Raw genomic sequence first — 54,578 nt, 5'->3', positions numbered from 1 at the left:
GGTCGCCACGGCGCCGACGAGCGTGCCGAGGGCCGCGGCCGTGGCGAGGCCGGTGCCCACCGCGAGGGCGACCCGGTCGGTGCGCGACGCGGCGAGCAGCGTCGCCCCGGAGGTCACCAGGGCCAGCGCGCTCGCGAGCAGCAGGTGCGGACCGTCGGCGCCCGCGAGCAGCGGGACGCCGGGTGCCCCCGGGACGGCCGCGAGCCCGCCCACCGCGGCCGCGCCGGTGGCGAGGGCGACGAGGACGGCGGCGGGACCCGGCCGACGGGCCAGACGCGGGGCGAGGGCCGCCAGCACCGCGGCGAGAACGGCGACGACCGCCGCGGCCCCGGCGGTCACCAGGCCGCCGGCGGTTCCGGGCCCGCGCCCGGCGGCGAGCAGGGCGCCGAGCATCCCGACGCCCGCGGTCACCGCCGCGACGAGCCCGGTCCGGTGGGCCCACCCGGCGTCCCACGGCCGGTAGCTCGCCGGCGTGGACTCGGCGACGGCGTCGACCACGTCGTCGTAGAGCGGGGCGGGCGCCGCGTCGTCCCGGCGGCGCAGCACCAGCTGGTCGCCGTCGAGGACGCCCAGCCCGTCGAGGGTGCGACGGGGGTCGACCGGGGCCTGCCCGAGGGGCGCGAGGGTCCAGCCGGTGCCGACCGCGCGGTCGGCGCTGCGGACCGGGGCGTGCTCGCCGTAGGCGGTGGTGGGTGCGGGCGGCGCGTCGGCGCCGGTGAGCTCGACGAGGACGGGCAGGAGCTCGGCGACGGGCACGTCGCCGGGCAGGGCGAGGTCGGCCCGCGTGCCGGGCGCCAGGACCGAGACCCGGGTGACCGGGGAGGTCTCGTCGGCGGGGGCCGGCAGGGCCGGGACCACCGGCCCGGACGGCCGCGCCGCCGGCCACGTGGCCGGCGCGGGGCCGGCCACCACGCGCCCGTTGCTCACCGCGTCCCCTCCCGCTCGTCGTCGCCGACCTGCGCGGATCGTGCCCCGATCGGGTGATCGGCTCCTTAGTATGGCCAGCACGCCGGGCCGGGGTACGGCGAACAGGGAGATCCGGGCGGGCCGGATCCGCCGAGGGGCGAGGGGGACGGGGGAGGGCGTGGGTACGCAGGTCGTCCGCCGCGGGCCGCGCGAGGCCGCCCCGCCGATGCCGGGCGGCGAGCTGGCGCTCGAGGCGCCGCCGGAGGAACCGCGCTCCGCACCGACGGGGCTGCTGCCACGCCTGCTGCCGCTGGTCATGGTGCTGGCCTCGGTGGGCTTCGTCGTGGTCCTCGGCGTCGACAACCCCACCTCCTGGCTCTTCGGCGGCATGATCGCGCTGTCCACCCTCGGGATGGTCGCGGGCGGCTTCTCCCGCGGCGGGGCGCAGCGCCGGGCCGAGGCCGACGCCGAGCGGGCGGACTACCTGCGCTACCTCGCGCAGGTCCGGCGCCGGGTCCGCGGCGTCGCGGTCGAGCAGCGCGCGAGCCTGGAGTGGACGCACCCCGATCCCGACGCCCTCGTCGGGCTGGCCCGAGGCCCCCGCACCTGGGAGCGCCGCCCCGGCGACCCCGACTTCGCGCACGTCCGCGTCGGGCGCGGCGCCCAGCGCCTCGCCACCGCGCTGGTGCCGCCGCAGACCGGCCCGGTGACCGACCTCGAGCCGGTCACCACCGCCGCGCTGCGCCGGTTCGTGCGGGCGCACTCGGTGGTCGAGGCCCTCCCCACCGCGGTGTCGCTGCGGGCCTTCGCCGCAATCGCGGTCACCGGGCCCGACGCGAGCCCCGCCGGGGTGGAGCGGCGCCGGGCCCTGGCGCGGGCGATGGTCGCGCAGCTGGTCACGCTGCACGGGCCGGAGGACCTGCTGCTCGCGGTCGTCGCCGGGGGCGAGGCCCGCACCGCCTGGGAGTGGGTCAAGTGGCTGCCGCACGTCGCGCACCCCCGGCTGCACGACGGCGCCGGCCCCGTCCGGATGCTCGCCCCGTCGATCGCGACGGTGGAGACGTGGCTGGCCCCCGAGCTCGCCGACCGGCCGCGGTTCACCCGCGGCGCCGCACCGCCGGTGGGCGCGCCGCACGTCGTCGTCGTGTGCGACGGCGCGCGGCCCGACGAGGACGGCGACGGCGACCACGTGCTCGTCGAGGACGGGCTCGCGGGCGTCACGCTGATCGACCTCGACGGCGGGCTCGACCCGCTGACGGGCCGGCGGGGCCTGCGCCTGGTCGTGGCGCCCGACCCGGCCGGGGGACCCGACCGCGTGGGCGCGGCCTCCGACGCGGGCGTCGAGTGGTTCGGCCGCCCCGACGCGCTGCGCGAGGCCGAGGCGGAGGCCCTCGCCCGTCGCCTCGCGCCGTGCCGCACCCCCGGCACCGCCCGCGAAGGCCCCGGCCCGACGACGCCCGGACTGCTCGAGCTGCTCGGCGTCCCGGGCACCCCCGACACCTTCGACGTCGCCGCCGCGTGGCGGTCCCGACCCGCGCGGGAGCGGCTGCGGGTGCCGTTCGGGGTCGGGGAGGACGGCGAGCCGGTGGAGCTCGACCTCAAGGAGGCCGCCCAGGAGGGGATGGGCCCGCACGGGCTCTGCGTCGGCGCCACGGGCTCGGGCAAGTCCGAGCTGCTGCGGACCCTCGTCCTGGGTCTGATCACCACGCACTCGTCCGCGGCACTCAACCTCGTCCTGGTCGACTTCAAGGGCGGCGCCACCTTCGCGGGGCTCGCCGACGCCCCGCACGTGGCCGCGGTGATCACCAACCTCGCCGACGACCTCGCGCTCGTCGACCGGATGCAGGACGCCCTCGCGGGCGAGATGACGCGTCGTCAGGAACTGCTGCGCGCCGCGGGGAACCTCGCCTCCGTCGCCGACTACGAGCGGGCCCGCGAGCGCGGGGCCGACCTCACGCCGCTCCCGGCGCTGTTCGTCGTGGTCGACGAGTTCTCCGAGCTGCTGCACCAGAAGCCCGACCTCGCGGACCTGTTCACCGCGATCGGTCGGCTCGGGCGCTCCCTGCAGATCCACCTGCTGCTGGCCTCGCAGCGCCTCGACGAGGGCCGTCTGCGCGGCCTCGACTCGCACCTGTCCTACCGGATCGGGCTGCGGACCTTCTCCGCCGCCGACTCCCGCGCGGTCCTCGGCGTCCCCGACGCCGCGGCGCTGCCCTCGGTGCCCGGCACCGGCTACCTGCGCTCGGACACCTCGACGATGGTGCGGTTCACCGCGGGCTACGTCTCGGGGCCGTCGCGCCGCCTCGACCGGGTGGCCGCGCGGGTCCGGGCGTCCCGACGACGAGCGGTGCCGCTGCCGTTCCACGGCGGCTGGGTCGACCCGCCCGCGGGCGACGAGCCCCCGGCCGCCGTCGAGCCCGACCGCGAGGACGCGCCCGAGGTCCCGAGCGTGCTCGACGTCGTCGTCGACCGGCTGCGCGAGGCGGGGCCGCCCGCGCACGAGGTGTGGCTGCCGCCGCTGGAGGGCCCGGTGGCCCTCGCCGACCTGCTCCCGCCGCTGCGGGCCGACCCCGCCCGCGGGTGGACCGCGCCCGGCTTCCCCGCCGACGGCACGCTGCGGGTGCCGCTCGGGCTGGTCGACCGGCCCTACGAGCAGCGGCGCGAGCTGCTGTGGGCCGACCTGTCCGGGGCGGCCGGGCACGTCGTGGTCGCGGGCGGGCCCCGGGCGGGCACCTCGACGGCGCTGCGGACCCTCGTGGTGGCGGCCGCCCTCACCCACACCCCGGCCGAGCTGGCCTTCCACGTCGTCGACCTCGGGGGCGGCACCCTCGGCGGCCTGGCGCGGCTCCCGCACGTCGGCACGGTCGCCGGGCGGGGCGACACCGACCTGGTGCGCCGCGTGGTGGGCGAGGTGGCGGCCCTGGCGACGGCCCGCGAGCGGTGGTTCCGCGAGCACGGCGTCACCTCGATCGCCGACCTGCGGGCGCGGCGGGCGCGCGGGGAGGAGCTGCCCGACGCCGCCTCCGACGTCGTCCTCGTGATCGACGGCTGGCACGCCTTCCGGGCCGACCACGAGGCGCTGGAGTCGGCGGTGGTCACCCTCGCCACCACCGGGCTCTCCTACGGCGTGCACGTGGCCATCGGGGTGAACCGGTGGGCCGAGCTGCGGCCCGCCCTGTCCGACGCCCTCGGCACGCGCATCGAGCTGCGCCTCGGCGACGCCGGCGAGTCCGAGGTCGACCGCCGGCTCGCCGCGACCGTTCCCGCCGACCGGCCCGGCCGCGGCCTGTCGCCCGACCGCCACCACGTCCTCGTCGCGCTGCCCGACGACGGGCTCGTCGACGCCGTCGCCGCCGCCTGGACCGGGCCGGCCGTCCCGGCCGTGGAGCTGCTGCCCGAGCGGGTCGAGGTCGCCGCACTGCCCGGCCCCGACGTCGGCGAGCGCCACCTGCTGCCCGTCGGGATCGACGAGGAGCGGCTCGCACCGGTCGTCCTCGACGTCGCCGCCGACCCGCACCTCGTCGTCTACGCCGACGGCGAGTCGGGCAAGACGTCGCTGCTGCGGCTGCTGGCCCACCAGGTGGTCACCCGCTACACGCCCGCCCAGGCCCGGCTGATCGTCGTCGACCCCCGGCGCGGGCTGCTCGGCGCGATCGAGTCCGAGCACCTCATCAGCTACACCTCCACCACCGAGGCCACGGCGTCGGCGATGACCGACCTCGTCGCGTCCCTGCACCGTCGCCTCCCCGGGCCCGACGTCACCCCCGAGCAGCTCCGGTCCCGCTCGTGGTGGACCGGGCCGGAGGTGTTCGTCCTGGTCGACGACTACGACCTGGTCGCGGGCGCGGCCGGCAACCCGCTCCTCGCCCTCGTCGACCTGCTCGCGCAGGCCAAGGACGTGGGCCTGCACCTCGTCGTCGCGCGCCGGGCGGGCGGCTCCGCCCGGGCGATGTTCGAGCCGGTCCTCGCGCGGCTGCGCGAGCTCGCCACCCCCGGCCTGGTGGGCCACGGCAGCCGGGACGAGGGCCCGCTCGTCGGCACCGCCCGCCCCGGCCCGCGCCCGCCGGGCCGGGCGGTCCTGGTCACCCGCCGCCGGCCCGGCACGCTCGTCCAGCTCGCGTGGCACGACCCGGGGACGACGATCCGGCCGCGTCCCGACGACGGGGTGGGCACGTGAGCGCGCGCCTCGCGGTCGACGTCGGCGACTCCGGGGTCGCGGGCGCCGTCGACCCCGGGGCGGGCGCCGAGGTGACCGAGCTGGCCCTCGACCTGGCCGCCGTGTTCGCCCCGTCCGACGGCGGCGGGCTCGTGACGGGCACCGAGGCCCGCCGGCGCGCCGCCGCCGACCCGGCCCGCTTCGAGGCGTCGCCGCGACGTCACGTGGACGAGGGCACCCTGCTGCTCGGCACCCGCGTCGTCGGCGTCGTGGAGGCCCTCGGCGCGGTGCTGGCCGCGGCCGTCGACCGGGCCCGCCCCGCGCTGCGCGGCGTGCGCCCCGACCTGCTCGTCCTCACCCATCCCGCGTCGTGGGGGAGCACCCGGCGCGGGCTCCTGCACCGGGCCGGAGCCGGGCTGGCCGGCGGGCTCGAGCTGGTGCCCGAGCCGGTCGCCGCCGCGGCCCACGCGCACTGGATGGCCCCGGGGCCCGCCGGCGGGGCGGTCGCGGTGCTCGACGTGGGGGCGCGGTCGGCGTCCGCGGCGGTCGTCGAGGCGGGGACGGTGCTCGCCGCGCGGTCGTCGTCGCGCTTCGGGGGCGACCACGCCGACGAGCTCCTGCTCGCCCATCTCCTCGCGGCCCTGCCCGGGTCCGCGCCCGGCGCCGACCGGCTGCGGGCGGTGGCGGCGGGCGCCGAGCTGCCCGAGCGCCGGCACCGGCAGGTGCTCCTCGACGACGTCCGCGACGCCCGCGAGCGGCTCTCCGACGCCGAGCAGGCCGAGATCCCGCTGCCCGGGGCCGCGGGGACGGCGTGGTGCTCGCGCGGCGAGCTCGAGGACCTCCTGCGCGAGCCCTGCGAGGACCTGGTCGACCTGCTCGCCCGGACCGTCGAGGACGCCGGGCTCGACCCGGGGAGCCTGCACGGCGTCCGCGTGGTCGGCGGCCTGGCGCGCACGCCGCTGCTGAGCACGCTCGTGCACCGCGAGCTCGGCGTCCCGCCCGTGGTGCCGCCGGAGCCGCGCACGGTGGTCGCCCGGGGGGCGCTGCTGGCGGTGGCGGGCCGGCCGGCGGCTCCCCGGTCCGCCGTCCCGACGACCGCCTCGGGGGCCGTCCCGTCGAGCACGTTCCCGCCGGCCCTCCCGACGACCGCGGCCCGGGCCGCGCCCGAGGGCCCCGGTGCGGGGTCGTCGCCGGAGCGGCCGGGCGCGCGCCCCGGCCGGGTGGCTCCGGTGCCGTCCGGCGTGGTGCCAGTTCGAGCCGACCCGGACGGGCCCACGGTGCGGATCGCGCACTCCCTCGTCCCGGCCCGGCGCGCCCCCGACGACGAGACCCCGGCGGGCGCTGCGGGGTGGTCGCCGCGGCGGCGGGCGGCACTCGTCGCGGCCGCGACCGTCGCGGTCGTCGTCGTGATCCTCGCCGTCGCGGGGCTGCGGACCGGGGGCGACGGCGCGACGGCCGGGGCGACCCCGCCGACCGTCGTCTCGGCGTTCGACCACGCCTACGAGCTCCCCGCCGGCTGGACCCCCGACGGCACCGACGCCGCGAGCCGGCGCAGCCGTGTCCGGCCCGTCGACCAGCCGAGCGGCCCGAACCTCATCGCCGTGCAGGAGAGCGCCCTGCCCTCGGCCGACCCGGCCGGGGCGCGCGCGCAGCTCCTCGCCGGGTTCGAGGCGGCCCGCGCCTCCGGGGGCGGGGTGTCCGACCTGCGGCCCGAGACCACCTTCGGCGGACGTGAGGTGGCCAGCTACCGCCAGGTGCCGGTCCCGGGCACCACGGTCGAATGGGTGGTGGTCTTCCTCGGCGCCACCCAGCTCTCGGTCGGCTGCCGGCACGACGACGTCTCGGGCGACGAGGTGCTCGCGGCGTGCGCGCGCGTGGTGTCGACGCTGCGCAGCCCGCCCTGAGCGGACCTCCGCGGGTTTCCCCGAAGCGCACCCACGGCGCTCGTCGGGATGTCACCGTCTCTTAGGACGGGATCGACGGGCCCCGAGGAGGGCCCCGGCGGGGAGGAGCAGACGTGACCGGGCAGTTCGGGACGCAGACCGGGACCATGCAGGGGGCCGGGCAGCACGTCCTCGACGTGCGGGACCAGATCGTCGCGCAGCTGGGACAGCTGCGGAGCCAGCTGGTGCCGCTCGAGTCGACCTGGCGCGGCGACGCGTCCACCGCGTTCACGGGCCTGATGGCCCGGTGGAACGACGACGCGAACCGCATCAACGCCGCCCTCGCCGCGATCGGCGAGTCGATCCAGGTCTCCGGGGTGAGCTACCGCGCGGCCGAGGACGAGGTCGCGGCGTCCACCTCGCAGATCACCCAGGCACTCTCGTAGGGACGGGACACCACCATGGACGAGATCCGCGTGACCTTCGGCGAGCTCTCCGCCGCCCAGCAGAACGTCACCGCCACCGCGACGCAGATCCAGGGCCGGCTCGACGACCTCAAGCGTCAGCTCGCGCCGCTGGTCGCGACCTGGACGGGTGCGGCGGCCGAGCAGTACCAGGCCCGCCAGCGCGAGATCGACACCGCGTGGGCCGACCTCGCGCAGGTGCTCGGGCTCATCGGCGGGCGGCTCGGCGCGGCCGAGCAGACCTACCGGGCGGTGGAGCACCGCAACGCCCTGCGGTACTGACGGGGGTGGTTGGCGGGAGCTCGGCGGCGTCCGCGTACCCTGGACCATCGTTGCGCGGTGAACGCCTGCCGCGAGGAGATGCACCGCGGATCCGGCCCCCGGGCCACGGCCGCAAGCGTGTGTCCCCTACAGACGTACCGCAGACCCTGTATGACCGTGACGAGGTAACTTCCGTGCGCACGTTCAGTCCGAAGCCCGGCGACATCGACCGCCGCTGGCACGTCATCGACGCCTCCGACGTCGTCCTGGGCCGTCTGGCGAGCCAGACCGCCCAGCTGCTGCGGGGCAAGCACAAGCCGACCTATGCGCCGCACATGGACATGGGTGACTTCGTGGTGATCGTGAACGCGGAGAAGGTCGCCCTCACCGGTGGCAAGCGGGACGACCGCTACGTCTACCACCACAGCGGCTACCCCGGTGGGCTCAAGAAGCGCACCGTGGGCGAGGAGCTCGAGCGCTTCCCGAGCCGTCTCGTGGAGAAGGCCATCAAGGGCATGCTGCCCAAGAACCGCCTGGGCCGGGCGATGGCGAGCAAGCTCAAGGTCTACGCCGGCCCCGAGCACCCGCACTCGGCCCAGCAGCCCGCACCGTACGAGATCCGACAGGTGAGCCAGTGACCACGCCCGACGAGCCCACTGCGGGCGAGACCGAGTACAACTCCGAGGCGCCGGAGGGCGGGCAGTCGCTCGCCGCGGCCGCGGACCTCTCGGCCGAGTCCTTCGACACCGACGCCGAGCCCGAGGGCGACGCGGGGTCCGACGAGCTGGGCGCCGAGGTCTTCGGCGACGCCCCGGCCCCCGTCTTCGCCTCGATCGACCGTCCGATCCAGACCGTCGGCCGTCGCAAGAAGGCCGTGGTCCGCATCCGTCTGGTGCCGGGCAACGGTAAGCTGACGATGAACGGCAAGGCGTTCGACGAGTACTTCCCGAACAAGGTGCACCAGCAGCTCATCCGTGAGCCCCTGGTCGACACCGAGCGCACCGAGCAGTTCGACATCTACGCGAACCTGCACGGCGGCGGGACCTCGGGGCAGGCCGGCGCGCTGCGCCTGGCGATCGCCCGGGCCCTCATCATCGTCGACCCGGAGGACCGCCCGGGTCTGAAGAAGTCCGGCTTCCTCACCCGTGACGCGCGGGCGACGGAGCGCAAGAAGTACGGCCTGAAGAAGGCCCGAAAGGCCCCTCAGTACTCGAAGCGCTGATGGGTCGCCTGTTCGGGACCGACGGCGTCCGCGGTCTCGCGAACGCCGAACTCTCCCCCGAGCTGGCGCTCACCGTCGCCTCCGCCGCCGCCCGTGTGCTCGTCGAGCACACGGGCGGTGGTGCGTCGGGGCGTCCGGTGGCGGTGGTGGGACGGGACCCGCGAGCGAGCGGGGAGATGCTGGAGGCCGCCGTCTGCGCCGGGCTGTCCGCGGCCGGCGCCGACGTGCTGCGCCTCGGGGTGCTGCCGACCCCTGCGGTCGCGCACCTCACGGCCGTGCTGGGCGCCGACCTCGGCGTCATGATCTCGGCCTCGCACAACGCGATGCCCGACAACGGCATCAAGTTGTTCGCCTCGGGCGGGCACAAGCTGCCCGACACCGTCGAGGACGAGATCGAGGCCCACGTCGGCCGGCCCGTGCAGGCACAGGAGCGTCCGACGGGCCGGGGGATCGGGCGGATCACCGAGGTGACCGACGCGCTCGACCGGTACCTCGACCACCTGCTGCTCGCCACGCCGCATCCCCTCGAGGGGCTGCACGTGGTGGTCGACTGCGCCCACGGCGCGGCCTCGCTGGCCGCCCCCCGCGCCTACGAGCGCGCCGGGGCCCGGGTGACCGCGCTGGCCGCGGACCCCGACGGCTGGAACATCAACGACGGCGTGGGCTCCACCCACCTCGACGGGCTGCGCAAGGCCGTCGTCGAGCACGGCGCCGACCTGGGGATCGCCCACGACGGCGACGCCGACCGCTGCCTCGCGGTGGCGGCCGACGGCACCGAGGTCGACGGCGACCAGATCCTCGCGCTCCTCGCGGTGGCGATGCACGACGAGGGCGAGCTCGCCCACGACACGCTCGTCGCCACCGTGATGAGCAACCTCGGCCTGCACCTCGCGATGGAGGCCGCCGGGATCACGGTCCGCACCACCGGGGTCGGCGACCGCTACGTGCTCGAGGAGCTGCGCTCGGGGGCGTTCTCGCTCGGCGGGGAGCAGTCGGGCCACGTGGTGCTGCCCTCGCACGCCACCACGGGCGACGGGCTGCTCACCGCGCTGCGCATCATGGCGCGGATGAGCACCACCGGACGCAGCCTCGCCGAGCTCGCCGGGATCGTGCAGCGGCTGCCCCAGGTGCTGCTCAACGTCCCGGTGGCCGACAAGGCCGCCGTGGGCGGCTCCACCGAGGTGGCCGACGCCGTCGCCGCCGAGGAGGAGGCCCTGGCCGGGCGCGGGCGGGTGCTGCTGCGTCCGTCGGGCACCGAGCAGCTCGTGCGCGTGATGGTCGAGGCGCCCACCGAGGACGCCGCCCGCGACGTCGCGGACCGTCTCGCGTCCCTCGTGGCGACCGTCCGGGCCTGACCCCGCGGCTCGACCGGGCGGGCGGCCCGTCGCGCGCAGGGAAGCAGCGACGATGCCGCCCGCTCCACCGGGGGTGGTGTGGCTCCGCCGCGGGGCGTGCGGGATTCTGGGCCGATGGCACGGCGAGACGGCGGGGACCGCGCGGCCCTGTCGGCCGTTCCCCCGCCCCGGCGGCTGGCCGACCTCGGCGCGGCGTCCTCCGACGTGGTCCTCGCCGCGGGCGACCGGGCGATCGCCGCTATCGCGGCGGTGCTGCCCGAACGGACCGCCGTCGCGGCGCGGGTCGGACTGCCGGCGCCGTCGGTCGACGCCGCCGACCTGCTCGCCCGCCACTGCGCGCAGCGCGGCATCCGCTTCGCGGCCCTCGCGGACGGCGCGGAGGACCTCCGCCGCGCTGCCGAGCGGCTGCGCGCCCGGCACCGCGCCCTGGCCGAGGAGGCCGGGGTGCTCTGGGAGCGGTGGTCGGGACCGTCGGCGGAGGAGGTCGCCGACCGGGTGGTGCTGCTGGGCCGGGCGACCCAGGAGGTCGTCACGATGCTCTCGGAGACCGCCGAGACGGTGGAGGCCGCGGGCCTCGCGGTCGCCGACGACGTCGCCGCCCGCGCCGCCGCCGCCCGCGCGCTCGGCGCCGCGGAGCCCGGGCCCGCCCCCGGTCCCGGGGCCGTGTCGGCGGCCGCCCGGTCGTGGGCCGCGACCCTCGACGCGGAGCTCCACCGCTACCTCGAGGTGGCCGACCGCACCGACCGCTCGATCGCCGCCACCTGGCAGGAGCTGGCGCAGCGGCTGGACGCGCTGCGGCGGCTCTCCGGCGCGGAGCCGGAGCCCATCGGGGCCGACCCGGCCGGGCTGCCGCCCGACCTGCTCGCCCTCCCGGAGATCCTCGCCGCCCTGGGCCCGTTGGGCCTCGACGACGAGCCCGACGGACCCGACGACCGGCCCGGGGACGAGGACGACGTCCGGGGCTGAGCCGCGGGCCTCAGACCGTCGACGTCTCGCGGAACACCCGGACGTCGGTGCCCTTGACGGCGCCGTCGACGATGTCGGCGTACTTCTTCTCGCCGGTCAGGTGGTGGAGCAGGAAGCCGGTGAGCAGGGCCTTCACCGTCGTCAGGACGCCGAGGTCGGCCTTGCCGTCGAGGACGAGGTCGCTCCAGTGCCGGCCCTCGACGACCCCGAGGTGCGAGGCCTTCTTGACGGTCCGCATCACCGACGGGCCCGCCCACGCCTGGGCGACGGGCTCGGTGCCGGCCGCGGGCGGGGAGACGAGGTCCTTGCCGAACGCGATGTGCATCCCGGGAACGTGCACGGCGCGGGAGGCGTCCTGCGCCGAGGGGCGGGACTCGGAGAGCGCGATCGTGGCGACGGCCTGGACGGCGACGTCGGTGCCCGACTCCCAGTACGGCTCGTCGATCGCCTGCACCCGGGTGTCGTGCGCGGGGGCGGCGGCGGCGAGGACGGCCGCGCCGGCGCCCATGCCGTGCCCGGCGAGCGCGAGGCGGCGCGGGTCGACGCTGACGGCCGCGCCCCGGGCGGTGCCGCCGAGGCGCACCGAGGAGACGACCTCGAGCGCGGTGGTCAGGTCGGCGGCGAGCCGGCGGTGCGAGGCCAGCGGGCTGCGCTCGGTGTCGGGCGCCGCCGCGACGATCCCCCAGGACGCCAGGTGGCGCAGCAGACCGTGGTAGCGGTGCGCGGGGTTCAGCCAGTCGTGCCCGAACGCGACGGCGGGCAGGAGCTCCCCGGAGGTGGGGGTGAAGACGACCCCGGGCAGGCCCACCAGGGCGAGTTCACCCCGCAACACCTCGTGCGGGCCCGGACGCCCGAGCTCGGCGACGATCTGCTTCGCGCTGGCCATGGCGCCGCACGGTAGTGCATCCGGGCCCCCGCGGGCCTGCCGAACACCCCCGGTCGGCGAGTGATCGACATCGACCCACCTATTCTCGGAGCCCGTGTGCGGCATCGTGGGGTACGTGGGCTGGCGCCCGGCACGCGACGTCCTGCTGGGCGGTCTGCGACGGCTGGAGTACCGCGGGTACGACTCGGCGGGGGTCGCGACGGTCACCCCCGACTCGACGTCGGTGGCGGTGCACCGCGCGGCCGGGCCGCTCGACAACCTCCTGGCCGTGGTCGCCGACGCCCCCGAGGACTCGGAGGACGTGGCGCGGACCGGGATGGGCCACACACGGTGGGCCACCCACGGCGCGCCCACCGACCGCAACGCCCATCCCCACCGCGACGCCGCCGGCCGGGTCGCCGTGATCCACAACGGCATCATCGAGAACTTCGCGGCGCTGCGCGGCGAGCTCGAGGACGCCGGCGTGGAGCTCGCCAGCGAGACCGACTCCGAGGTCGCGGCCCACCTGGTGGCCCGCGCCCTCGACGCCGAGCCCGCCCTGGGCCTCACCGCCGCGGTCCGGCAGGTCGTGAACCGCCTCGAGGGCGCGTTCACGCTCGTCTTCACCCACGCCGACCGTCCCGACGAGATCGTCGCGGCCCGGCGCTCGTCGCCGCTCGTGGTGGGCGTCGGCGACGGCGAGACGTTCGTGGCCTCCGACGTCGCGGCGTTCATCGACCACACCCGGGACGCCGTCGAGCTCGGCCAGGACCAGATCGTCACGCTGACCCGCGAGGGCGCCGTGGTCACCGACTTCCACGGCGACCTCGCGCCCACCCGTCCGTTCCACGTCGACTGGGACATCGCCGCCGCGGAGAAGGGCGGCCACGACTTCTTCATGCAGAAGGAGATCGAGGAGCAGCCCGCCGCGCTCGCCGACACCCTGCGCGGGCACCTGGTGGACGGCCGGATCGTGCTCGACGAGCAGCGCCTCTCCGACCAGGAGCTGCGCGACATCGACAAGGTGTTCGTCGTGGCCTGTGGCACCGCCTACCACGCGGGCCTGCTCGCGAAGTACGCGATCGAGCACTGGTGCCGCATCCCGGTGGAGGTCGAGGTCGCCAGCGAGTTCCGCTACCGCGACCCGGTGCTCGGCCGCTCGACGCTCGTCGTCGCGATCTCCCAGTCGGGCGAGACCGCCGACACCCTCGAGGCGGTCCGGCACGCCCGCGAGCAGAAGGCCCGCGTGCTGGCCATCTGCAACACCAACGGCGCGCAGATCCCCCGCGAGTCCGACGCCGTGCTCTACACGCACGCCGGGCCCGAGGTCGGAGTGGCCGCGACGAAGACGTTCACCAGCCAGGTCGTGGCCTGCTACCTCGTCGGGCTGGCGCTCGCCCAGACCCGCGGCACCAAGTACACCGACGAGGTCGAGCGCGAGTACGCCGCGCTCGTCGCGTCCGCCGAGGCGGTGAAGGAGGTGCTGGCCACGACGGTCGAGCCGACCCGGGCGCTGGCCCGCGAGCTCGCCGACTCCAAGGCCGTGCTCTTCCTCGGCCGCCACGTCGGCTACCCGGTGGCCCTGGAGGGCGCGCTGAAGCTCAAGGAGCTCGCCTACATGCACGCCGAGGGCTTCGCGGCGGGCGAGCTCAAGCACGGGCCGATCGCGCTGATCGAACAGGACCTGCCGGTCGTCGTCGTGATGCCCTCGCCGCGGGGCCGGGCGACGCTGCACGCCAAGCTGCTGTCCAACATCCGGGAGATCCAGGCCCGCGGCGCCCGGACGATCGTCATCGCCGAGCGCGGCGACGAGACGGTCCGCCCGTTCGCGAGCACCCTGATCGAGGTCCCGGTGGTGCCCACCCTCGTCCAGCCGCTGGTGGCCACCGTGCCGCTGCAGGTGTTCTCCGCCGAGGTCGCCCGGGCCCGGGGGTACGACGTCGACAAGCCGCGCAACCTCGCGAAGTCCGTCACCGTCGAGTAGGAGGTGCGCGAGCGCCCGTGAGCACTCATCCGCTCCAGGACGCGGAGAAGTGCTCACAAGCGTCACCGCGCACCTGGATCATGTGCCCACGCCTGTGAGCACTTCTCCGTGCCCTGGCACGGATGAATGCTCACGAGACGACCGGAGGGAGCCACCTTGTACGGCGTCTGGACCCCGGAGCAGGTCGCCACGGCCGAGGAGCCGGTGCTCGCGCGCACCCCCGAGGGCGCGCTGATGCGCCGTGCCGCGCACGGGGCCGCGCAGGTGGCCCTGCGGATGCTGGCCGAGGGCGGGCCCGTCGTCGGGACCCACGTCGTCGTCCTGGTCGGCGCCGGCAACAACGGCGGCGACGGCCTGTGGGCGGGCGTGGAGCTGCGCCGCCGCGGCGTGGGCGTCACCGCGGTGCTCCTGGCGCCCGACCGGGCGCACCCCGCGGGGCTCGCCGCCCTGCGCAAGGCCCGCGGGCGGGTGGTCACCGACGTCGAGGAGGGCGTCGCGGCGGTCGGGCGGGCCGACCTGGTCCTCGATGCGATCGTCGGGACCTCCGGGCGGGGCGGACTGCGCGAGCCGGCGCCGCGGCTCGTCGCCGCGATCGGGTGCTCGGTGCTCGCGATCGACAGCCCCAGCGGGGTCGACCCGCTCACGGGGACGGTGCACGACGAGGCCGTCACCGCCACCGAGACGGTGACGTTCGGTGCCCGCAAGCCCGTCCACGTGCTCAACCGGGCCCGCTGCGGTCTCGTGACGCTGGTCGACATCGGTCTCGGCCCGGAGCTGCCCGACGCCCCGGTGCGGGTGCTCGACGCCGTCGACGTCGGCCGGGCGTGGCCGGTGCCCGGGCCGGGCGACGACAAGTACACCCAGGGCGTCGTCGGGGTGGCGGCCGGCAGCGCCGTCTACCCGGGCGCGGCGGTCCTCGCCTCCGGGGCGGCCGCGCTCGCCACCAGCGGGATGGTCCGCTACGCCGGCAGCGCCGCCCACGAGGTCCGCGCCGCGTGGCCGGAGGTCGTGGCCACCGACCACGTCGCCGACGCCGGGCGCGTGCAGGCGTGGGCGGTCGGGCCCGGCCTGGGGACCGGCGAGGACGGCGCGGCGACCCTGGCCCACGTCCTCGACGCCGGGGTCCCGGTGCTGGCCGACGCCGACGCGATCACCCTGCTCGGGGCCTCGTCCGACCTCCGGGCGAGGGCGGCGGGGAACCCCGTGCTCGTCACCCCGCACGCCGGGGAGTTCGCCCGGCTCGTCGCGGAGCTCGATGGGGAGTTCGACCCGGCCGCCGACCGCGTCGACGCCGCCCGGCGGGCCGCCGCGGCCCTCGGCGTGACGGTGCTGCTCAAGGGCAACGCGACCGTGGTGGCCGCGCCCGACGGCCGCGTGCTCGTGCATCCGGCGGGCAGCTCGTGGCTCGCGACCGCCGGCTCGGGCGACGTCCTCTCCGGCGTCGCGGGCGCCCTGCTCGCCGCCGGGCTGGAGCCGTGGTGGGCGGGCGGGTGCGCGGCGTTCGTCCATGCTCGAGCGGCCGGGATCGGGGCCGGCAGACCGGGCGCCCCGGTCCCGGCGTCGCACGTCCGGGCCGCGGTCCCCGACGCGATCCGCGAGGTCCGCGCGGCCGCCCTGGCGGCGTCGTGAGCACCGCGGGGACGGCCCGGGTCGAGGCCGTCGTCGACCTCGACGCGATCCGCCACAACGTCCGCCACCTCGCCGGGCTCGCCGCCGGCGCCGCGACGATGGCCGTGGTGAAGGCCGACGGCTACGGCCACGGCGCGGTCGACGTGGCGCGCGCGGCCCTCGACGCCGGGGCGACGTGGCTCGGGGTCTGCACCGTCGAGGAGGCCGGGGAGCTGCGCGACGCGGGGATCACCGCGCCGGTCCTGTCCTGGCTGCACGTGCCCGACGAGGACCTCGCGCCCGCCGTCGGGCGGCAGGTCGACCTCGGCGTCGCGTCCCGGCGCGACCTCGCCGCGGCGGTCACCGCCGCCCATGCGACGGGCCGACCCGCCCGGGTGCATCTCAAGATCGACACCGGGCTGTCCCGCAACGGCTGCCCGCCCGCCGACTGGGGCGACCTGCTCGACGCCGTCGCCGACCACCCGGGCGAGGTCGAGCCGGTGGCGGTCTGGACGCACCTCGCGCACGCGGACGCCCCGGCCCACCCGACGATCGACCGCCAGGCCGCCCGGTTCGACGAGGCCCACGCCGCGGCCTCCGCGCGTCTCGACCGCCCGCTGCTCGCCCACCTCGCGAACTCGGCGGCCACCCTCACCCGGCCCGACCTGCACCGCGACCTCGTCCGGCCCGGGATCGCCGTCTACGGGCTCGACCCCACCGACGACGGCGTCGCCCCGGCGCTGCGCCCCGCCATGACCTTCCGCAGCCGCGTCGCGCTGCTCAAGACCGTCGCTGCCGGCGAGGGCGTCTCCTACGGCCACATCTGGACCACGCCGACCGACCGGACGCTCGCGCTCGTCCCGGCCGGCTACGCTGACGGCGTCCCACGCCTGCTCGGCGCGGCGGGGCGGCTCGAGGTCGCGATCGGCGGCGTGCGCCGGCCCGTCGTCGGGCGGGTCTGCATGGACCAGGTGATGGTCGACCTGGGCCCGGCGGGCGAGCCGCACGGCGTCGCCGAGGGCGACGAGGTGGTCCTGTTCGGTCCCGACGACGGCGGCCCCACGGCCGCCGAGTGGGCCGGCCTGCTCGGCACGATCCACTACGAGATCGTGACCGGCGTCGGCGGCCGGCCCCGGGTCCGGCGCTCCCTGACCGGAGCGGCCGGACAACTCACGGCATGAACCCGCCCCGGACGTGGTAGCAAGGCCGGTGTGGCGACGGGGTACGTGAGGACGGGCGCATGACCGACGACCGGAGGCGCCACCACACCGGGGGCATCGTCGGCGCGATCGCCGGGACGGTGCTCGGCGGGGCCGCCGCGGCCGGGGCCGTCGGCGCCGGTCGGGCCCACTCGCGCGTGGTGCGGGCCCGGGCGGAGCTCGAGGAGTCCGAGGCCGAGCACCCCTCGATGCTCGGTCTGCTGCCGCGGGGCCGGGAGTCCTCGGTGGCCGCCGACGACGGCACCCGGCTCGCCGTCGAGGAGATCGACCCGGTGGCCGAGGGGGTGAGCCCCGAGCTGACCGTCGTCCTCGTGCACGGCTTCGCCCTCGACCGCAAGTGCTGGCACTTCCAGCGCCGCATGCTCGCCGGGCTGACCGAGCCCGCCGTGCGGGTGGTGCTCTACGACCAGCGCCGCCACGGCCGCTCGGGGCAGTGCTCGGCGCGGGCCTGCACCATCGCCCAGCTGGGCGCCGACCTCGACACCGTCATCCGCACCGTCGCCCCGGAGGGCGACCTCGTGCTCGTCGGGCACTCGATGGGCGGCATGACGATCATGGCGCTCGCCGAGCGCCACCCGGCCCTGTTCCGCGACCGCGTCCTCGGCGTGGCCCTGCTGAACACCTCCGCGGGCGACGTCGGCACGGTCGGCCTGCAGCGCGCGGTCCTGTCGCACCGCAACCCGGCGGTCAACGTCGTCGGGCGGCTCGCGCACTGGCGCCCGGAGACCGTCGACCGCATCCGCCGGCTCGGGGGCAACGCCATGTGGGCGGCCGTGCGGCGGATGTCCTTCGGCGACCCCGACGTCGAGCCGGCGCTGATCGACCTCGTCGACCGGACGATCGCCGAGACGCCGCTCGCCGTGCTCACCTCGTTCGCCAACACGCTCTCCACGCACGACCGCAAGGCCGCCCTGCGCGGTCTGTCGCAGTGCGAGGTGCTGGTGGCGGCCGGGACCGACGACCGGATGATCCCGTACTCCCACTCCGAGGTGATCGCCGCGGAGCTGCCCCGGGCCGAGCTGCTGCCGCTCGAGGGCGCGGGGCACATGGCGATGCTCGAGCAGCCCGGCGAGCTCGACGCGGCCCTGCTCGAGCTGCTGCGCCGCTGCACCCACCGCAGCCAGGTGCTGCGCCGCCTGCGCCCGCAGGAGCCCGGCACCGCCCCCCGCCGGCCGCGGCTGCGCCGTCCCCGCCGCCGGGCGTGAGCCCGGGCCGGGCGGGGAGCGACGACGACGTCCGCCCCGCCGTCGTGATCGAGGCGCTGCGCGCGTCCGACGCGGTGGCGTGCGCCCGGCTCGAGGCCGTCCTGTTCCCCGGCGACGACCCGTGGAGCGCGGCGGCGTTCCGCAGCGAGCTGCACGCCGGCCATCCCTACCTCGCCGCCCGGGTGGGCGACCGGCTCGTGGGCTACGCGGGCGTCGCCCTGCTGCCGGCCCCGGCGTTCTCGCGCGAGCCGGCCGAGGCCGAGGTGCACACGATCGGGGTCGACCCCGACTTCCAGGGCCACGGTCTGGGGCGGCGCCTGCTGCGGGGACTGCTCGAGCGGGCCGACGCGATCGGGGCCGCGACGTTCCTCGAGGTGCGCACCGACAACGTCGCCGCGCTGACGCTCTACCGGTCCGAGGGGTTCGAGGTGGTGGGCACCCGGCGCCGCTACTACGCGAGCGGGGCGGACGCCCACACGATGCGTCGGGACCCGCCGGCCCACCCTCGTTGAAGAACTGGCACTCGCAGCGCTAGAGTGCCAACCGAACGGCGCCGGAGCCGGCTCGACCCCCGCGACGGCGGGTCGTCTCCGGATGGCCGTCACCCACCCAGTACCAGCTGGACCCCTGATCGTGGAGGTCAATCCCGTGGCGAGCGTGAACATCAAGCCGCTCGAGGACAAGCTCGTGGTCCAGGCCTCTGAGGCCGAGACCACGACCGCGTCCGGCATCGTCATCCCGGACACCGCGAAGGAGAAGCCCCAGGAGGGCAAGGTCCTCGCGGTGGGCCCGGGCCGCATCGACGACAAGGGCAACCGCATTCCGCTCGACGTCGCGGTCGGTGACGTCGTCGTCTTCTCGAAGTACGGCGGCACCGAGATCAAGTACAACGGCGAGGACTACCTGATCCTCTCCTCGCGTGACGTCCTGGCGGTCGTCAACTAACGACGCCCGTGTACCCACCGCCCCGGTGATCCCCGCTCGCCGGGGACCCGGGGCGGTGGTGTGTCCGCAGGCCGTCACACCGGAAAGGACTGGGCAGTGCCCAAACAGATCACGTTCGACGAGACCGCTCGCCGCGCCCTCGAGCGCGGGGTCGACCAGCTGGCCGCGGCGGTGAAGGTGACCCTCGGACCGCGGGGGCGCCACGTCGTGCTCAGCAAGAAGTTCGGTGGTCCGACGATCACCAACGACGGCGTCACCATCGCGCGCGAGATCGACCTCGACGACCCGTTCGAGAACCTCGGCGTGCAGCTCGCCAAGACGGCGGCCACGAAGACCAACGACGTCGCCGGCGACGGCACGACGACGGCCACCGTGCTCGCCCAGGCTCTCGTGTCCGAGGGTCTGCGCAACCTCGCGGCCGGGGCCAACCCGGGTGCGCTCGGCGCCGGCATGGCCGCGGCCGCCGAGAAGGTCACCGAGGTGCTGCGCTCGCACGCCACCCCGGTCGACGGCCGGCGCGGCATCGCGTCGGTCGGTGCGGTCGCCTCGCGCGACCAGGAGATCGGCGACCTCATCGGCGAGGCCATGGAGCGCGTCGGCGAGGACGGTGTCATCACCATCGAGGAGTCCTCGACGCTCGCCACCGAGCTCGAGGTCACCGAGGGCCTGCAGTTCGACAAGGGCTACCTCTCGCCGTACTTCGTCACCGACGGCGAGTCGATGGAGGCCGTCCTCGAGGACGCCCACGTGCTGATCAACCGGGAGAAGATCTCGGCGATCGGCGACCTGCTCCCGCTGCTGGAGAAGGTCGTGGAGTCGGGCAAGCCGCTCCTCGTCATCGCCGAGGACCTCGAGGGCGAGGCGCTCTCGACGGTCGTCGTGAACGCCATCCGCAAGACGCTGCGGATCTGCGCGGTCAAGGCGCCGTTCTTCGGGGACCGCCGCAAGGCGTTCCTCGACGACCTCGCCGCCGCCACCGGCGCCACGGTGATCAACCCCGAGATCGGCCTCAAGCTCTCCGAGGCCGGCCTCGACGTGCTGGGCTCCGTCCGGCGCGCCGTGATCACCAAGGACGCGACCACGCTGGTCGAGGGCGGTGGCGACAAGGCCGCCGTCGAGGGCCGGGTCGCGTCGATCCGCCGCGAGATCGACGAGACCGACTCCGACTGGGACCGCGAGAAGCTGCAGGAGCGGCTGGCGAAGCTCGCCGGCGGCGTCGCGGTCATCAAGGTCGGCGCGGCCACCGAGACCGACCTCAAGGAGCGCAAGCACCGCATCGAGGACGCGGTGGCGGCGACCCGGGCCGCGATCGAGGAGGGCATCGTCCCCGGCGGCGGGGCGGCCCTGCTGCACGCCTCCGCGGAGCTCGAGGGCGGCCTCGGCCGCACCGGAGACGAGGCGACCGGGGTCGCGCTCGTGCGTCGGGCCCTGTCGGCGCCGCTCAAGGCCATCGCGTTCAACGCGGGCCTCGAGGGCTCGGTCGTCGCGGCGAAGGTCGCCGAGGGCGGCTGGGAGACCGGCTACGACGCCGCGGCCGAGGAGTACGGCGACCTCATGGCCGCCGGGATCATCGACCCGGTCAAGGTCACGCGCTCGGCGCTCGAGAACGCGGTGTCGATCGCACGGATGGTGCTGACCACCGAGTCGGCCATCGTCGAGAAGCCCGAGGACGAGGCGCCCGCACCCGCCGCCGGTGGCCACGGCCACGGGCACGGCCACGGGCACTGAGTTCCCGCACGGCTGACACACGCCGGGCCTGGTCGAGCGACACGCTCGGCCGGGCCCGTCGTCGTGCGCGGGTGTCCCGGAACGGACGAACGGCCCGTTCGTCACCTTCTTCCGTGACGAACGGGCCGTTCTTGGTGTGTCCGGGGCGACCGGTCAGCGGACGATGATGTCCTGCGGCCGCCCGCGGCGTCCGGAGCCGGTGCGCTCGGACTCCGAGAGCCCGCCCCAGATGCCGTAGGGCTCGCCCGCGGCGATGGCGTGCCGGCGGCAGGGCTCCATCACCGGGCAGCTCTCGCACACCGCCTTCGCGCGGCGTTCGCGGCTCGCGCGGGCCGGGCCCCGCTCGCCGTCGGGGTGGAAGAAGAACTGGCTGTCCATGCCGCGGCACGCGGCGTGCAGCTGCCAGTCCCAGAGATCGGCGTTGGGGCCGGGCAGTCGACGCACGTCGGCCATCTCGACCACCTCCTCGTCCTGACGTGGGTGGTGGTCGGAGCCGGGGTCCTCTGGTCGGAGACCCTGGCGTCGGCCACCACGGGGTCGGGCCCGTCCGATTCGTCACCGTCCGTGCCGACGGTCGCGCGCAGGGCGACCGTGCTCCGACCCTATGGCCGTCGCGGGCATGGGTACAAGATGCGGAGATTGTGAGCCGTCCGGTCGTGTGCAGATCGCTCGCGGTCAGTCGGATGCGCGTCACGGCGCACCGGGACGACCGTCGGCGAATCCGTACCGTGACAAGTCTTGCCGAAACGACCACCATCCGTGATCATTCCTCGGGCAGGACGTGACCAGTGCTCCGTGTGGGTGGCGGTGGCAGCTCCGGGGTATGGAGCCGGCCGTGACCCGACGGGCGCGGGCCCGTTGTCGAGGGGGAGGGGACCGGGAACGTCACGACGAGCGCGTGGGAACGCCGCTCGTCGGGATCGTCCACCGGTCACCGCAGGAACACCGGATGAGGAGCACGCATGGCACCGGTCGTCGATCCGGCGCGGGAAAACCGCGGATCCGACTCAAGCCGGGGCGGAGCGGCGCCGATGACCGGTAGTGCCCGCCAACCGACTGCAGGAACGCTGCAGGGAGGAACTTCCGTGACGACGGTCCTGATCTGCGACGACCGCCGCAGCGTGCGTGAGGGACTGACCCGCGTCATGTCGGCCGTGCCGGGCGTCCACCGCATCGACTGCGTCGCCCATGGCGACGAGCTGCTCACCCGCTTCTCCCGACAGAGTGTCGACGTCGTCCTCGTGGGGACGCAGCGCGCCGTGCCGACCGGGGTCGAGGCGACCCGCCGGCTCGTGGCCGCGCACCCGCAGGCGAACGTCATCGTCTTCGGGGCGCCCGACGACTCCGGCAGCATCGCCGCCGCGATCGCCGGCGGTGCCCGCGGCTACCTGCGGTGGGACGCCTCCCGGCCCGAGCTCGTCGCGGCCCTGGCCCACACGCTCGCGAGCACCTCGGTGCCCGCACCGCGCACCCCCTCCGACACGGGGGTGCAGCTCACCGAGCGCGAGCTGCAGGTCCTGCGGGGGATGGCGCAGGGCAAGAGCAACGGCCAGATCGGCCGGGAGCTCTACCTCTCCGAGGACACCGTGAAGACCCACGCCCGGCGGCTGTTCCGCAAGCTGGGTGTGCGTGACCGTGCGCAGGCCGTGGCCCACGGCTTCCGCCGGGGCCTGGTCTCCTGACCGCGCGGCCGCGTCCCGTGCCTCCGGGGTCCTCCCGGCCCGGGACGTCCTTCGCCCCGCCCGCGCCCCAGGGCCCGGGTCCCTCTCCCGACGACGTGCCCACGCCCGCCCTCGGAACACCGCGCGCCACCCACCGGGCCGCGGACCGCTGGCGTGTGCCGGAACGGGGGAGCCCGTTCGCAGGACAGGGCGCGAGCCGTCCGGGGGGACGGTACGGTGTCCCCTCCGGGTCACCGGCTCTGCCGGTACCTCCCACGGAGGAGGCGGCTCGGCCGACCGAGGTGGACCTGCGGGTCACACCGCCGCGAGTAACGCCGGGGCCACGGGGAGCGATGACCGAGTCAGGGAACGACCTCGAGAGACTGGTGGCCGCCGCCAACGACGGCGACCGCACGTCCCTCAATCGTGTCCTCGCGATCATCCGACCGCTCGTCGTGCGCTACTGCCGCGCGAGGATCGGCCGGCAGGAACGGTCGTCGGTCTCGGCCGACGACGTGGCCCAGGAGGTGTGCCTCGCCGTGCTGACAGCGCTGCCCGGCTACCGGGATCAGGGCCGCCCGTTCCTCGCGTTCGTCTACGGGATCGCGGCGCACAAGGTGGTCGACGCCCATCGCTCGGTGGCGCGGAACAAGTCCGAGCCCGTCTCCGAGCTGCCCGAGGAACTGGACCCGTACGACGGGCCCGAGCAGCGTGCGATGAACGGTGCGCTGTCGGTCCAGATGGGTCAACTCCTCGACACGCTGCCACCCAAACAGAGGGAAATCCTCGTGCTGCGTGTCGTCGTTGGTCTCTCGGCGGAGGAGACCGCGGAAGCGGTCGAGTCCACACCCGGTGCGGTCCGGGTGGCACAGCACCGCGCACTGTCGAAGCTGCGGACCGCCGTGTCCGCGATCTCGGAAGAGGTGAGTTAGGTGGGTGGTCACCGCGCTTTCGGTGCGGGTGACGATCTCGTCGACGGGCCGGTGGACCTCGCCGCGGTTCGCGCGGATGACGCCCTGCTCGACGCGATCGCCGGTGGGGCTCTCAGCGGTGGTGCCGACGCCTTCTCGGGCGGGGACGTCTTCGGGCGGCCCGGGCAGGACGACGACCACCTGGCCGCGATCCTCGCCGCCTGGAAGGCCGACATCGAGGCCGAGCCCATGCCGGAGCTCGTCGATCTCGACGAGGCCGCGGACGCGGTCGAGGCCGGGCACGCCGCCCGGGACCGCCGCGCGAGCCGCACCCGTCGACGGATGCCGTTCGCCGTCGCCGCGGCCGCCATCGCGGTCGCGCTCTCCGGGTTCACCGTCGCGATCCACTCGGCCCAGCCCGGGGACGCGATGTTCGGGCTGACGAAGGTCCTCTTCAGCCAGCAGGCCGACAACGCCCAGAAGACCCAGCAGGTCCGCGAGACGATCGTCGCCGCCAACGACGCGATCGCGAAGGGTGACCGGGCCACGGCGCAGTCGCTGCTCCAGAGCGCCGGCAACCAGATCCAGGCCGTGCAGGCCGACGACCAGCCGCCGCTGGTGCAGCAGCGCCAGGACGTCCTCAAGTCGCTCGACCCGACCGCCCCGGCCGCGCCGAGCAGCGGGTCCACGGCGACTGCTCCGGGCCAGTCCGAGGGGACCGTGCCGGCGAAGCCGGGCAAGCCCGCCGGTTCGACCGAGGTCACCCCGTCGAAGAGCGACGACCCGAGCAGTACCACGACCGATCCGACGACGGACGAGCCTCGGCAGGCCACTCCGGTGCCCGCTGAGACGACGACCACGACGGCCCCGGCCCCCGGGAACTAGTCCACCGCACGACGAAGAACGGGCCCGGCTCCCCGAGGGGAGCCGGGCCCGTCGTCGTGAAGGGGATTCCGGCGGCCGGATCGCTCCGGCCGGGGAGAGCTACTGCTCGGCGAGCGTCGCGTCGGCGAAGCCCCGGCAGTACTCCCACGTGACGTAGGCGGCCGGGTCCGGGTCGAACGGGGGCTCGTGGGGCCGCATGTGGCCCTCCTCGAGGAGCTGCTGGAGGCTGGCGCGCAGCAGGTCCCAGTCGTGGAAGTGCTGCTCCTCGCAGTCCTCGCAGTCGACGACGACGCCCCGGATCCCCCGGGGGGCGAGCAGGGCCTGGAAGACGGCCAGGTCCCCGAGGTCGGCGATGACCTCCTCGCGCTCCTCGTCGTCGAGCGGCAGGTCCTCCGGGCCGGTGACGTCCGTGAGGTCGGCGAGCGCGTCGAGCATGCGCGAGGGGTCCGACGACGGGTCTCCGGCGAACGGGTCCGGCGGCAGGGCTTCGTACGGCACGCTACGAACCTACCCGTCGTTCGATGTCGATCGACGGGCCCCACCGATCGGGCGCGACGGGGTCCCACCTGCGGAGACGAGGGTCACCCCGCGGGGACGACTACCATCGTCGGCATGGTGCTCACCGACCCCGGCGTGCCGGAGAAGTTCGCGTTGCAAGGCCTGACGTTCGACGACGTCCTGCTCCTGCCCGCCGAGTCGGACGTGGTGCCCTCGGAGGCCGACACCTCGGCCCGCCTCTCGAGGAACATCACGCTGCGGATCCCGCTGGTCAGCTCGGCGATGGACACCGTGACCGAGGCGCGGATGGCCATCGCGATGGCCCGGCACGGCGGGATGGGGGTGCTGCACCGCAACCTCCCGGCCGACCAGCAGGCCGCCCAGGTCGAGGTGGTGAAGCGCTCCGAGGCCGGCATGGTGACCGACCCGGTGACCTGCTCGCCCGACGACAGCCTCGCCGAGGTCGACGCCCTCTGCGCCAAGTTCCGCATCTCGGGGCTCCCGGTGACCGACGAGGCCGGGAAGCTCGTGGGCATCATCACCAACCGCGACATGCGCTTCGAGGTCGACCACTCGCGCCGGGTGCGCGAGGTGATGACGTCGACCGACCTCGTCACCGCGCAGGTCGGGGTCACCGCGGAGGCCGCGCTGGGCCTGCTGCGCCGCCGCAAGATCGAGAAGCTGCCGCTGGTCGACGGCGCCGGCATCCTGCGGGGCCTCATCACGGTCAAGGACTTCGTCAAGACCGAGCAGTACCCGATGGCGACGAAGGACCCCGACGGCCGGCTGCTCTGCGGCGCGGCGATCGGCGTCGGCGACGACGCGTGGGTCCGCGCGATGGGCCTCGTGGACGCCGGGGTGGACGTCCTGGTCGTCGACACCGCGCACGGCCACTCCCGCGCCGTCACGGCGATGGTCGCGAAGCTCAAGCAGGAGCTCGGCGACCGCGTCGACATCGTCGGCGGCAACGTCGCCACCCGGGCGGGCGCCCAGGCGCTGGTCGACGCGGGCGCCGACGGCGTGAAGGTCGGGGTCGGGCCGGGCTCGATCTGCACCACGCGGATCATCGCCGGGGTCGGGGTCCCGCAGATCACGGCCATCGCGGAGGCCGACGCCGCGGCGCGGCCCGCCGGCGTGCCGGTGATCGGCGACGGCGGCCTGCAGTCCTCCGGCGACATCGCGAAGGCCATCGCGGCCGGCGCGTCGTCGGTGATGCTCGGGTCGCTGCTGGCGGGGACCGCCGAGACGCCCGGCGAGCTCGTGCTGGTCGACGGCAAGCAGTACAAGACCTACCGCGGCATGGGCTCGCTGGGCGCGATGCAGACCCGCGGGCAGCAGGGCTCGTACTCGAAGGACCGCTACTTCCAGGACGACGTCCTCTCCGACGACAAGCTCGTGCCGGAGGGCGTCGAGGGCCGCGTACCCTTCCGGGGCCCGCTCACGCAGGTCACCCACCAGCTCGTCGGTGGACTGCGGGCGGCGATGGGGTACACCGGTTCCCGGACGACGGCCGAGCTCCAGACCGCGCACATGGTGCGGATCACGGCCGCGGGCCTCGCCGAGAGCCACCCCCACCACGTGACGATGACCGCGGTCGCGCCCAACTACGGCGGTCGCTGACTCCGGGAGAGAACACCAGCATGCGCGAGCAGGTCGAGATCGGCCGGGGCCGCAGTGCCCAACGCAGCTACACCTTCGACGACCTCGACATCGTGCCCAGCCGCCGCACGCGGACGTCGTCGGCGGTCTCGACCGCCTGGCAGCTCGACGCCTACCGCTTCGACCTGCCGCTGCTCACCCACCCCACCGACGCCGTCGTCTCCCCGGCCACGGCGACCCGGGTCGGTGAGCTCGGCGGGCTCGGCGTGCTCAACGCCGAGGGGCTCTGGGCGCGGCACTCCGACGCCGAGAAGGCGCTCGCGGAGATCGCGGCCCGCGCGGCCGACGACCCGGCCGGGGCCCTCGTCGAGCTGCAGCGCCTGCACGCCGCGCCGGTGCAGACCGACCTCCTGGCCGAGGCCCTGCGCCAGGTCACGGGGGTCACGCTCGCCGCGCGGGTGAGCCCGCAGCACGCCCGCGAGCTGACGCCCACCCTGCTCAAGGCCGGTGTCGAGGTCCTCGTCGTGCAGGGGACGATCATCTCGGCCGAGCACGTCGCCGGGTCGGCCGACGACGACGGCGGCGAGGCCCCGCTCGACCTCGAGGACTTCATCGAGTCGCTCGACATCCCGGTGGTCGCTGGCGGGGTCGGCGACTACCGCACCGCGATGCACCTCATGCGCACCGGCGCGGCCGGCGTGATCGTCGGGTACGGGCAGTCGGTGTCAACCTCCACCGACGCGGTGCTGGGGATCGGCGTCCCGATGGCCACGGCGCTCGTCGACGCGGCCGCCGCGCGGCGCGACTACCTCGACGAGACCGGCGGGCGCTACGTCCACGTCATCGCCGACGGCGGGATGACCACCTCCGGCGACATCGCGAAGGCCATCGCCTGCGGGGCCGACGCCGTGATGCTCGGCGAGCAGCTCGCCGCGGCCGACGAGGCGCCCGGCGGCGGCTGGTACTGGACCTCGGCCGCCGCGCACCCCAACCTGCCGCGCTCGGGCGTCGTCGGGGTGGCCCAGCGGGGCAACGACCTCGCGGGCGTCCTGCGCGGGCCCGCACCGCAGGCCGACGGCACCGTCAACCTGTTCGGGGCGCTGCGCCGCGCGATGGCGAAGACCGGCTACTCCGACCTCAAGGAGTTCCAGCGGGTCGGACTCTCGGTCCGCCGCTGACCCACCGCACGACGAAGGGCCCCACCGGAACCGGTGGGGCCCTTCGTCGTCGTGGGGGCTAGGCGTCGAGGTCGGTCGCCAGGAGCTCGGCGAGGGCGTCGACCGAGGCCTGCGCCCCGGTGACGTCCGCGTCGGCGGTGAGGGTGACCTCCTGGCCGCCCCGCACCCCGAGGCCGAGCACGGAGAGCATGCTGCGGGCGTCGGCGGTGTCGCCCTCGGCGGTCGCCAGGGTGACCCGCGCGGGCTGGGCGGCGGCGGCCTTGCAGAACAGCGCGGCCGGGCGGGCGTGCAGGCCGATCTGGGTCGCGACGACGACGGTGCGCTCGATCATGGTCGTGTTCTCTCTCGACGGGGTGGTCATGCCGTCACCGTCTCGCGCTCGGTGGCGGACGTGGTCACGGTGTCCTCGGCGGCCGGACGGGCCGGGCGGCGGCGGGCGAAGGTCTTGAGGGCGACGACGAGGGCCGTGGCCACCACGGTCCCGGCGACGACCGCGACGAGGAAGCCGAGCGGGTTGCCCATCAGCGGCACCACGAAGACCCCGCCGTGCGGGGCGCGCAGGGTCGCGCCGAAGGCCATCGACAGCGAGCCGGTGACGGCCCCGCCGACCATGATCGAGGGGATCACGCGGAACGGGTCGGCGGCGGCGAAGGGGATCGCACCCTCGGAGATGAACGAGGCACCGAGCAGCCAGGCGGCCCGGCCGTTCTCCCGCTCGACGTCGCTGAACAGCGACTTCCGGACGACCGTCGCGAGGGCCATCGCCAGCGGCGGGACCATGCCGGCGGCCATGACCGCGGCCATGATCGTCAGCGCGCCGGCCGAGCCGGTGGACAGCCCGGCGACGGCGAAGGTGTACGAGGCCTTGTTGACGGGGCCACCCATGTCGAAGCACATCATCAGTCCGAGCAGCAGTCCGAGCAGCACCGCGTTGGTGCCCGACAGGCCGTTGAGCCAGTTCGTGAGGCCCTCGGTGATCAGCGCGATCGGGCGGCCGACGACGACGTACATGAGCAGGCCGACGACGGCGGTCGAGAGCAGCGGGATCACCAGCACCGGCATGATCCCGGCCAGGGCGCGGGGCACGCGCCAGGTCTTGATCCACATGACGAGACCACCGGCGACGAAGCCCGCGACGAGGCCGCCGAGGAAGCCGGCGCCCGTGGTCACCGCGATCGCGCCGCCGACGAAGCCCGGGACGAGGGCGGGCCGGTCGGCCATCGCGTAGGCGATGAAGCCCGCGAGGACCGGCACGAGGAAGTTGAACGCGGCCGAGCCGATGCCGAACGCGAGGGCGCCCCACGCCGTGATCGAGCCGGCGTCGAAGCCACCGTCGAGGATCTGCTCGTAGAGCGGCGAGTCGTCGGGCAGGTTGATCTGGTACCCGCCGAGGGCGAAGCCCAGGGCGATCAGCAGGCCGCCCGCGGCGACGAACGGGATGACGTGGCTGACGCCGGTCATGAGCCAGGCGCGGACCTTCGAGGCGGCGCCGGGACCACTCCTGGAGGAATTCTGCCCAGGCGCCTTCACTCCGGCCGGGGCCGCGGCGGCCGGGGCGCCCGCGGGGGCGGGCACGTGGTTCCTCACGGCCTCCTCGGCCTGCGCGACGAGGAGGTCGCCGCCGCTGATGGCCTTCTTGACGCCGACCGCGACCTGCGGGAGGTGGGCGAAGCGGTCCTTGTCGCGGACCTCGACGTCGGCCGCGAAGATCGCGACGTCGGCCCCGGCCAGCTGCTCGGCGGTCAGCGGGGTCGAGCCCGCCGATCCCTGGGTCTCGACGGTGATCTCGTGGCCGGCCTCCTCGGCGGCGGCCTCGAGGGCCTCGGCGGCCATGTAGGTGTGGGCGATGCCCGTGGGGCACGCGGTCACGGCGACGATCTTCACGCCGAGACCTCCTTCGCGATGAAGCCGGCGGCGTCGGCCGGGTCGGTGACGGAACGGAGCTCGCCGGTGAAGGACTTGCGGACCAGGCGGCGGGCGAGCGCGGCCAGCACGGTCATGTGCTCGGAGCCGCCGCCCTCGGGCGCGGCGATGAGGAAGACGAGGTCGGCCGGGCGACCGTCCTCGGCGCCGAAGTCGACGCCCGCCGTGCTGCGGCCGAAGCCCAGGGTCGGCTCGGTGACCGCGGTGGAGCGGCAGTGCGGGATGCCGATCCCGCCGTCGAGGCCCGTCGGCATCTGGGCCTCGCGGGCCTCGACGTCGGCGAGGAACTGGTCGAGGTCGGTGACGCGGCCGGCCTGGACGAGGCGCTCGGCGAGCGAACGGACGACGGTCCGTCGGTCGCCGGCCGGCAGGTCCAGGTCGACGAGGTCGGCCGTGATCAGGTCGCTCATGCTGCCTCTCCGGTGAGGTCGAGGGTGGAGTCCGGGGTGGAGGCCGGACGGACGAGGGTGGGATCGACGTCGGCGGGCCCGGGCACCGCGGTGCCGGGCAGGCCGACCGCGGCGGCCCCGCAGGCCACCGCGTGGACGAGGGCGTCCGGCTTCTTCGCGCCGGCGCCCAGGGCGATGAGGTAGCCGGCGAGGGTGGAGTCCCCGGCGCCGACGGTGCTGCGGACGGCCACGGAGGGGCTCGCGACGTGCCAGGACTCGTCCCGGTCGACCACGAGGGCGCCCGCGGCGCCCATCGAGACGAGCACGGTGTCGATGCCGTCGGAGCACAGCTCGCGGGCGGCGGCCAGCACGTCGGCCAGCGCCGGCAGCGGGTGCCCGACGAGCTCGGCGAGTTCGGCGACGTTCGGCTTGACCAGGTCGGGGCGCTCGGCCACCGCGTGGCGCAGCGCGTCCCCAGAGGTGTCGACGGCGACCCGGGCGCCCGCCCGCCGGGCCGCGCGGACGATCCGGCCGTGCAGGTCGCTCGCCGCGCCGGTGGGGACCGACCCGGCGGTCACCACCCAGTCGGCCGAGGAGGCGTGCACCCGGACGGTGTCGACGAGGGCGTCGAGCTGGGCGGCGGTGAGGAGCAGGCCCGGCTCGTTCACCTTGGTCGTGGTGCCGTCCGGCTCGACGAGGGCGGTGTTGACCCGCGTCGCCCCCGTCGCCGGGGTGCAGACGGGCCGGACGCCCGCGCGGCGCAGCAGGGAGGCCAGCTCGCCCTCGCCACCGGGCATCACCGCGAGGGTCGGGCGGCCGAAGTGGGCCAGGACCCGGGAGACGTTCACGCCCTTGCCGCCCGGGTCGACCCGGTGGCCGGTGGCGCGCAGGACCGCGCCGGGCACGAGCTCCGGGACCTCGACGGTCCGGTCGATGCTCGGGTTCGGGGTGACCGTGACGATCATCCCCGTGTCGCTCGTGGTCACGCGATCACCAGCTCGGGGCCGGCGCCGCGGAGGGCGTCCGCCGCCTCGGGGTGGGTCTCGAGCAGGCTGCCGTCGGTCACGAGGGTGTCGACGTCGGCGAGGGCGGCGAAGCGGGAGAAGGAGTCGACGCCGTACTTGCTCGAGTCGGCCACCACGATGCGGCGGGCGGCGGCCCGGACCATCGCGCCCTTGACCGCGGACTCGGCGACGTCGGGGGTGGTGAGCCCGCGCTCGACGGAGAAGCCGTTGGTGCCGAGCACCGCGACGTCGCAGTTGACGCTCTCGAGGGTCTTCATGGCCCAGCGGTCGACCGCCGACATCGTCGTGCCGCGGACACGGCCGCCGACGAGGTGGACGGTGATGCGGGAGCGGGAGGCCAGCGCGGTGGCGATGGGTAGCGCGTTGGTGACGACGGTGAGCTCCACGTCGTCGGGCAGCAGGCTCGCGACCCGCGCGGTCGTCGTGCCGGCGTCGAGCAGGATCGTCGTGGCCGACCCGAGCTCGGCGACCGCGGCCTTGGCGATGCGGTCCTTCTCCTCGGACTGCGTGACGTCGCGGACCCCGACGGTCGGCTCGATCTCGAGGCGGTCGGTCGCGATGGCGCCGCCGTGCACCCGGTGCAGCAGCCCCTGGCGCTCGAGCGCGGTGAGGTCGCGCCGGATCGTCTCGGTGGTGACCCCCAGTTCGGCGGCGACCTGCGTGACCTCCAGCCGTCCCAGCTCCCGCGCCCGGCGGACCAGGACCTGGTGGCGCTCTGCGGCGTACATGCCCGATCACCTCCGTTCTTCGGTCAACTCGTGTGGTTCTGGTTGGAAGTTTGTGGGATTGCCTGTGGACTGTCAACCGGTCGTCGTCGTACGTTCTCCTCGGCGACACCGACGCCATCGACCCGACGAAGGGGAGTGCCATGACGAGCCCAGCGATGATCGAGGCGGGGACCAGAGTGGTGCTGCCCGGCACGCCGGCCAGTGCGGGAGCCGCCGTCGGGCCGGTCGTCCGGGTGCCGGAGCCGCTCGGGGAGCCCCCCGCGGGACCGGTCGTTCCCGACGACCGCCGGGAGGTGGAGGCGGGGCGCATCGCCCCCGCCGGCGCCGCGGTGTCGACCCGGATGATGGACACCGCGGGCACGCCGGGCCTGGCGAAGGAGGTCGCCGACGTCCTCTACGCCACCGCGATGATGGCCGAGGACCCCGCGCTGCTCGAGGCCGCCGCCGACGCGGTGCGCGACCACGGGACGCCCGCGCCCCGCGCGGTGTACGAGGCCGCCGCCCGCTTCGTCGCGGCCCTGCGGTCGGCCGGCGGCTACATGGCCGAGCGCGCGGGCGACGTCGCCGACATCCGCGACCGGATCGTCGCCGAGCTGCTCGGGGTGCCCGCGCCGGGCGTGCCGACCCTCGACGGGCCCTCGGTGCTCGTCGCCCGCGACCTCGCACCCGCCGACACCGCGACGCTCGACCCGGCGACGGCGCTGGCCCTGGTCACCGTCGAGGGCGGCCCCACCAGCCACACCGCGATCCTCGCCCGCTCCCTCGGCATCCCGGCCGTCGTCGGCTGCCCGGGCGCGGGGACCCTCCCCGAGGGGACGCTCGTGCGGGTCGACGGGACGGCCGGCGAGGTCGTCGAGGCGGCCCCGGGCACCGCGGTCGGCGCCGACCTCGCCGCCGCGGGCCCGACCTCGGTCGCCGGGCCGGTGACCACCACCGACGGACGCCGTATCGCGATCGTCGCGAACATCGCCGACGCGAAGGACGCGACGAGGGCCGCGGGCGTGGGCGCCGAGGGCGTCGGCCTGCTGCGCACCGAGCTCACCTTCCTCTCCGCCGCGACCGAGCCGACCGAGGCCGACCAGCGGGCCGGCTACGCCGCGACGATGGAGCCGCTGCGGGGCCTCCCGATCACCGCCCGCACCCTCGACGCCGGCGCCGACAAGCCCGTGCCGTTCCTCGACGTGGCCCCGGAGGTCAACCCGGCCCTCGGGGTGCGGGGGCAGCGGCTGTTCGACGAGGTCGCCGGAGACGCAGCGGAACGGAGCTCGACCATCGGGTCCGGGTCGGCCGACCGCGCCGGCGTGCTCGACCGCCAGCTCGCCGCGCTCGTCGGCGGGGCCGCGGACGCGGGCGTGCCGCTCAAGGTGATGGCCCCGATGATCTCCACCGCGGACGAGGCCCGCCGCTTCGTCGCGCGGGCCCGGGCGGCGGGCGCGGAGCAGGTGGGCGTGATGATCGAGGTCCCGGCCGCGGTGCTGAACGCCCCGGAGCTGCTCGCCGAGGTCGACTTCGTCTCGGTCGGCACCAACGACCTCACCCAGTACGTCTTCGCCGCCGACCGCCAGTCCGGGGCGCTCGCGGCGTTCAACGACCCGTGGCAGCCCGCCGTGCTGCGCCTGCTCGACCAGCTCTGCCGGGCGGCCGAGGTCACCGGCACCCCGGTCGGCGTGTGCGGCGAGGCGGCGGCCGACCCGGCGCTCGCGGTCGTCCTCGTCGGGCTCGGGGTCACCTCGCTGTCGGCTGCGGCCTCGGCGCTGCCCGCGGTGGCGGCGCGGGTGGGCTCGGTCGACCTCGCGACCGCACGCCGGGCGGCCGCGGCCGCGGTGGGCTCGCCCGACGTGGCGTCCGCCCGCGCCGCGGTGCGCGACCTCCTCGGGTGATCGGCGACCAGGCGGCGTCGCGGCTGCGCTGCGAGCGGTCCGGGCGGCGGAGTGCTCGCTGAGCGATCACTCTGCCGCCGAGCTCGCGATCACGGGCAGCGGGAGCGCAGGGTCGCGACGCCGGCACCGGTCAGGTCGTCGCAGAACGCGCCGCGCCCGGCCATGGCCATGACCAGGGCGAGGGTCGGGCCGGTGACGAGCGGGGCATCGTCGAGACCGCTGGTGAACGGCCCGTCGGTGGCCTCGAGCCGCAGGCCCGCCGCGTTCGTCCGGCTGCGCACCGTCGAGTTCTGCTTCGCGAAGAACGCCGCGAGCGGGGTCAGGGTCGACTCCGGGGACTCGTGGACGAGGCCGAGCGGGCGCCGGACGTCGCCGCCGTGCACGACGATCTCGCCGAGCCACATCTCGACCGGCCCGGGCGGGCACGTGGTGCTGCCGACGACCGACCGGAAGCGGGCGAGCGTCTCCGCCGGGGTGCTCCCGCGGTGCTCGGCGAGGCGGCGGGCGTTGTGCCGGTCGAAGTCGCCGCGGGCGCCGAGGACGCTGCGGAACCACCGGAGCGGGCCGATGCTCGCGCCGGCCACGAGGTGGGCGACGGTCTCCTCGACCGTCCACTCGCTACACAGCGAGCGCGTGGCCCACTGCTCGGGGGTGAGGTGGGCGAGATCGTCGGCGAGTGCGGCGCGCTCGGCGTGGATGAGCGGCCAGAGGTCGGTCGTCACGGTGGTCACGGGAGGTGGGACCGGCGCCGCCCCCGGAACTCATCGGTCACGCGAGCTCCGAGTCGCGCACCTTCTGCATCCCCTGGGCCATCCGGCGCTTGGCCGCCGGGATGCGGTCGACCAGCCGCAGGCCGGTGCGCTGCGCGAACACCGACAGCGGGCCGACCACGGGACGGCGCGCGGTGCCCTTGTCGTTCATGAACTCCAGCGACTCCTTGACCGCGAGGGCCGAGTACCGGCGCATGGCCTCCTCGTAGTCGCCGACCGCCTCGAGGAGCGAGCACTCGCCGTCGCGCACGCGGACGAGGCGGTCGCGCAGCTCGCGGGCGTCGCGCAGCGCCGTGTTGGCGCCGGCGCCGCGGCCCGGGGTCATGGTGTGCGCGGCGTCGCCGAGCAGCGTCACCGTGCTCGGCGCCCACGCGGTCAGCGGGTCGGACGTGCGGATTGCGAGGGCGACGTTCGCGCCCGGTTCGCTCCCGGCCACCAGGGCCCGCCAGCAGGGGGACCAGTCGGCGGTGAGCTCGTCGGTCAGGGCGGTGAGCGCGGCGCCCTCGCGGTCGAGCACGTCGGCCGGGGTGAGCGAGCGGGAGGTGGTGAGCGCCCACGAGACGTGGTCGCTCGTGTTGTCGAACCGCAGGCCGGGCCAGCGGGAGACGAGGTCGTGGTCGGTGGCGCCGATGCCCTCGCGCGGGGCGTGCCCGGTGTCCCACGGCATGCGCATGACGTGGGTGATGCCGAACTGGCCGCGGCGGTCGAACAGCATCGAGAACCCGTGGCGGGAACGTTCGGGCAGCAGCGCCTCGGTCTGCGCGGTCAGGGGCGTCTTCCCGCCGATCCCGACGAGGCCGGTCTCGGTCTGGGTGGCGTGCGGCAGGTACTGGCGGCGGACCCGGGAGCTCGCGCCGTCGGCGCCGACGAGCAGGTCGCCGGTGTCGGTGGAGCCGTCGTCGAAGAAGGCGGTGACGCCGTCGTCGTGCTGCTCGTAGTGCGTGAACCGCCGGCCGAACGTGGTGACGTCCTCCATGCCCGTGAACAGCACCTGGCGCAGCGTCATGCGGCTGACGTTGTACTCGCGGTCCTCGGGGCCGTCGCCGGTGTGCGGGAAGTCGTCGAAGGAGATCGAGACCAGCTCGCGGAACTGCTCGGTGTAGATCGCGAGGTGGCGGTAGGGCGCGGCGGTGGTGGCGACGAAGGTGTCGAACAGCTCGGGCGGCAGGCAGGCCCGCAGGGCGCGGGAGCCGTTGGGCGAGATGCCGACGCGGTAGCCGTGCAGCCCGCTGGAGCGGGTGTGGTCGCGCTCGTGGACGGCGACGTCGAGGCCGGCCCGGCGCAGGCCGTGCGCGAGGCACATCCCGCCGGTCCCACCGCCGATGACGAGGACGCGCAGGGGTCGTGGGCTCATGGGGGTCCTCCGGTGGTGGTGGTGGTGGTGATCGGGAGCTCGTCGGGCCAGCGCAGGGTGCGGTCGTCGAGGTCCCCGAGCAGCCCCTCGATCCACGCGACGTCGGTCTCGAGGTGGGCGAGCGCGTACTCCGCCTCGACGAGGAAGAAGCGCGGCACGTGGGGCCCGACCCGCTCGAGCTCGTCCCGCACGCGGTCGCGCTCGGCCCGGCGGTCGGCGAGGCGCAGCTCGAGGGCGTCGCGGGCGATGTCGGGGGTGATGAGCGCGAGGTAGGCGAGCGCGGCGGTGAACTCCCCGAAGTCGTGCCGCGGGGCCGTGAGCATGTCGAGGGTCCAGGTGATCGCGGTCTCGTGGCCGGCCTCGGTCGCCGCGTAGACCGTCCGCTCGGGCCGGGTCGCCGGGCGCTCGGTGGTCCGGACCTCGAGCAGCCCGTCGCGCGTGAGCCGGTCGATCGTCTTGTAGAGCTGCGAGCGCTGCCCCACGTTGACCACCTTGTCCTTGCCGCGTTCCCGGATGAGCTGCTGCATCCGGTACGGGTGCATCGGTTCCTCGACGGCGAGGGCGAGGACGGCGAGGGCGAGACCGGAGCGCTGCGTCATGGTGTCGGCAACATTAGTGTCGGCGACACCATGTGGCAAGGCATCGTCGGTTCCGGCGGTCGGGCACGATGGGGGCGTGAGCAGCAGCGGTGAGCACCCCGTCCTCGTCGTCGACTACGGCGCCCAGTACGCGCAGCTGATCGCCCGCCGCGTGCGCGAGGCGCAGGTGTACTCCGAGGTGGTGCCGCACACGACGTCGGTGGACGACCTGATGGCGAAGGACCCGGCGGCGATCGTGCTTTCGGGCGGCCCGGCGTCGGTGTACGCCGAGGGCGCGCCGAGCGTCGACCCGGCGCTGTTCGAGGCCGGCGTGCCGGTGTTCGGCATCTGCTACGGCTTCCAGCTCATGGCCTCGGCGCTCGGCGGGACGGTCGCCCACACCGGCGACCGCGAGTACGGGCGCACGTCGCTGCAGGTCACCGAGGCCGGCCGCCTGCACGGCGACATCCCCTCCGAGCACCCGGTGTGGATGAGCCACGGCGACGGCGTCACCGCCGCGCCGGAGGGGTTCACGACGACCGCGTCGTCGCCCGGGGCGCCCGTGGCCGCGTTCGAGGACGTCGACCGGCGGCTCGCCGGGGTGCAGTACCACCCGGAGGTCGGGCACTCCCCGCACGGCCAGCTGGTGCTCGAGCGGTTCCTGCGCGACGTCGCCGGCATCCGCGCCGACTGGACCGCCGCGAACATCGTCGCCGAGACCGTCGAGGCGATCCGGGCGCAGGTCGGCCCCACCGGCCGGGCGATCTGCGGGCTGTCCGGCGGGGTCGACTCCGCGGTCGCCGCGGCGCTCGTCCAGCGCGCGATCGGCGACCGCCTCACGTGCGTGTTCGTCGACCACGGGCTCCTGCGCGAGGGCGAGCGCGGCCAGGTGGAGCGGGACTTCGTCGCCGCGACCGGCGTCGACCTCGTGACCGTCGACGCCGCCGAGGTGTTCCTGCGCGAGCTCGCCGACGTCGTCGACCCCGAGGAGAAGCGCAAGATCATCGGCCGGGAGTTCATCCGGTCGTTCGAGGGGGCGGCCCGCGACCTGGCCTCCGAGGAGGGCGTCGACTTCCTCGTGCAGGGCACGCTCTACCCCGACGTCGTCGAGTCGGGCGGCGGCAGCGGGTCGGCGAACATCAAGTCCCACCACAACGTCGGCGGCCTGCCCGACGACCTGCAGTTCTCGCTCGTCGAGCCGCTGCGGTCGCTGTTCAAGGACGAGGTCCGCGCCGTCGGTGCCGAGCTCGGCCTGCCCGAGACGATCGTGCAGCGCCAGCCCTTCCCCGGGCCGGGGCTCGCGATCCGGATCATCGGCGCCGTCGACGCCGACCGGCTCGCCACCCTGCGCCGCGCCGACGCGATCGCCCGCGAGGAGCTCAGCGCGGCCGGGCTCGACCGCACCATCTGGCAGTGCCCCGTGGTGCTGCTCGCCGACGTCCGCTCGGTCGGCGTGCAGGGCGACGGCCGCACCTACGGCCACCCGGTGGTGCTGCGGCCGGTGTCGAGCGAGGACGCCATGACCGCCGACTGGACCCGTGTGCCCTACGAGACGCTCGAGCGCATCTCCACGCGCATCACCAACGAGTGCGCCGAGATCAACCGCGTCGTCCTCGACGTGACGAGCAAGCCGCCGGGCACCATCGAGTGGGAATGATGTGCGCTGCGCGCTCGTGAGCACTTTCTGGTGCTATGGCACCGGAAAGTGCTCACGAGACCGGAGGTCACCTTGGCGACGACGATCTTCAGCGAGATGTCCGCGCTCGCGGTGGAGCACGACGCGATCAACCTCGGGCAGGGGTTCCCCGACACCCCGGGGCCGCGCGAGGTCGTCGACGCCGCCGTCGCCGCGATGCACCGCGGGCTGAACCAGTACCCGCCCGCGATCGGTGTCCCGGCGATCCGGGAGGCGATCTGCGCGCACCAGAAGCGGTTCTACGGGATCGACCTCGACCCGTCGACGCAGGTCGTGGTGTGTGCCGGGGCCTCGGAGGCGCTGTCGTCGGCGCTCGTCGCCCTCGTCGGCGCCGGCGACGAGGTGATCGCGCTCGAGCCGTTCTACGACCTCTACCAGGCCGCGTCGGTGCTGGTCGGAGCCTCTCTGGTGCCAGTGCGGATCAGTGCGCCCGACTACGCGCTCGACGTCGACGCCCTCCGGGCCGCGGTGACGCCGCGGACGAAGGTCGTCCTGCTCAACTCCCCGCACAACCCCACCGGCGCGGTGCTCTCGCGCGCCGAGCTCGAGGGGATCGCGGCGGTGGCGATCGAGCACGACCTCGTCGTCCTCACCGACGAGGTCTACGAGCACCTGCTCTTCGACGGCGAGGTCCACATCCCGATCTCGACGCTGCCCGGGATGGCCGAGCGCACCATCACGGTCTCCTCGGCGGGCAAGACGTTCTCGGTGACCGGCTGGAAGATCGGCTGGGCGACCGGGCCCGCGGAGCTGATCGAGAAGGTGCTCGGGGTCAAGCAGTGGTTCTCGTTCGCCTCCGGGACGCCGCTGCAGCACGCGGTGGCCGTGGGGCTGGAACTTCCCGACGACCGCTTCGCCACCCTCGCCGGCGACCTGCAGCGCAAGCGCGACCTGCTCACCGACGGCCTGCGCGACCTCGGCCTGGAGGTCTACCACTCGAAGGCGACCTACTTCGTCACCGCCGACATCGCCCCGCTGGGCGAGACCGACTCGCTGGCGTTCTGCCGGGCGCTGCCCGCGCGGGTGGGCGTCGCGGCGGTGCCGAACCAGGTGTTCCACGCGTCGCCGGCGGGGGTCGAGACCCAGGTGCGGTTCGCGTGCTGCAAGCGCGACGAGGTGCTCGCCGACGCGCTGCTGCGGCTGCGCAAGCTCTAGGGCCGCCGTTCGTCGTGGCGGCATCCGTGACACCGAGTGTCCGCACTGCGGCCATGCTGACGCTCGACGTCACATCCGCCGCCGTCACGATCTCTTGGCCATCAAGATAATATGGGGCCATGGCACGAGTGGTGGTGGTCGGCGGCGGCCCCGGTGGGGTGCTGCTGACGTATCTGTTGGCGCGCGGCGGGGTCGAGGTGACGCTGCTCGAGGGGCGGCACGACTTCGCCCGCCGCTTCCGGGGCGACACCCTCGCCCCGGGCGTCCTCGAGTATCTCGACGACCTCGGGCTCGCGCACGACCTGCTCGCCGAGGTGCCGCACACCCGCTCCGACGCCTTCCGCTGGCACGCTCCGGAGCGCACCTACCGCCTCGTCGACTACCGGGGTGCGTCGAAGCGCTTCCCCTACTACGCGCTGCTGCCGCAGGCCCGCTTCCTGCCGTGGCTGGCCGACCGGGCCCGGGAGCACGGCGCCACGGTGCTGATGGGCGCCCGGTTCTCCGACCTCCTTCCCGACGAGGACGGCCGCGTGCGCGGGGTCCGCTACACCGTCGACGGGCAGCCCCACGAGCTCGACGCCGACCTCGTCGTCGGGGCCGACGGGCGCTCGTCGAAGGTGCGATCGGCCGCGGGCATCGAGGCCACCGAGCTGGGGGCGAGCCTCGACCTGCTCTGGGTCGCGGTCGACCAGCACCCCGACGACCCGGCGTCGTCGGGACTCGACCTCTTCGCGCGGCCCGGCGGCACGATCGCGCTGCTCGACCAGGGCACGGGCCAGTGGCAGGTGGGCTGGTCGATCCCGGCGGGCACGTTCGCGTCGGTGCGCGAGGCGGGGGTCGAGCCGCTGATCGACGCGCTCGCCTCGGTGCTGCCGTGGCTCGCCGAGCGGGTGCGGGCCGTCGTCACGGGTCCCAACGACCTGACGCTGCTGCCCGTCCGGATCACCACGGTCGACACGTGGTCGAAGGCGGGCGTGGTGCTGCTCGGCGACGCGGCGCACGTGATGAGCCCGGTCGGCGGGAACGGGATCAACCTGGCGCTGGCGGACGCCGCGGAACTCGCGAACCTCGTCGTCGGGAACGGCGACCCGGCCGAGCTGGAGGCGCGGCGGCGCCCCGCGGTCGAGGCCGAGCAGCGACGTCAGGTGCGCACCGAGCAGGCCGCGGCCGCGCGCAACGCCGCGGGCGACACGGGGCCGCCGACGGTGCTGCGGGTGCTCGCCTCGATCCCCGGCTTCTCGACGCTGGCCGCGCGCCGCTCCCGGGTCCCGATGCCCGCCCCGGAGCCGGCGATCGCCGGGGCGAGGCCGAGCGTGGCGGCCGACTGACGTCCGGTGTCAGCGATGTGCCATCGCTGACTCCCCGTGGGTCCACCCGCCCTCGAGCATCGTCGCGACGACCTCGGTGTCGCCGATCCGGTCGGGGTCGATCGCGGTGACGTCGTCGCCGAGCACCACGAGGTCGGCGTAGCGGCCCGGGGCGAGCGAGCCGCGGGTGTCCTCGTCGCCGGCGATCCAGGCGGTGTCGACGGTCAGCGAGCGCAGGGCGGTCACCGGGTCGACCCGCTCGTCCGCCCCGATGAGCCGTCCTGACGACGACCGCCGCTGCACCATCGCCTGCATGGTCCGCAGGGGGTGGCCGTCGGCGACGCAGGGCCGGTCCGACGACGAGGGCACCCGGACCCCGGCCCGGAGGAACGACGCGTGGCGGTAGAGCAGGTCGGCCCGCGCGCCGACCGCGGCGACCATCGAGTCGCCGATCTCCACGAGGAAGCGCGCCTGGGGGACGGGAGTGACCCCGAGGGCGGCGAAGCGCTCCAGCTCGGTGTCGGTGACCACCCCGGCGTGCTCGATCCGGTGCCGGACGGTCGGCCGGGGGAGCCGGGCCTGGGCGTCGGCGAACGCGTCGAGGGCGGCCGCCACGGCCCGGTCGCCGATCGCGTGCGCGGCCACGGTCCAGCCGGCGAGGTGGGCCCCGACCACCATGTCGTGCATGTGCTCCGGGTCGTCCTGGTAGTAGCCGGCGTGGTCGCGGTCGTCGAACGGCTCGCCCATCGCGGCCGTCCGGGAGCTGAGCGCGCCGTCGAAGAAGATCTTCATCGGGCCGAGGCGGAGGCGGTCGTCGCCGAAGCCGGTCCGCATCCCGAGGTCGAGGCCCACCCCGTCCCCGCCCGGTACCGCGTGCAGGGCGGCGTCGACCGGCATCACGACGACCCGCTGGGCGAGCACGCCGCGCTCGCGCGCCAGCTGGTAGGCCGCCAGCTCCCGGGGGGTGCGCCCCATGAACCCGGCGGCGATCCCGCACTCGGTGACCTGGGTCAGGCCCTGGGCGGCGTACACCTGCGACGCCCGGCCGAGCGCGGCGGCGACGTCGTCGACGGCGTAGGGGCGCATGAGGTCGGCGATCAGCGGCTGGGCGGCCTCCTCGACGACGCCGGTCGGGGCCCCCTCGTCGTCGAGCACGATCTTCCCGCCCTCCGGCGCGGCCACCCCGCCGCCGAGGATCCCGGCCCGGCGCAGGGCCTCGGTCGAGGCCGCGCAGACGTGGCCGGAGCGGTGCTGCAGGCGCACCGCCCGCCCGCCCGCGGCCCGGTCGAGCGCGGTGTGGTGCGGGGAGCCGCCGAGGACGACGTCGTCGTACCCGGAGCCGACGACGAACGCGTCCGGCGGCAGCTCGGCGGCCCGCGCGGCCACCAGGGCGTAGACCTCGTCGAGGGTGTGGGCTGTGGAGAGGTCGATCTCGGCGAGGGTCTGCCCGTACCAGGCCATGTGGTTGTGCGCGTCGCCGAAGCCCGGCACCACCGTCGCGCCCCCGGCCCCGATGCGGCGCCGCGCCGTGATCCCCGGCGGGAGCGAGCCGTCGTCGAGGACGGCCAGGACGCGGCCGTCGTGGATCGCCAGACCCCGGGCGGGCGTGCCGACGCCGTCGCCCTCGAGGGTGAGGACGACGGCGTCGTGCAGGTGCAGGTCGATCTCCACGGAGGCGAACCTACTCAGGAGCGGCGGCGCACCGTGGCGAGCAGCGCCCCGACCCCGACCACCACGGCGGCCCCGGCCAGGACCCACCGCGGGTCGAGGCCGACGAGGGTCGGCGGGGACGCCATCGCGAGCCCGGCGACCGCGAGGCAGACGAGCCCGACGAGCAGCGCGAGCGGGTCGCGGCGCCGGCGCACCGGGACGGCCCCGGGCTCGTCGGCGTCCGCGTGCACCGTGAGGGGCGAACCGGGGGTGCTGCTCCAGGAGCGGGGGTCGTAGCCGTCCTCACCCACGGCGCACCGCCACGTCGCCGAGGCCGCTGCGGACCGACAGGTCGACGACCTGGCCACCGGGGCCGTCGGGCCCCGGGTCGACGAGGGCGATCACGTTGTCGCCCGGCCGCCCGAGGCAGTCGACGTCCCCGAGGCCGGTAACACACGTGACGGTGACGTCGGCGGTCGTCGGGACGGTGACGGTGACGTCGCCGGCCCCCGAGTCCACGGTGGTCCGCACGGGCGCGGAGGGGGCGAGGCGGCTCAGGTCGAGGTCCACGTCGCCCGCACCCGTGCGGTAGGACGGGAGGAGCTGGGCGGCGCTCGTCGGGGCGGCCCGGAGGTCGCCGAAGCCGCGGGAGTCGCCGGTGCCGTCGACGTCGGGCCGGGTCACCGCGACCGCGGCGAGCACGGTGGCGACCAGCAGGGGGATCGCGACGACCACGAGGCCGCGCCGCGGCCGGCCGGCCCGGGGAACGAGGGCGGAGACGACGAGGCCGGCGCCGACGACGGCGAGGGCGGCCCCCGGGATCCAGACGGCAGTCACGCCCGGCAGCCCCAGCAGCAGGGCGGCGGCGGCGAGCCCGCCGGCGACGAGCGCCAGCGCGATCGTCACCGGGGTGAGCACGGAGCGGGTCCGCGGCTCGCGGGGAGCCGCCGGGGTGGCGGCCCGGGGTGCGGGCGGCAGCCGCCAGCCGGCCGGGTCGGCGCCCAGGGCGTCCCAGTCGACCGGGGTCTCGTCGCGGGCCTCGGGCGGCCGGGGGGCCCAGCCGCCGACGGCCGGTGTGCCGGGGGTCCCCGGCACGCCGAGATCGGCGCGGGCGGTGTGCAGGAAGTAGACCGCGACGGCGGCGAGGCCGAGCGAGACGAACGTGACCACGCGCCCGTCGAAGGCCGGGGCGAGGGTGGCGATCGCGACGACGACCGTCGCGATCAGCAGCACCGGCGGCGCACCGCGGCGCCCGCCCGGTCGTCCGCCCGCGGCCCGGTCGCGCCGCGGCGGGTCCGCCGGGTCGGCCGGGAGCACCAGCCACCCGAGCAGGTAGAGCAGCAGCCCACCGCCGACGATCGCCCACACGACGAACGCGACGCGCACCAGCGTCGGGTCCAGGTCGTAGCGGCGGGCGAGCGCCCCGGCCACGCCGGCCACCTTCGTGTCCTCACCGCGACGGGCGGGGCGCGTCTCCCACGCCTCCCGTGCCACGGTCCCGGGGTCGGTCCCCGTCCTCGTTCCCGTCCCGCTCATGGGGACCATCCTCTCCACCCTCGGCTGCGTCGGTGTCGAGACTGGTCGTCGCGGAACGGGGAATCGTCCGGGACGACCCCCGTCCCGGGCTCGGGGGACCCTGGGATTTCCGGGGGTCGCCCGGGTGGGGAACCCGAGGTCGACCGGGCCCCGCCCGTGTGACGATGGCTCCCGTGACCCAGACCGACACCGGCACGCCGGCCGACGAGGCGCCCGTCGCGCGCCGCGTGCGCCGGCATCGCTCGGGCGCCGTGGTCGCGGGCGTGGCGGGCGGGGTCGCCGAGCACCTCGACGTACCGGTGCTGCGGGTGCGGGTGGTGTTCACCCTGCTCTGCGCCCTCGGCGGCGCCGGCGTCCTCGCCTACGGCGGGCTCTGGGCGTTCTGCCCGATCGAGCCGCCGGGCACCGCCCGCGACGTCGACGGGCGCGACCGCCTGCGCGGCTACGGCCTCGTCGCGCTGGGGCTGGCCCTCGCGCTGGTGCTCTCCGCGGTCGGCGAGCAGATCTCGGGGTGGATCCTCGGCCCGCTCGGGATCGCGCTGGTGGGCGCGGCCGTGGTGTGGCGGGAGGCCGACGGCTCGGACCGGGCCGGACGACGCGGGCGGGCGCGGCTGCTCGGCGGGCGCGGCGGCGTGCTGCGCGCGGTGCTCGGCGCGCTCCTCGTCGCGGGCGGGATCACCGCGTTCCTGGTGGGCAGCCTGGACGTCGGGGCCGTCCGGTTCGGTCTGCTGGCGGCGACGGCGACGCTCGTCGGGGTCGTCGTCCTGACGGTGCCGTGGTGGATGCGGCTGGTGCGGGAGCTGTCGGCGGAACGCCGCGAGCGCATCCGCAGCGAGGAGCGCGCCGAGATCGCGGCGCACCTGCACGACTCGGTGCTCCAGACCCTCGCGCTCATCCAGCGGCACACCGAGGCGGCGGGGGACGAGACCGCGCGCGAGGTGCGGCGCCTCGCGCGTCGTCAGGAACGCGAGCTGCGCGACTGGCTCTACGGCGAGGAGGCGGTCGACGCCGCGGACGTCGCCTGCTTCGCGACGGCGCTGCGCACGGCGGCGGGCGAGGTGGAGGACACCTTCGCGGTGACCGTCGAGCCCGTGGTGGTGGGCGACGCCGCGTACGACCCGCGGACCGCTGCCCTCGTCGCGGCCGCCCGCGAGGCGATGACCAACGCGGCCAAGCACGCCGGCGTCGAGGACGTCAGCGTGTACGCCGAGGTCGAGGACGGCACCGTCAGCGTGTTCGTCCGCGACCGGGGCAAGGGCTTCGACCCCGACGACGTCCCCGCCGACCGCCATGGCCTGGCCGACTCGATCCGGGGACGCGTGGAGCGCCACGGCGGCACCGTCCGCCTGCGCACGGCCCTGGGCGAGGGCACCGAGGTGGGGCTGACCATGCCCCGCACCGTCGACGCGAGTGAGGTGGCATGAGCACGGCCGGGGACGAAGCGCAGCGGAGCTCGACCAGGGGGTCGGTCGAGGAGGCCGCGCGGGTCTTCATCGTCGACGACCACGCCCTGTTCCGGCGGGGGGTGCGGGCCGAGCTGGAGGGCCCCGGGGTGCACGGCGTGACGGTGGTCGGGGAGGCCGGCTCGGTCGGCGAGGCGGTCGCGGGCATCGGGCACTACCGGCCCGACGTGGTGCTGCTCGACGTCCACATGCCCGAGGGCGGCGGGGCGGCCGTCCTGGCCCGCACCCGGGTCGAGTACCCCGACGTCGTCTTCCTGGCCCTGTCGGTCTCCGACGCCGCCGAGGACGTCATCTCGGTGATCCGCGCCGGCGCCCGCGGCTACGTCACCAAGACGATCTCGGGCCGCGACCTCGCCGAGGCGGTGCTGCGGGTGCGCGCGGGCGACCCCGTGTTCTCGCCGCGGCTCGCGGGCTTCGTGCTCGACGCCTTCGCCGACCGGCCGGGGGCCGCGCCGCCGGTCGACCCCGAGCTCGACCAGCTCACCCGCCGCGAGCGCGACGTGCTGCGCCTGCTCGCCCGCGGCTACGCCTACAAGGAGATCGCGGCCGAGCTCGTCATCTCGATCAAGACCGTCGAGACCCACGTGTCGAGTGTGCTGCGCAAGACGCAGTCGTCGAACCGGCACGAGCTCTCCCGGTGGGCGAGCGACCGCGGCTTCACCCGCTAGCGCTCAGCCGCCGCTGATCCGGCGGTCGGAGTTGATCAGCCACGCCCCGCCGGTGCCGCGGGACAGGCCCAGCTCGTGGACCTCGCGGATCGGGGACCCGCTGCGCGGGGTGAACACCAGCGTCGCGCGCACGGTGTCGTCGTCGATCGCGGTGGCGTCGGTGACCTCCACCGCGGAGATCGTCGACCAGAAGCTCTGGTAGGCCGAGAACCCGCCGGTGGTGTCCTGCATCGTCGCGCCGAGGCGCGCCCAGCCGGCGCCGGGGTTGCCGGTGACGATCGTGTAGTAGTCGCGCACGGCGGCCGTCATGCGCGACCGGTCGTCGGTGGGGGCGGGCGCCGCGGTGGGGGCCGACCCCACGGAGGCGCTCTCGGCGCCCGTGGAGCCGGAGCCCCGCGTGAGCGCCACGGCCAGCAGGATCCCCGCCGCCAGCGCCAGGACGAGGACGAGGACCACGACGAGCGCCGTGGGGCGCGTCCGGCCGCGGGGCGCGGCCGCGACGGCGCCGAGCGCCCGGGGGGCGGAGCCGTTCGCCCGGGGCGAGGGGGTGCGGGTGGCGACGCGGTCGGCCTCGGCAGGGACCGGCGTGGGCTCGGGCTCGAAGGGCATCCCGCGCCAGGTCGGCGGCGGGACCCGGCCCGACCCGCGCCCGGAGATCACCGGGTCGGACTCCGCCGAGCGCCTCGAGTCGGGGATGCGCGCGGCACCCTCCTCGGCCTCGATCTCCGTGCGGGCCCAGGCGGCGGTGGACGCGGTGCCGGCCGAGTGTGCGATGCGGCCCAGCTCGCGGCGGGCCTCGGCCGGGGTGGGGCGCTCGCGGGGGTCGTCGCGGAGCAGGCGCATGAGCAGCGCGGTCAGCGGCCCGGCCTGGACCGGCGGGTGCACGGCCCCCGCGGCCACGGCGTGCAGGAGCGCGAGCGCGTTGTCCTCCGACCCGAAGGGCGGCACACCCTCGACCGCCGCGTAGAGCGTGGCGCCGAGGGAGAACACGTCGGAGGCGAACGTCGAGTCCTCGCCCCGCGCGACCTCGGGCGCCAGGTAGGCGGGGGTGCCCGCGAGCATGCCGGTGCGGGTCAGCGTGAGGTCGCCGGTGGCGCGGGAGATGCCGAAGTCGGTGATCTTGACGGTGCCGTCGCTGCCGATCAGCACGTTCCCCGGCTTGACGTCGCGGTGGACGATGCCGGCCTGGTGCGCCGCGTCGAGCGCGTCGGCGACCTGCCGCCCGATGCGCGCCACCAGCCGCGGGTCGAGCGGACCCTGCTCGGCGAGCATCGCGGAGAGGCTGCGCGAGGGCAGGTACTCCATGACCAGCCACGGCTCGTCGTCCTCGATCGAGGCGTCGAACACCGAGATCGCGTGGGGGTGCTGGAGGCGGGCGGCGATCCGGCCCTCGCGCAGGGTGCGCTGACGGACCTCGTCGGCCTCGGCCTCGTCGAGCCCCTGGTTGAGGAAGACCTGCTTGACGGCGACGACCCGGCCGAGACGCTCGTCGGTCCCGCGCCAGACGACCCCCATCGCGCCCGATCCGATGCGCTCCTCGAGGCGATACCGCCCGGCGACGACACGGCGAGGTGTCACCGGCCTCCCTCCGCCCGAGCCTGCGGGGCGCACCGACCCCCGTGGGGCATCAGGGTAGAGGTCCCCTCGTCGATGGTCCCACGGTCGGGTGATCCGTCACGGGCGCCGGGCCCGTCAGCGCCCGAGCAGCCCGGTCACGGCCCCCACGGTGTCGGAGACGACGTCGCCCCCGTCCGCGTCGTCCCCGTCCGAGGACCCGCTGCCCTCGTCGGAGGAGGAGCCGGAGTCGTCGGACCCCGACGACTCGTCGGACGAGGAGGCGGCCTGCGAGGACGAGCTGTCGTCGTCGGAGGACGAGCTGTCGTCGTCGGAGGAGGAGTCGTCGGAGGAGGAGCTCGAGTCGCTCGAGGATTCGCCCGACGAGGCCGACGGCCCGGCTCCGTTCAGGAGGGTCCCGACGACCGCCCCGGCGGTGTCCGTCGTCCGCTTCAGCGTCGGGCCCACCGCCGGGACCTCCTTCGTCGCGGTGCCGACGGTGTCGAGCGTGGCGGTGACGGGCGCGGTGACCGTGCCGGTTGTCCGCGCGACGAAGTCGGCCGCGGTGCTCGTCGTGAGCTGCACCGGCCTCGCCAGCGGCGGGGCCACGGCGCCGACCGTCGAGCCGACGTCGGTGAGCAGCGTGCCCGCCGATCCGGCGACGCCCGGGCCCGAGGGGGCGGCGCCGCCTCCGGTGACGATCGTGGTGACGTCGGAGACGGTGTTCGTCAGGCCGTTCACCGCGCCGCCCACGACGGGCAGCCCGGAGGCGGCCCCGCCGACGGTGTCGACGGTCCCGCCGACGAGTCCGCCCACGGGGGCCACGACGGTCTCCTGGACCCCGCCGACGATGCCGCCGACGGTGTCCGTCGTGCCCGTGACCACCGGGCCGAGCACGGGTACGGGCGCGACGACGGAGCCCGTGTCGGTGACCGCACCGATGATGATCGGGACCACGGGGGTCGATCCGCCGGGGCCGTTCCCCCCGGGGTTGCCGCCACCGGGCCCGCCGGGGACGCCGGGCCCGGTCCCGCCGCCGCCCTGCACCGGCGGGACCGGGATGGTCGGGTTCTGGGGGTTCACGACCCCGCCACCCGTCCCGGCTCCGCCGCCGGCCACCGGGCCCCCCGTCCCCGGAGCGGTGACCCCGGGGACGGGGGCGCCGAGCACGCCGGGGAGCGACGAGGTGGTGGTCGGGGCGCCGCCGAGCGCCCCGCCGGTCAGACCGAGGCTCTCGGCCGTGGTGCTGAACGCGATGATCTGCGGGGCGCCCGTGACCTGGCCCGGGGCGCCCGGGACCGGAACGACCGCGCCGGGCGCCGCCTCCGGGGAGTGCAGCGGCGAGTCGTCGACCGGCGGGATGAAGGAGGGGCCGGCGACGGCGCCGATCACCCCGACCGCGGTGCCGGTGACGAGCACGGCCGCGGTGGTGACGCGGGTGGCGGCGGTCCCCCGGGTGAGGGAGAGCGGGTTGGCGTGCCGACGCAGCCGGCCGCCCGCGGTGATGACGGCGCCCGTGGTGGGCAGCGCGCCGGTGTCGTCGCGCAGGACGAGCTCGGAGACCGAGATGCCCTCGGTGTGGCGGCCGGCGCTGCGGCCGTACTGCCGGGGCTCGGGTAAGGGGGGCAGGACCGGGTCGTGCGACCCCGCCGTGCCCGAGAGCCCGTACCAGCCCCCGTGCCGATCACTCCGCCCGCCCGACGACGCCGACACCGTCACGACTCACTCCCGAGAAGCTCAGCCCCCGCTGGTGGACATTCCGTGAGGTGACTGTCTACTCGGACAGGTGACGACTCGCCCAGCGTCTCGTCGCGCTCTGTCGCCGTACGGGCGTGTCAGGGGACGGGTGGACGTCAGCGGGTGCTGCTCGACCGAACGACACACCCGCGTCGAGGTGACGGTCGTTCGGCGCCGGAGGGATACCGCTCGCCGAGGACGAGGAGCAGGGCCCTCACGGTCGGTGGTCACCGGACGCGGACGAGCGGTGCACCTCCGGCGGAGCGGAAGGCGCCGTTCGGGTGGCGTCAGAAGTTCGACGGCGGGTTGGCCAGCCGCTTGCGGGCGCCCTGGAGCTGCGACACCGACGCGAGCCCGACCCCGCCGCCGAGGAGCAGGCCGATGACGTCGGGCGTGACCCCGCCGTTGGTGAACAGCAGCGCGAGCAACGCACCGACCGTGAGGCCCGCGGCCGCGGGGAGACGCTTCCGGGCGTCACCGGCCAGGTGCGAGGCGCCGGGACGCTTGGTGGCCACCGACCGCAGCATCAGCAGATAGCCGCCGTAGCCGACGGCGGCGAGCAGGCCGAGGATCGCGACGATCGTCGCGATGAGGTCGATGACCGTTCCCATGGCCCCAGGATGCCACCGCCGGGGTGTGGTGCGTGCCAGGTGCGCGCCCTACTGCCCGCCGAGCCGTCCGCGGCCGAGCCGCAGGAGGAGCATGCCGAGCTCGCGGCCCTCCTTGCCCAGCTCGCGGAAGCGGGCGAGGACCTGCATCTCGCGGTTGTAGACGATCCGGGTCCCGCCCGCGGCCATGCGGGTCAGCCCGATCCGCTGGGAGATCTCCGAGCGCCGCTTGATGAGCCGCAGCAGCTCGGCGTCGATGGCGTCGATCTCGACCCGCAGGGCGGGGATCTCGTCGGCGGTGGCCGGCGTGAGCTCGCCGGGCTCGTCGCTGGTGGTCGGCGTGTCGGTCACGGTGGTGGTCCTCCGGTGTGGCGGAGCCGCCCGACCCCCGGGTACGAGAAACGCCCCGGCGTCTGGCGACTCCGGGGCGGGTGGTGGGCGGCGACTCAGCGCTGGGCGACCACGGGGACCGGGAGCCGGTACCCGTAGGAAAATCGCCGCGTCGCGTGCACGGGCTGGAGAGTAGTCGGCCCGGGTGGCCCGCGCCACGACCGTCCGCGGCTCCGGTCGGCGGGATCGACGGACCGCTCCTCCCGACCGGGCCGTGGCCGTCGGGGTCGGCGGGTAGCGTGGCGAGGCGATGAGTAGCACTGACACCGGCCCGGCCGCGGGCAGGGCGCGCCCGAGCGCCGCGGCCGGACTGGCGGCCCGGCTCGCCGGGGCCGCGGGCACCACGGCCGTCCGCCGCACGGGTCCCGACCGTCCCGAGGCGTCGTCGCGCCCGGCGGAGCGCTCCCGTCAGGACGAGCGCTCCCAGCAGCTGCTGGAGGGGATGAACCCGCAGCAGCGCGAGGCCGTGGTCCACTCCGGGTCGCCGCTGCTCATCGTCGCGGGCGCCGGCTCGGGCAAGACCCGGGTGCTCACCCACCGGATCGCGTGGCAGCTCGCCCAGGGCGCCCACCCGGGCCAGATCCTCGCCATCACGTTCACCAACAAGGCCGCCGCCGAGATGCGCGAGCGGGTCGCCGCGCTCGTCGGGCGCCGGGCCAACGCGATGTGGGTGTCGACCTTCCACTCGATGTGCGTCCGGATCCTGCGGCGCGAGTACAAGCACCTCGACCTGTCGAGCTCGTTCTCGATCTACGACGCGGACGACTCGCGGCGCCTCGTCGCCACCATCACCAAGCAGCTCGACCTCGATCCGAAGCGCTACCCGCCGCGCGGGCTGCTCGGCCAGATCTCGGCGTGGAAGAACGAGCTGACCGAGCCGGTCACGGCCGCCGAGGCCGCCGCGAACGACTACGAGCGCCGCTGCGCCGAGGTGTTCGCCGTCTACCAGCAGCGCCTGCAGCAGTCGAACTCGCTCGACTTCGACGACCTCATCGGCCGCACGGTCGACCTGCTGACCCGGTTCCCCGACGTCGCCGAGCACTACCGCCGCCGCTTCCGGCACGTGCTCGTCGACGAGTACCAGGACACCAACCACGCGCAGTACTCGCTGGTGCGGGCGCTGTCGTCGGGCTCGGCCGACGGCTCGGTCCCCCCGGCGGAGCTCGTCGTGGTGGGCGACGCCGACCAGTCGATCTACGCGTTCCGCGGCGCGACGATCCGCAACATCATCGAGTTCGAGCGCGACTACCCCGACGCGCGCACCATCCTGCTGGAGCAGAACTACCGCTCCTCGCAGATGATCCTCTCCGCGGCCAACGGGGTCATCGCGCGCAACCCCGACCGGCGCGACAAGCGGCTGTGGACCGACGCCGGGGACGGCGAGAAGGTCGTCGGCTACGTCGCCGACAACGAGCACGACGAGGCCGCGTTCGTCGCCGCCGAGATCGACCGGCTCGTCGACGCCGGCGACGTCCGGTTCGGCGAGGTCGCGGTGTTCTACCGGACCAACGCGCAGTCCCGCGTGTTCGAGGACGTCTTCGTCCGGCTCGGCATGCCCTACAAGATCGTCGGCGGGGTCCGGTTCTACGAGCGCCGCGAGGTCCGCGACGCGCTCGCCTACCTCAAGGTGCTCTCCAACCCCGAGGACACCGTGTCGCTGCGGCGCATCCTCAACGTCCCCAAGCGCGGCATCGGCGACCGCGCGGAGGCCGTCGTCGCCGACCACGCCGAGCGTGAGCACGTCACCTTCGCCGCTGCCCTGCGACGCGCGGCTGCCGGCGAGGTGCACGGCCTGGCGACCCGCTCGCAGCGCAACATCGCCGACTTCGTCGAGATGATGGACTCGCTGGCCGCGGGGGTGGCGGGCGGCGAGGAGGTCGCCGACACCCTCGACGCCGTGCTGGAGAAGTCGCGCTACCGCGCCGAGCTCGAGCACTCCGAGGACCCGCAGGAGCAGACGCGCCTGGAGAACCTGACGGAGCTCGTCAGCGTCGCGCGCGAGTTCGTCGGCGACGCGCGGGCCAACGCCGCGGTGGCCGAGGCGGCCCAGGCCGACGGCGCCGCGGAGGTGCCCGCGGGGGTCGTCGTCGACGGCGACGGACCCGAGCCGGGGTCGCTCGAGGCCTTCCTCGAGCGGGTCTCCCTGGTCGCCGACGCCGACTCGATCCCCGACGGCGGCGACGGCGTCGTCACGCTGATGACGCTGCACACCGCGAAGGGCCTGGAGTTCCCCGTCGTGTTCCTCACCGGGTGGGAGGACGGGGTGTTCCCGCACCAGCGGGCCCTCGCCGACCCGGCGGAGCTCTCCGAGGAGCGCCGGCTCGCCTACGTCGGCATCACCCGCGCCCAGCAGCGGCTCTACCTGTCGCGCGCGCTGATGCGCTCGGCGTTCGGGCAGCCGCAGGCCAACCCGCCGTCGCGGTTCCTCGACGAGGTCCCCGCCGAGGTCGTCGACTGGCGCCGCGAGGCCCCGGAGCGGTCCGCCCCGTCGATGTCGACGAGCTTCTCCTCCGGGCGCACGTGGGGCCGCGACCTCACGGGGGCCCGCTCGCGGCCCTCGCCGACCTCGTCGATGTCCTCGGGCAAGCCGGCCCTGCACCTCGAGGTGGGCGACCGCGTCAGCCACGACAAGTACGGGCTGGGCCTGGTCACCGTCGTCGACGGCGTGGGTAGCAAGCAGACCGCGACGATCGACTTCGGGTCGTCGGGCACGGTGCGCCTCATGCTCATCGGCGGCGTCCCGATGCAGAAGCTCTGACCCCTGGTACTCCTGCACTCCCCTCTCGTACGGTTTCAGGACTCTGCTGACGACGAGGGGTGGCGGCCGTGGACGACGAGACGGAGATCCGGGAGCTGGTGCACCGGTGGGCCCGCGCGGTCCACGAGGGCGACCTCGCCGGGGTGACGGCCGACCATGCCGAGGACGTCGTCATGTTCGACGTCCCGCCGCCGCACCGGGGCGTCCGGGGCGCGGACGCCTACCGCGAGGTGTGGCCGGGCTTCTTCGCCTGGCAGTCCTCCGGGGCGTGCTTCGAGATCGACGAGCTGGACGTGACGGCGGGCGGGGACGTGGCGTGGGCGCACGCGCTGCTGCGCTGCGGGACGCCCGACGAGCTCGCAGCGGCCCCCGAGGTCCGGCTCCGGCTCACGCTCGGGCTGCGCCGGGAGGCCGGCCGGTGGGTGGTGGCCCACGAGCACCACTCGTTCGCCGACCTCACCGACCCGGCCGCGACCCCGGACGCGGTCCGGGAGGTGCACGAGGCCTGGACGCGCGGGACCGAGGCGAAGGACCTCGACGCGATCATGGAGCACATCGCGCCCGACGTCGTCTCCTACGAGCAGGCCGGGGAGCTCGAGTACCGCGGGGCGGACGCCGTCCGCGAGGTCTGCCGTGAGGGGCTCGACGCCGCCGACGAGGTCACCATGAGCACACCCGGGCTGACCGTCCGGGTCGACGGGGCGACCGCGGTGTCGTGGGGACTCGACCGGGTCGCCGGCGTCGGCCCGGACGGTGAGCCGTTCGAGGTGCGGTCGCGGGGGACGCGCGTGTTCGCCCGGCGGGACGGCCGCTGGCTGCTGGTCCACCAGCACGTGTCCGTCCCGGCCGGTCCCTGAACCGCTCGGTTTGCCGCGGCGGGGGCACGCGGGTAGGTCTGGAGGGGTCGCGGTCGGGGACGGAGTGGCCGTCCGTTGGGCCGGCGACGCGGGGGAGCGGCGTGGACATCGACCACGAGGCGTACGACGAGGGACTGTTCGGGCCGGGCTCGGTCACGTGGCGGGTGCACGTCGAGCCGGTGCTCTGGATCGCCGGGATGCGCGCGCTGCTGCTGCAGTCGCTGCACCCCCGGGTGATGCGGGGGACCTACCAGAACTCCGCGCTCTTCGACCCGAAGAAGGCGTGGCCGCGCTTCCAGCGCACCGTCGAGTTCGTCGGCACCCGCACCTTCGGCAGCCGGGCCGAGATCGAGGTGGTCGCCGGCCGGGTGCGCCGCCTGCACTCCACCCTGCGCGGGCACGACCCCGACGGGACCGCGTTCCGCCTCGACCTGCCCGAGCACCTGCTCTGGGTCCACGCCTGCGAGATCGACTCCTACGTCGACGTCGCCCGCCGCGCCGGGGTCCTCGACGACGACGCGGACGCCGACGCCTACGTGGCCGAGAACGTCCGCGCGGCCGAGGTGGTGGGGCTCGACCCGGCGATCGTGCCCTCGTCGCGCCGGGAGCTGGCCGACTACTTCGACCGCATGCGGCCCGGGCTGCAGCTCACCGACGAGGCCCGGCTGGGCGTCGGCGGCCTGCTGCGCCCGCAGCCGCACGCGCCCGCCGGCGTCGCCGTCGCCCTGTCCACCATCGCGGGCCTGGCGTTCGGCACCCTGCCCCGGTGGGCGCGGCGGTTCTACGGCCTGCCCGGCCTCCCCACCACGGATCTGGCCACCACGGCGGCCCTGCGGCTCACCCGCGGCGCGACGACGCTGCTGCCCGACCCGCCGATGCCGCCGCGGATCGCCCGCGCCCGGGACCTGGTCCGCAGCGCCTGACCGGGGCTCGCCCCCGACACGACGAACGGGCCGGTCGTCACCTTCTACGGTGACGACCGGCCCGTTCGTCCGGTCCGGAGGAGCTAGTCCTTCGCCGCGCCGAGCGAGATGCCCCGCTCGGCGAGCCAC

The 54,578-nt window shown here is 75.5% G+C and carries 48 protein-coding genes; 29 read left to right on the top strand and 19 right to left on the bottom strand.

What is annotated here, in order from left to right:
- Window positions 1–927, bottom strand: a 927-nt coding sequence (eccD, locus tag ACFPBZ_RS24370; RefSeq protein WP_378038706.1) for a type VII secretion integral membrane protein EccD, incomplete at its 3' end; no start/stop codon positions are given.
- Between the two features lie 157 nt (window positions 928–1,084).
- On the opposite strand from eccD, the gene eccCa reads away from it, so the two are divergent.
- The 8 genes from eccCa to ACFPBZ_RS24330 all read left to right on the top strand — a co-directional run bounded on the left by eccCa (window position 1,085) and on the right by ACFPBZ_RS24330 (window position 11,213).
- Window positions 1,085–5,083 carry a type VII secretion protein EccCa gene (eccCa, locus tag ACFPBZ_RS24365; protein WP_378038705.1) on the top strand — a complete coding sequence of 1,333 codons (3,999 nt, stop codon included), beginning with the start codon at window positions 1,085–1,087 and terminating at the stop codon, window positions 5,081–5,083.
- Window positions 5,080–6,966 carry a type VII secretion-associated protein gene (locus ACFPBZ_RS24360; RefSeq protein ID WP_378038704.1) on the top strand — a complete coding sequence of 629 codons (1,887 nt, stop codon included), beginning with the start codon at window positions 5,080–5,082 and terminating at the stop codon, window positions 6,964–6,966. The genes eccCa and ACFPBZ_RS24360 overlap by 4 nt, the downstream gene beginning before the upstream one ends.
- 113 nt (window positions 6,967–7,079) lie before the next feature.
- A complete protein-coding gene (locus ACFPBZ_RS24355) occupies window positions 7,080–7,391 on the top strand; it encodes a WXG100 family type VII secretion target (protein WP_378038703.1) in 312 nt (103 codons plus the stop codon).
- A 15-nt stretch (window positions 7,392–7,406) separates the two neighbouring features.
- Window positions 7,407–7,691 carry a WXG100 family type VII secretion target gene (locus ACFPBZ_RS24350; RefSeq protein ID WP_378038702.1) on the top strand — a complete coding sequence of 95 codons (285 nt, stop codon included), beginning with the start codon at window positions 7,407–7,409 and terminating at the stop codon, window positions 7,689–7,691.
- A gap of 173 nt (window positions 7,692–7,864) precedes the next feature.
- Window positions 7,865–8,308, top strand: a complete 444-nt coding sequence (gene rplM, locus ACFPBZ_RS24345; RefSeq protein WP_378038701.1) for a 50S ribosomal protein L13 — start codon at window positions 7,865–7,867, stop codon at window positions 8,306–8,308.
- A complete protein-coding gene (gene rpsI / locus ACFPBZ_RS24340; RefSeq protein ID WP_378038700.1) occupies window positions 8,305–8,892 on the top strand; it encodes a 30S ribosomal protein S9 in 588 nt (195 codons plus the stop codon). The genes rplM and rpsI overlap by 4 nt, the downstream gene beginning before the upstream one ends.
- The gene (gene glmM / locus ACFPBZ_RS24335) at window positions 8,892–10,247 is read left to right on the top strand and encodes a phosphoglucosamine mutase (RefSeq protein WP_378038699.1); all 1,356 of its coding nucleotides are present in this window, start codon (window positions 8,892–8,894) and stop codon (window positions 10,245–10,247) included. Before rpsI ends, glmM begins: the two co-directional genes overlap by 1 nt.
- Window positions 10,248–10,361: 114 nt before the next feature.
- Window positions 10,362–11,213 (top strand): WXG100 family type VII secretion target, encoded by an 852-nt coding sequence (locus ACFPBZ_RS24330; RefSeq protein WP_378038698.1) that lies wholly within the window; start codon window positions 10,362–10,364, stop codon window positions 11,211–11,213.
- A gap of 10 nt (window positions 11,214–11,223) precedes the next feature.
- Here the strand turns inward: ACFPBZ_RS24330 and ACFPBZ_RS24325 are convergent, their stop codons facing one another.
- Window positions 11,224–12,099, bottom strand: a complete 876-nt coding sequence (locus ACFPBZ_RS24325) for a dienelactone hydrolase family protein (protein WP_378038697.1) — start codon at window positions 12,097–12,099, stop codon at window positions 11,224–11,226.
- 94 nt (window positions 12,100–12,193) lie between these two features.
- Here ACFPBZ_RS24325 and glmS point away from each other — a divergent pair, with 94 nt between their 5' ends.
- From glmS to groL, 7 genes are all read left to right on the top strand, one after another.
- The gene (gene glmS, locus ACFPBZ_RS24320) at window positions 12,194–14,062 is read left to right on the top strand and encodes a glutamine--fructose-6-phosphate transaminase (isomerizing) (RefSeq protein WP_378038696.1); all 1,869 of its coding nucleotides are present in this window, start codon (window positions 12,194–12,196) and stop codon (window positions 14,060–14,062) included.
- A gap of 156 nt (window positions 14,063–14,218) precedes the next feature.
- A complete protein-coding gene (locus ACFPBZ_RS24315; RefSeq protein ID WP_378038695.1) occupies window positions 14,219–15,691 on the top strand; it encodes an NAD(P)H-hydrate dehydratase in 1,473 nt (490 codons plus the stop codon).
- Window positions 15,688–16,851 carry an alanine racemase gene (alr, locus tag ACFPBZ_RS24310; protein ID WP_378038694.1) on the top strand — a complete coding sequence of 388 codons (1,164 nt, stop codon included), beginning with the start codon at window positions 15,688–15,690 and terminating at the stop codon, window positions 16,849–16,851. Before ACFPBZ_RS24315 ends, alr begins: the two co-directional genes overlap by 4 nt.
- A gap of 59 nt (window positions 16,852–16,910) precedes the next feature.
- Window positions 16,911–18,095, top strand: coding sequence for an alpha/beta fold hydrolase (locus ACFPBZ_RS24305; RefSeq protein ID WP_378038693.1), 1,185 nt, complete (start codon window positions 16,911–16,913; stop codon window positions 18,093–18,095).
- Window positions 18,092–18,607, top strand: a complete 516-nt coding sequence (rimI, locus tag ACFPBZ_RS24300; protein WP_378038692.1) for a ribosomal protein S18-alanine N-acetyltransferase — start codon at window positions 18,092–18,094, stop codon at window positions 18,605–18,607. Before ACFPBZ_RS24305 ends, rimI begins: the two co-directional genes overlap by 4 nt.
- Window positions 18,608–18,689: 82 nt before the next feature.
- Window positions 18,690–19,040 carry a co-chaperone GroES gene (gene groES / locus ACFPBZ_RS24295; RefSeq protein WP_378038691.1) on the top strand — a complete coding sequence of 117 codons (351 nt, stop codon included), beginning with the start codon at window positions 18,690–18,692 and terminating at the stop codon, window positions 19,038–19,040.
- A gap of 96 nt (window positions 19,041–19,136) precedes the next feature.
- The gene (gene groL / locus ACFPBZ_RS24290; RefSeq protein ID WP_378038690.1) at window positions 19,137–20,768 is read left to right on the top strand and encodes a chaperonin GroEL; all 1,632 of its coding nucleotides are present in this window, start codon (window positions 19,137–19,139) and stop codon (window positions 20,766–20,768) included.
- Between the two features lie 153 nt (window positions 20,769–20,921).
- Here groL and ACFPBZ_RS24285 read toward each other — a convergent pair whose 3' ends face one another.
- Window positions 20,922–21,221: a WhiB family transcriptional regulator gene (locus ACFPBZ_RS24285; RefSeq protein WP_378038689.1), complete on the bottom strand. Its 300-nt coding sequence runs from the start codon at window positions 21,219–21,221 to the stop codon at window positions 20,922–20,924.
- A gap of 632 nt (window positions 21,222–21,853) precedes the next feature.
- Here ACFPBZ_RS24285 and ACFPBZ_RS24280 point away from each other — a divergent pair.
- From ACFPBZ_RS24280 to ACFPBZ_RS24270, 3 genes are all read left to right on the top strand, one after another.
- Window positions 21,854–22,450 (top strand): response regulator transcription factor, encoded by a 597-nt coding sequence (locus ACFPBZ_RS24280; protein WP_018330962.1) that lies wholly within the window; start codon window positions 21,854–21,856, stop codon window positions 22,448–22,450.
- A 332-nt stretch (window positions 22,451–22,782) separates the two neighbouring features.
- Window positions 22,783–23,361: a sigma-70 family RNA polymerase sigma factor gene (locus ACFPBZ_RS24275; protein WP_378038688.1), complete on the top strand. Its 579-nt coding sequence runs from the start codon at window positions 22,783–22,785 to the stop codon at window positions 23,359–23,361.
- Window positions 23,362–24,225 carry an anti-sigma-D factor RsdA gene (locus ACFPBZ_RS24270; protein ID WP_378038687.1) on the top strand — a complete coding sequence of 288 codons (864 nt, stop codon included), beginning with the start codon at window positions 23,362–23,364 and terminating at the stop codon, window positions 24,223–24,225.
- A 99-nt stretch (window positions 24,226–24,324) separates the two neighbouring features.
- On the opposite strand, the gene ACFPBZ_RS24265 is transcribed toward ACFPBZ_RS24270, so the two are convergent.
- Window positions 24,325–24,723: a DUF5319 domain-containing protein gene (locus tag ACFPBZ_RS24265; protein ID WP_378038686.1), complete on the bottom strand. Its 399-nt coding sequence runs from the start codon at window positions 24,721–24,723 to the stop codon at window positions 24,325–24,327.
- A 114-nt stretch (window positions 24,724–24,837) separates the two neighbouring features.
- Here ACFPBZ_RS24265 and guaB point away from each other — a divergent pair, with 114 nt between their 5' ends.
- Together guaB and ACFPBZ_RS24255 are read left to right on the top strand one after the other, a co-directional pair.
- A complete protein-coding gene (guaB, locus tag ACFPBZ_RS24260; RefSeq protein WP_378038685.1) occupies window positions 24,838–26,343 on the top strand; it encodes an IMP dehydrogenase in 1,506 nt (501 codons plus the stop codon).
- Between the two features lie 20 nt (window positions 26,344–26,363).
- Window positions 26,364–27,500 carry a GuaB3 family IMP dehydrogenase-related protein gene (locus ACFPBZ_RS24255; protein ID WP_378038684.1) on the top strand — a complete coding sequence of 379 codons (1,137 nt, stop codon included), beginning with the start codon at window positions 26,364–26,366 and terminating at the stop codon, window positions 27,498–27,500.
- A 58-nt stretch (window positions 27,501–27,558) separates the two neighbouring features.
- On the opposite strand, the gene ACFPBZ_RS24250 is transcribed toward ACFPBZ_RS24255, so the two are convergent.
- The 5 genes from ACFPBZ_RS24250 to ACFPBZ_RS24230 are packed head-to-tail and all read right to left on the bottom strand — an operon-like array spanning window position 27,559 to window position 31,565.
- Window positions 27,559–27,831 carry an HPr family phosphocarrier protein gene (locus tag ACFPBZ_RS24250; protein ID WP_378038683.1) on the bottom strand — a complete coding sequence of 91 codons (273 nt, stop codon included), beginning with the start codon at window positions 27,829–27,831 and terminating at the stop codon, window positions 27,559–27,561.
- 26 nt (window positions 27,832–27,857) lie between these two features.
- Entirely contained in the window at window positions 27,858–29,384 is a 1,527-nt protein-coding gene (locus tag ACFPBZ_RS24245; RefSeq protein WP_378038682.1) for a PTS fructose transporter subunit IIC, read from the bottom strand.
- On the bottom strand, window positions 29,381–29,833 hold the full coding sequence (locus ACFPBZ_RS24240; protein ID WP_378038681.1) for a PTS sugar transporter subunit IIA: 453 nt from the start codon (window positions 29,831–29,833) through the stop codon (window positions 29,381–29,383). The genes ACFPBZ_RS24245 and ACFPBZ_RS24240 overlap by 4 nt, the downstream gene beginning before the upstream one ends.
- Window positions 29,830–30,777 (bottom strand): 1-phosphofructokinase, encoded by a 948-nt coding sequence (pfkB, locus tag ACFPBZ_RS24235; RefSeq protein WP_378038708.1) that lies wholly within the window; start codon window positions 30,775–30,777, stop codon window positions 29,830–29,832. Before pfkB ends, ACFPBZ_RS24240 begins: the two co-directional genes overlap by 4 nt.
- Before the next feature lie 17 nt (window positions 30,778–30,794).
- Window positions 30,795–31,565, bottom strand: coding sequence for a DeoR/GlpR family DNA-binding transcription regulator (locus ACFPBZ_RS24230; RefSeq protein ID WP_378038680.1), 771 nt, complete (start codon window positions 31,563–31,565; stop codon window positions 30,795–30,797).
- Between the two features lie 140 nt (window positions 31,566–31,705).
- On the opposite strand from ACFPBZ_RS24230, the gene ACFPBZ_RS24225 reads away from it, so the two are divergent.
- Window positions 31,706–33,445 carry a phosphoenolpyruvate--protein phosphotransferase gene (locus ACFPBZ_RS24225; RefSeq protein WP_378038679.1) on the top strand — a complete coding sequence of 580 codons (1,740 nt, stop codon included), beginning with the start codon at window positions 31,706–31,708 and terminating at the stop codon, window positions 33,443–33,445.
- Window positions 33,446–33,534: 89 nt separating this feature from the next.
- Here ACFPBZ_RS24225 and ACFPBZ_RS24220 read toward each other — a convergent pair whose 3' ends face one another.
- The 3 genes from ACFPBZ_RS24220 to ACFPBZ_RS24210 are packed head-to-tail and all read right to left on the bottom strand — an operon-like array spanning window position 33,535 to window position 36,168.
- Window positions 33,535–34,167 carry a maleylpyruvate isomerase family mycothiol-dependent enzyme gene (locus ACFPBZ_RS24220; RefSeq protein WP_378038678.1) on the bottom strand — a complete coding sequence of 211 codons (633 nt, stop codon included), beginning with the start codon at window positions 34,165–34,167 and terminating at the stop codon, window positions 33,535–33,537.
- A 46-nt stretch (window positions 34,168–34,213) separates the two neighbouring features.
- Window positions 34,214–35,569, bottom strand: coding sequence for an FAD-dependent oxidoreductase (locus tag ACFPBZ_RS24215; RefSeq protein WP_378038677.1), 1,356 nt, complete (start codon window positions 35,567–35,569; stop codon window positions 34,214–34,216).
- Complete coding sequence (locus tag ACFPBZ_RS24210; RefSeq protein ID WP_378038676.1) at window positions 35,566–36,168, bottom strand: PadR family transcriptional regulator; 603 nt, start codon at window positions 36,166–36,168, stop codon at window positions 35,566–35,568. Before ACFPBZ_RS24210 ends, ACFPBZ_RS24215 begins: the two co-directional genes overlap by 4 nt.
- A gap of 76 nt (window positions 36,169–36,244) precedes the next feature.
- Between ACFPBZ_RS24210 and guaA the strand changes: the two genes are divergently transcribed.
- The 3 genes from guaA to ACFPBZ_RS24195 all read left to right on the top strand — a co-directional run bounded on the left by guaA (window position 36,245) and on the right by ACFPBZ_RS24195 (window position 40,326).
- A complete protein-coding gene (gene guaA, locus ACFPBZ_RS24205) occupies window positions 36,245–37,804 on the top strand; it encodes a glutamine-hydrolyzing GMP synthase (RefSeq protein WP_378038675.1) in 1,560 nt (519 codons plus the stop codon).
- 96 nt (window positions 37,805–37,900) lie between these two features.
- Complete coding sequence (locus ACFPBZ_RS24200) at window positions 37,901–38,998, top strand: aminotransferase class I/II-fold pyridoxal phosphate-dependent enzyme (RefSeq protein WP_378038707.1); 1,098 nt, start codon at window positions 37,901–37,903, stop codon at window positions 38,996–38,998.
- Between the two features lie 119 nt (window positions 38,999–39,117).
- Window positions 39,118–40,326 carry an FAD-dependent monooxygenase gene (locus ACFPBZ_RS24195; protein ID WP_378038674.1) on the top strand — a complete coding sequence of 403 codons (1,209 nt, stop codon included), beginning with the start codon at window positions 39,118–39,120 and terminating at the stop codon, window positions 40,324–40,326.
- A 9-nt stretch (window positions 40,327–40,335) separates the two neighbouring features.
- Here ACFPBZ_RS24195 and ACFPBZ_RS24190 read toward each other — a convergent pair whose 3' ends face one another.
- From ACFPBZ_RS24190 to ACFPBZ_RS24180, 3 genes are read right to left on the bottom strand one after another with little or no spacing between them, the layout of a single operon-like run.
- Window positions 40,336–41,976, bottom strand: coding sequence for an amidohydrolase (locus ACFPBZ_RS24190; protein WP_378038673.1), 1,641 nt, complete (start codon window positions 41,974–41,976; stop codon window positions 40,336–40,338).
- 14 nt (window positions 41,977–41,990) lie between these two features.
- Window positions 41,991–42,266: a hypothetical protein gene (locus ACFPBZ_RS24185; protein WP_378038672.1), complete on the bottom strand. Its 276-nt coding sequence runs from the start codon at window positions 42,264–42,266 to the stop codon at window positions 41,991–41,993.
- Window positions 42,259–43,491, bottom strand: coding sequence for a PspC domain-containing protein (locus tag ACFPBZ_RS24180; RefSeq protein WP_378038671.1), 1,233 nt, complete (start codon window positions 43,489–43,491; stop codon window positions 42,259–42,261). Before ACFPBZ_RS24180 ends, ACFPBZ_RS24185 begins: the two co-directional genes overlap by 8 nt.
- Window positions 43,492–43,655: 164 nt before the next feature.
- Here ACFPBZ_RS24180 and ACFPBZ_RS24175 point away from each other — a divergent pair, with 164 nt between their 5' ends.
- On the top strand, window positions 43,656–44,915 hold the full coding sequence (locus tag ACFPBZ_RS24175) for an ATP-binding protein (RefSeq protein WP_378038670.1): 1,260 nt from the start codon (window positions 43,656–43,658) through the stop codon (window positions 44,913–44,915).
- Window positions 44,912–45,622, top strand: coding sequence for a response regulator (locus ACFPBZ_RS24170; protein WP_378038669.1), 711 nt, complete (start codon window positions 44,912–44,914; stop codon window positions 45,620–45,622). Before ACFPBZ_RS24175 ends, ACFPBZ_RS24170 begins: the two co-directional genes overlap by 4 nt.
- 3 nt (window positions 45,623–45,625) lie before the next feature.
- Here ACFPBZ_RS24170 and ACFPBZ_RS24165 read toward each other — a convergent pair whose 3' ends face one another.
- From ACFPBZ_RS24165 to ACFPBZ_RS24150, 4 genes are all read right to left on the bottom strand, one after another.
- Window positions 45,626–47,200, bottom strand: a complete 1,575-nt coding sequence (locus ACFPBZ_RS24165; RefSeq protein WP_378038668.1) for a serine/threonine-protein kinase — start codon at window positions 47,198–47,200, stop codon at window positions 45,626–45,628.
- A 114-nt stretch (window positions 47,201–47,314) separates the two neighbouring features.
- Entirely contained in the window at window positions 47,315–48,895 is a 1,581-nt protein-coding gene (locus tag ACFPBZ_RS24160; RefSeq protein WP_378038667.1) for a hypothetical protein, read from the bottom strand.
- A 305-nt stretch (window positions 48,896–49,200) separates the two neighbouring features.
- The gene (locus tag ACFPBZ_RS24155) at window positions 49,201–49,524 is read right to left on the bottom strand and encodes a hypothetical protein (protein WP_378038666.1); all 324 of its coding nucleotides are present in this window, start codon (window positions 49,522–49,524) and stop codon (window positions 49,201–49,203) included.
- Window positions 49,525–49,572: 48 nt separating this feature from the next.
- Window positions 49,573–49,872, bottom strand: a complete 300-nt coding sequence (locus ACFPBZ_RS24150; RefSeq protein WP_378038665.1) for a chorismate mutase — start codon at window positions 49,870–49,872, stop codon at window positions 49,573–49,575.
- A 289-nt stretch (window positions 49,873–50,161) separates the two neighbouring features.
- Here ACFPBZ_RS24150 and pcrA point away from each other — a divergent pair, with 289 nt between their 5' ends.
- From pcrA to ACFPBZ_RS24135, 3 genes are all read left to right on the top strand, one after another.
- Window positions 50,162–52,669 (top strand): DNA helicase PcrA, encoded by a 2,508-nt coding sequence (gene pcrA / locus ACFPBZ_RS24145; RefSeq protein WP_378038664.1) that lies wholly within the window; start codon window positions 50,162–50,164, stop codon window positions 52,667–52,669.
- A gap of 68 nt (window positions 52,670–52,737) precedes the next feature.
- On the top strand, window positions 52,738–53,526 hold the full coding sequence (locus tag ACFPBZ_RS24140; protein WP_378038663.1) for a YybH family protein: 789 nt from the start codon (window positions 52,738–52,740) through the stop codon (window positions 53,524–53,526).
- 101 nt (window positions 53,527–53,627) lie between these two features.
- Entirely contained in the window at window positions 53,628–54,449 is an 822-nt protein-coding gene (locus ACFPBZ_RS24135; protein WP_378038662.1) for an oxygenase MpaB family protein, read from the top strand.
- The last annotated feature ends 129 nt before the right edge of the window (window positions 54,450–54,578 follow it).

The organism is Actinomycetospora atypica (assembly GCF_042653685.1).
GTDB classification, from domain to species: domain Bacteria; phylum Actinomycetota; class Actinomycetes; order Mycobacteriales; family Pseudonocardiaceae; genus Actinomycetospora; species Actinomycetospora atypica.
Note: the sequence above shows the minus strand (reverse complement) of the source record. Positions and strands in the feature narration are given on the sequence as shown.

Coding starts and splice junctions, on each gene's coding strand:
- ACFPBZ_RS24350 (WP_378038702.1), top strand. CDS start 7,407: ATGGACGAGATCCGCGTGACCTTCGGCGAGCTCTCCGCCGCCCAGCAG.
- glmM (WP_378038699.1), top strand. CDS start 8,892: ATGGGTCGCCTGTTCGGGACCGACGGCGTCCGCGGTCTCGCGAACGCC.
- ACFPBZ_RS24330 (WP_378038698.1), top strand. CDS start 10,362: ATGGCACGGCGAGACGGCGGGGACCGCGCGGCCCTGTCGGCCGTTCCC.
- ACFPBZ_RS24325 (WP_378038697.1), bottom strand. CDS start 12,099: ATGGCCAGCGCGAAGCAGATCGTCGCCGAGCTCGGGCGTCCGGGCCCG.
- ACFPBZ_RS24305 (WP_378038693.1), top strand. CDS start 16,911: ATGACCGACGACCGGAGGCGCCACCACACCGGGGGCATCGTCGGCGCG.
- groES (WP_378038691.1), top strand. CDS start 18,690: ATGGCCGTCACCCACCCAGTACCAGCTGGACCCCTGATCGTGGAGGTC.
- ACFPBZ_RS24285 (WP_378038689.1), bottom strand. CDS start 21,221: ATGGCCGACGTGCGTCGACTGCCCGGCCCCAACGCCGATCTCTGGGAC.
- ACFPBZ_RS24275 (WP_378038688.1), top strand. CDS start 22,783: ATGACCGAGTCAGGGAACGACCTCGAGAGACTGGTGGCCGCCGCCAAC.
- guaB (WP_378038685.1), top strand. CDS start 24,838: ATGGTGCTCACCGACCCCGGCGTGCCGGAGAAGTTCGCGTTGCAAGGC.
- ACFPBZ_RS24255 (WP_378038684.1), top strand. CDS start 26,364: ATGCGCGAGCAGGTCGAGATCGGCCGGGGCCGCAGTGCCCAACGCAGC.
- ACFPBZ_RS24250 (WP_378038683.1), bottom strand. CDS start 27,831: ATGATCGAGCGCACCGTCGTCGTCGCGACCCAGATCGGCCTGCACGCC.
- ACFPBZ_RS24240 (WP_378038681.1), bottom strand. CDS start 29,833: ATGAGCGACCTGATCACGGCCGACCTCGTCGACCTGGACCTGCCGGCC.
- pfkB (WP_378038708.1), bottom strand. CDS start 30,777: ATGATCGTCACGGTCACCCCGAACCCGAGCATCGACCGGACCGTCGAG.
- ACFPBZ_RS24230 (WP_378038680.1), bottom strand. CDS start 31,565: ATGTACGCCGCAGAGCGCCACCAGGTCCTGGTCCGCCGGGCGCGGGAG.
- ACFPBZ_RS24225 (WP_378038679.1), top strand. CDS start 31,706: ATGACGAGCCCAGCGATGATCGAGGCGGGGACCAGAGTGGTGCTGCCC.
- ACFPBZ_RS24215 (WP_378038677.1), bottom strand. CDS start 35,569: ATGAGCCCACGACCCCTGCGCGTCCTCGTCATCGGCGGTGGGACCGGC.
- ACFPBZ_RS24210 (WP_378038676.1), bottom strand. CDS start 36,168: ATGACGCAGCGCTCCGGTCTCGCCCTCGCCGTCCTCGCCCTCGCCGTC.
- ACFPBZ_RS24200 (WP_378038707.1), top strand. CDS start 37,901: ATGTCCGCGCTCGCGGTGGAGCACGACGCGATCAACCTCGGGCAGGGG.
- ACFPBZ_RS24195 (WP_378038674.1), top strand. CDS start 39,118: ATGGCACGAGTGGTGGTGGTCGGCGGCGGCCCCGGTGGGGTGCTGCTG.
- ACFPBZ_RS24180 (WP_378038671.1), bottom strand. CDS start 43,491: ATGAGCGGGACGGGAACGAGGACGGGGACCGACCCCGGGACCGTGGCA.
- ACFPBZ_RS24175 (WP_378038670.1), top strand. CDS start 43,656: ATGGCTCCCGTGACCCAGACCGACACCGGCACGCCGGCCGACGAGGCG.
- ACFPBZ_RS24170 (WP_378038669.1), top strand. CDS start 44,912: ATGAGCACGGCCGGGGACGAAGCGCAGCGGAGCTCGACCAGGGGGTCG.
- ACFPBZ_RS24155 (WP_378038666.1), bottom strand. CDS start 49,524: ATGGGAACGGTCATCGACCTCATCGCGACGATCGTCGCGATCCTCGGC.
- pcrA (WP_378038664.1), top strand. CDS start 50,162: ATGAGTAGCACTGACACCGGCCCGGCCGCGGGCAGGGCGCGCCCGAGC.